This window comes from Chryseobacterium sp. 27AL (genome assembly GCF_057815395.1).
Genome location: NZ_JBYRIW010000002.1, coordinates 288357 through 346027, shown reverse-complemented (window position 1 = coordinate 346027; position 57671 = coordinate 288357). Strand labels below are relative to the sequence as shown.

The window sequence follows — 57671 nt, the reverse complement described above, 5'->3', positions numbered from 1 at the left end:
AGTATATTTACAGAAATTTCAAAGCCGCTTGCCATAAAAAAAGTCACATTACCTTCTATATTAAAACTAAGGAAACCAATATGATTAACATTAACAACCAATGGTTTGCCCAATACTTTTGCACCTTCAATAGAGTTCGGTTTTTTTACATTGATGATGTTAGAGGCCTTCACATATATTAGGCCTTCTGATGTTGTTTTTATGATATAAGACACTCAATAATTTTTATGTAAAGATACATATTTTAAAAGTAGCAGAAAAAATCCCCAGCCACGGCGGAGGATTAAATGAAAAAATTAATATTTAAGTGATGGTGTTTCTTGTAAAAATATTCTCAGATCGCTCCGAGAATATTATAAGGTAAAGTTCCTTTAAGGATTTTTTAATAGTTGTTTTTAGTTATTCAAGTTTTATGCCATGATATTTTCAATAGTGGCGAAAAATATACCCATTTGATAATTGAAGGATAAAAAAATGAGCCTCTTCAACAAAAAAGCCCCTGATTAACAGGGGCTAAAAACTAATAACCATGAAAACTCAATTAAACATGAGAATCGATGCAAATTTATAGATAATTTTCTTTAAAATTGATGATTATAATCTATATTTTTTTCTATGACTTGTATGTTTTATTTACATTTGTAAAAAAACTGATAACATGACATTCAGCAAAGCTTTAAAACACAAGAAAACGATTTTAAAAAATTCAAGTAATTTTACCAAAACTCTTTACGACTTTATCATCATACCTTCTATCGAAGAAGAAGGAAAAAAGTATCTTGATGATTTCAGAAAATCTCCATCTTCGTTTGTCGACGAAAGCTGCAAGCACTACAGCAGTAATTCAAGGTTTAAAGTATATCTATACTGTAAAAATCAAAATAACGCATCATAACGCACAGGATGGTATAGGAACAAAAAAAACTATTCTAAATAAAAAAGCCCCCATATTTCTATGAGGGCTAAAAACTAATAACCATGAAAACTCAAATTAAACATGAGTGACTGCAAATTTAATAAATGTCCGGGTTATTAAAAGTGTTTATTTCGATATATTTTATCAATTAACAAAATTTTATCAAATATTAAGAAATGCTTTAAAACGATTTTAATCATGTATTGAGCTGTATAAAAGGGTTTTGAACAATATGCCATTAAAAATTCTTCTCAATAAAATTAAACAATCATTTAATTTATGTTAAAATTTTTCAGTAAAAAAAATAGCTCTCATTTCTGAGAGCTATTCTAAATTAAATATTAAATATATTACTCTTTAATAAATTTCTTCTGTGCAGTCACCTGATTATCATCGATATCAATTACATATACACCGTTGATAAGATTATGCACATCAATTTTGTTATTCAGAATAATTCCTGATGATACAATTTGTCCGGTAGCATTATAAATTTTATAATTTGCTTTTTTACTGATATTTTTCACATTCAGTACCGTTCTTACCGGATTTGGATAAATAAGAATATCAGTCTGATTAACCGGATTCGGAACTATAGGTTTAGAAATTCTTACTGTATAATCTTCAACTTCACCATCAGGGAAATTGGTACAATTCACAGGAATTGCATCTTTTTGCATAGCTACTCTCATGACCACATATTTGAAGTCTGTCATGCTGACAAATGCATCAACTGGCACAGAGAAAGTTCCGCTTACAGTTTGCTCATTATTTGGCCCTGATACAAAAACTCTTTCATTAATATCAAAATATCCGTTTCTGTTAAAATCAATCCAAACAGCTACTCCTGCATTTGTATTGCCCGATATTTTCTTCTCAATCGTAATCCTGTTATCAGCAGATCCCTGGATCATTTCTATAAACTTATCTGTAACTCCGGTATAATCCGTATAGTTTGAAGCTTGAGATTCATTAATCTTTTCAGGTTTACCCGTTGGTGTTACAGTTACTTTTGAAATATATTCAGAAGTAGAAGCTGTAGAAGCCATCTGGCAATATACAACTGTCGGCGTTGTAAACATGTATGGTAATGTATAAGTACCTGTTGTACCGCTACAAACGTTTGCAACCTGCATTTCATACTGCGTTAATTCTAATAAACCGGATAATGTTATCGTATTGGTATTAGAGGTAATTGTTGTCCAGCTTGGAATACCTACTTTTCTATATCTCAGTATATAGGTAGCCCCTGGGAAAGGATCCCATGTAACCTCAGCAGTTGTTGGCGTAAGATTGGTGATCGTTAATCCCGGAGGAGCAATATCACAGGTTCTCAGGGTTGTAAATACTTTAGGATTAGACCAAGGATTCAACGTACTCTCGTTATCACACATATTGGCAATCTGCACTTCATATGTAGTATATACATTTAACGATCCAAGAGGATATGTATTGGCAGGCGCTGCAGGCAAAGGAATATTAGGACTCCATCCTCCGGCACCGCTTCCTACAATTCTATATCTCATGAAATAGTGTGAGCTGGCTGCCAATGGAGACCAGGTAACTAAAGCAGAATTCGTAGTAATATTAGTGATCGTCACATCCGGAGGTGTAGGATCACATCTCGTAGTGAATGTATTGTTAGAAGGAGTTCCCTGACTTCCGTTACAAACTGCAATAACCTGTACCTCATATAATGTTGCAGGTATAAGGTTATTTAATGTCGTTGTATTTGTCGGCTGTGGATAAGGAGCTGCTGCAATACTTACTGTTTGCCAGTTTGCACCTGTACCTTGCGGTCTGTATCTGATAATATAGCTTGCTCCACCATTATCTTGTGGCCATGTCAATACAACTGAATTGTGCGTTGGTGTACCCATTGTTACAACAGGAGTTGCTTTGCTGCACACTCTTAAATTTATATTATCAATTGCCGCAGGAGGTTGTGTACCAACACCGCCATCGTTTCTCCATTCAAAAACAAGACGCATTGTACTTCCTGCAAAACTTGAGACATCCAATGTTGGATTAAGAACAGTTTGCCATGTAGACTGTTGCTGATAATTACCTCCAATCTGAATTCTTCCTGTTCCTGCGTTAATCTGATTACCTGAAGTAGGCATAAACGTAGCAGGTACCAGCCAAACTCTTAAATAATCCCAGTTATTTTCACCAACTGATTTCCAGTCGAAGGAGAAAGTTGCTGTAGTTGTTCCTGCAGGAATAGCAATATCCCTGTATGCGTGCACTAAACTTGTTGAACCTGTATCATAAGCATTCGTTGTTCCGTTGGTATTGGAAATATAAAGTGAATTGGCAGGATTTCCTGTCGCACTTCCGTAAGTCCATTTATTAACCTGTGTACCGTTGGTATATCCTAAGTCACTTCCTGAAGTAAATTGCTGTATATAAGGAAGTGTAGCAGGAATCTGAGTGGTTGTAAAGCTAGGACCCGCAACCCAGAAGCTTCTGTCTGGTCCTGCACACACCGAACGCACCCAGAAATAATAAGTTGTGTTTGGCGTAAGAGGAGACAATGTTGTAGAAGTTCCGGTAGCACTTGAAGTTGGTATGCTTGAAGATGTAGGAGGAGTGTTAGTCGTTGTCACATAAATCTGATATCCTCCAACCGGGGCCGGCGAAGGGGCCGTCCAGCTAATTGATGCTGTATTTGACCCTACACTCGTTACCTGAATATTTTGAGGAACCTTACATGTAGGGATACTTAAGTTAATATTATCGATAGCGATAGGAGGCTGAGTACCAGCAGTTCCATCATTTCTCCATTCAAAAACAAGACGCATAACGCCCCCGGCAAAAGAGCTTAGATTAAGGCCGGGATTGAAGTAATTCTGCCATGTTGTCTGCTGATTAAAGTTTCCTCCGATCTGAATTCTTCCTCCGCCGGCAGTAATTTGGGTTCCGACAGTCGGCATATAACTGACAGGCACCAGCCATACTCTTAAATAATCAAAAATACTTTCTCCATCCCCTTTCCAGTCAAACATTAAAGTGGCATCAGTACTTCCTGCAGGAACGACAATATCTCTGAATGCGTGAACTACACTGGTTGAACTTGTATTGTAAGCGTTGGTCGCACCATTCGTGTTTGAAATATATAGCGAATTGGCAGGATTTCCTGTTGCAGAACCATAAAACCATTTATTGGTCTGTGTCCCGTTAGAAAGCTGAAGATCATTTCCTGTTGAAAAATTCTGTGTATAAGGTATTGTCGCAGGTATCTGGGTTGTAGAAAAACTAGGTCCCGCCACCCAAATACTGCTATCAGTACCACTACATACAGACCGCACCCACCAGAAATAGGTAGTAGCAGATGCAAGACCGCCAGGATTTGCCGTTGTTCCGGCAATAGCTGTTCCTGGAGTTGAAGAAGTAGGTGGCGTATTTGTCGTGCTAAGATAATACTCATATCCTACACCCGGAACAGGATTTGGGGCAGACCAAGTAAGTGTGGCAGTAGTGACACCTGCTGTAGGAACGGCCATATTTGAAGGCATGATACATGTAGGAATACTAATATTAATATTGTCTACCGCAATAGGGGGCTGAGTTCCGATAATAGTATCATTTCTCCATTCAAACACTAGTCTCATTGTTGTTCCTGCATAGGCACTCACATTGAGATTCGGACTAGTAAATGTTTGCCATGAAGACTGCTGATTAAACTGCCCTACCTGAAATCTTCCGGCTCCGGCTGTAATCTGAGTTCCCGGCGTTGGTGTAAATGTTTCCGGAACAATCCATACTCTTAAATAATCAAAAGTACTTTCCCCTTCCCCTTTCCAGTCAAATGAAAAGTTGGCAATCGTAGATCCTGCAGGAATTGTAAAATCTCTGTAAGCCTGTACAACACTCGATGCATTGACGGTATAAGCATTTGCAGCACCATTGTTTGAGATGTAAAGAGAGTTTCCGGTATTACCCGTAGCAGAACCATAAAACCACTTATTTGTCTGAGTTCCGTTTAGAAGCGTGAAATCATTTGCAGTATTAAAGTTTTGTGAATACGGTAATGGAGCTGGTGTTTGTCCGTAGGCATCCGGTATGGCGCCAAGATTTAACAAACACAGAAGAATTACTAAGAAAGTAGAAATTTTCTTCATAAGTTATCATTTAATATTAATCATTGCAAATCTATTTGTTTTTTGCTAATAAATAGCATATAAGATGATGTTTTTTTATAAAAAAACTGTTAAAAGTTATCAGGAATTTATAAAAAAGAATAAAATCTTATCTTAAAATGAACGGTTAAATCACACTTTTATTATTTATTTTATTCAATTCTCTATAATTATACAAACTACTTGTCCCAAAGACCGCTTTCTCTTCCCGTGGAATATTCATCCCGAAAGGATAATAATCATTCTGATCGGTAATCTCAATGCCGTTGTTTCCTTTTTTATAGCTTACCCGTACGTTTACTAAATGATCTTTATACTGGATGTACTCCTTTTTTTCATAATCATAAAACCCTTCAGCAGTAGGAAAAAACTTAAGGGTAGGATCAGGATTATTTGGTGACGTATGCTTTATAAAAGATTCCTGTTCGTAGGCATATTCTATAGGTCAAGCTCATTGGGTTTGTTTCCTGCTGTGCTCAGATACTGGAATCCGTCCAGGTAATCGGTAATCGTGGTGTATACGGAGCCATCCTGTTTCAGGAAATTAAATGTCTTTCTCAGCTTGGTTCCGTCGGCACGGTACAGATAGATTATTTTCTTTTTATTTTCCTCTATTCTAAGCGCATTGGGAAGGTTAAGATGATTATATCCAATAGTATGAATCTGCTTATCCGGCATCGTTTTCATATTCCCGTTGGCATCATATTCCATCGGATTTCCGCCTCCCTCATAGCCTGTAGGGTTGTCAGTTTTGTCGTCAACACTTATTAGCCGGTTGCCCGAATATTCGTACACCAGATCATCGATAAGCTCTGCATTGCCACTGTAAAAACTCCTGGCATTTCTTCTGAGACGAGTTATATTCCCGTTGATATCGTAATCTACAGTCTCATTATTCCAGTTGTTTTCAGGTTCGGCATTATCAGGATTTAAAAAGATTCCTTTTTTAAGACGGTTCAGCCCATCATATTGATAAGCATATCTTTTCAGGATTCCGTTTTCAGTTGTCCAGTTTATTTCGGATATGTTACCATTGTACCTTTCAGGAGAGAGCTGAGTGTTTGTAGGATTCTGGTAACGGATATCATACCCAAAAAGTTTGTTTTCCATGGATGCTGTTGCCTCCGGATTGATGCCGGTCATCCAGCCACGGATGTTGTAAGTGTAATCGATGCTCTGAATGTTATCCCCAACTTTTTTGTTAATCAGCTGACTTTTTTCATTATAGCTGTTTTCGGCTAAGAGTTCCTCTGCATTATTATCTACCTGATGATAGTGCTTCAAAAGCATATTCTGTGCATTATACACAAATTTTTCCTTCACCTGAACTTCTACCATATCTCCATCCCTTTTGTGATAGGTATTGGTATTTTGTGGAATTCCTGCAAAATCCAGCAGGGTTTCTGTTTTGGTATATCCTCCAAGGTAATTGACCGAATGGGTTCCGATTGTCCTGCCCTTGGTATCATACCAAGTATAGTTCCTGGTCCAGCCGTCATTTTCAATATTTTTCACATAATTAGCTACAGGAAGTCCTTTGGTGGAAATTCCGTTTGCTGCATTATCTGTTAAGAGGGACTGGGCAAAAACATTGGCAGCAGCAGGTGATCCTGACGGATAGGTATCATAGTAATTAATGCTTAAAAGCTTGGTAATGGTATTGGGATAACTACTGGAAGATGAATTATCATAATACACATCCATGTTGCTGTTGTTAAAGCCTATCGCAGCAGACCGCGTTACATTGTTGCTGCCCTTGGAGTCAACATTCGCCTGTTCCGAGGCTCTTCCCTGACTATTATAATTTGCAGAACTTGTATAAATCCCTGTGTAAGCCACCCTGCCATACTGATCATATTTGGTGAAAAGCCACTGCTTGGTGCTTCCCATATTGGCATCCTGGGTCATCACTAGCCTATCTTGCTTATCATATACCATGTATTCCCAGCCTTTACCCGGAAGCTTCTTTTCCACCAGACGGTTTCTCCCGTCATACTTGTATTGGTAGCAAAGATCTGAAAGCACCGTATTAGGATCGGTGGCAACAGCTCCTTTGGGAGGAATGACAAAAGCCAGTTGATTGTATTCATTGTACACATAATACGTATCGGCTTTTTCCGTTGCACTCAGCATTTTTCTGACTAACAGAACCTGTCCCTCTCCGTTTTTGAATTCAATGGTCTGGTTACCATCTTCATCTGCTACCGTGTTTTTATACAATTTCGCATCACCATAAACAGTGCTTTGACTGATGGTGCTTTTTGTGGCTCCGTTTTCCCAGGTGGTCACCGTAACATATTTCTTTACCCCATCTGCTGTAGCGTTGGCATCATAACCAAACTGTACAGGTTTATCATTCCAGGCAGTACCTACCTGTTTTTGCTGTAAGATCCTATCTAATGGAGAGTTTTCCAGGATTTTCTCTGAAAAGATTTTCTCTGAACCGTAAAGGGTGGATTGGGTAGCATTACTCAAGGGTGAAGTGTAAATGGCTCCGTTTTGTGTCCCCTGTTGGGGAACGGGAAGATAATCTTTCACCTGCCTTCCGAAGCCGTCATATTCGATATGGGTGACCACATCTTTGCCTTGCGGAGAGGCTTTGATATTCACTACCTGCTTGGGTCTTCCCAATCCGTCGAAATACTGGACGGTTTCGGAAGTTCTAGTATTTGATTGTGTAGGATCGGATAAATAAGTTTTGCTATAAATGTAGTTTTCTGTAGAACTAGGAGATGTCTAGGCATTCAAAATACCTGCTACAAACAATGTACTGACAGGAATGATTATTTTTCTCATAATTTGGTTTTTATGGCTTATAGTGATAATTAGTAGTTCTAATCGTTTTCTTTACATTTCCTTCTATAATGTAAACCTCCTTAAGTCTTCCAAAGGCATCATAATCATAATATTCAGTCTGACCGTTCGGTTTCATAATACTGGTTTGTCCTTTATGAAAGGGATCATAGGTATAGGTCGTCATTAACGCGCCAACAGGATATACCCTAACCTCATCTATATAGGAATAATTTGATCCTATTAAATAGTTTTGGGCATTTCCTAAAGTAACGGTATTTTCAACATATTGCCAAGGTGTGGAAGCTACTGATTTCCCCCAGTAAGAAACAATTACTTTATCGTAATCAAGACTACCTGATGGTAAGTTGACTACATAATTTCCTGTATGGGAAACTTTTCCGGTAAGAGCATAAGTATTGCTGATGTTGGTAGTTTCTTCTTCAAAACTTGTGTGAAAAGGAATAGAAGCCTCAACGCTACTTTCAATATTAAAATTAAAATTGTTTTCAATCTGTCCCTGATACCCGTTATAACCAATATTCGTGAGTTTAACTTTATATGTACCGGGCTTAAGATTAATTGATGGCGTTGTAAATGTGTAAAAGTTTCCATTAGAAGGTGTTGAATCTGTAAAGGATACCGTACCGCTACTGTTATTGATGTTTTCAAATGTAATCTGGTACATCACGGAGGTATTTTCAGGATATCTTTCGTATGTCCTGTTGATTTTATAATTTTTTTCTTCTGTAATCGTAAAGGTTCCCAGCTCATACACTGTGCTTCCCATCGGTATTACCAAGGCTGAATACGAGACATTGTTGCTATCATCTAGTATTGCTGATAGATATTTCGCATTTTCTACTGCTGCAATAGGCAATGATTTATTGTATCCCCACAGATAAGTTAGCGGATTTCCATCTTCTTTTTTTACCGTCAGCGGATTGGCTTTACTGTCATAAGTTAAATATCGTATCCTGTTTTCCAGAGGAGTTGTCACATCCATCTGTCCTTTTATAATTTCAGGCTCTATGATATTACTACCCCAATCTTTATAAGAAGTCTGGATTTTCTGGATTTGCTTGTTTAAAGTAGTATTGCTGACAGTCTGTTCAATCACCGGCGATAATATATGCTTTGTGAGCATTGTCGAATAGGGCAGGGATGATGAGAAGTCATAAGGATATTTATACTGAGTCAGTACATTTTCTCCTTTGCTATTGACAGTGGTGGCCTCTTTTGGCAACAGATTATACTGATTGTATGTATAATGTATTGAGTCTGTTACAAATTTATTAGGATTTAAACGGTCATATGTCATTCTGACTGATGATTCCAGCAATGTTGCTTCCTGAATAGCCTCCGTATCAACAGCAATAATGGAATTTTTAAATAAAATCGGCCTTTGTATACAAGCACCACCTGCATTACAGGTGTTGGATGGAGCTGTACATTGACAGCAACCGGATATTCCGTTTAGGGTTACTGCCATAAAATAAGAATCTGAGGTAATTTTGACACTTTGTGTTAGTTTTATACCTGTTATAAAGGTATTTGTAAAAAAAGAATTATAGTGATTAAATTCTTTATACAAAATTTTGTTTGTATCATCATATACTTCTTTGCTTTGTAGTTGAGGAACAAAATTTCCTTTATCGTAATGGTACGGATGATAGAACCATGGCCCATCTGCTTCAGCGGGATGATAATGAGCATCATAATCGGCAGGAGAATAGGGATTTCCATAATTGTAAACTGTTTTACCTGAATTATTTGTTGGTGTGCCTTTATATTCCGTAACAGAATTATAAACAATTGGTAATCCTGGTGCTACGTCCATTGATAAAATAGGATTGGAATATACAATTTCTACGGTGTAATTGGCCCAACACTCACTAGGCTGATAGCCCTCATTATAGGGAGGAGGAATAAGAATTTTTTCAAGAAACTGCTGTGGTTTTCTGAAATAAGTATAATTAGGAGATTTATATACCGCTCCGTCATAAACATATGACTTTATTTCCGGATTGGCATCGCTATCATTTTTGTAATTTGAAATTTTTCGTACCCTAAAGCCTCCTAATACTCCTCTTTTTTCTCCATCGCCGTTACTCCTGTAAGAGTATAAATTATCATTATAATAGCGTTCAAACTCAAAAACAGTCTTACCACCGGTGGGATACTTAATTTCCTGTAACATACATGCGGAAGCAAGACCACTGTAAAGGTCTCCATCTCTTACAGCCCCATAAGATGTTCTTTCTGAGATATTTGAAATATAATCTCTAGGAATATTGATATAATTAGTCTGCCCGTTAGCATAACCCCAAAAATCTTCATTAAATTTGACAGTGGAAAGTTTATTTGGATATGGGGGCAACATTGTATTTTCATTATACTTAAAAGAATACTTTTCAACATCTGTGCTACCGGGCGCTGTTATTGTCACATAATCCAAACCAAGTCTCCGATCCTCGTTCGTTGATCCGAAGTATTTCTCATAAAACTGGATTTTTTTTCGGATAACAGTTGGTGTACTTTTTAAAGCAATTGAAATAGATTTCAGTCTTTTTAAATATAAAAAATCATTCCTATTATCATAGTCAAAAGTAATGATCTCTTGATCCGTTACAATAGAATTAAGAATAGGAGTTGTAAAATCAGATACTGGTGTCCCCTGATATGTTACAGATCCATAAACATCTGATGCAGTACAGGGTTGCCCCTGATAATTTTCTACCCTTCCCCTGTAAATATAAGAGGGTATGGCTATCGATGACGAAGGACTCTGCTTAGTATAATTGAAAGCTATATTTTCTGATCCATCAGCAGACTTTATCTGTGTAACGTACCATTCAGATGAATTATCACTAATCGTATATGGAGTAAAAGTATATATATTCCCATTTTCATCTGTAAGTTCAAAAGTCTGATCTTGAGTAGAGGAATTATTTTGAATATAAGTAAAGTTTCTTTTGATTTTAATAGGTCTATATGGGAGCGTGATTACACTGTTTTCGTTTTCATTAAAAACAGAATAATCATAAACAAAAACTCCAGACTCTCCACCAGGAATCTTATAGAAGTATCTGTCACTCATAACGTCCTGTTCGTCAACAAATAGTGTATTATAAAAATTGAACCGTTCAAGTGCACCCGCATAATTTTGACTGCTACATTCATAGTCAAGGTAATGATCATTCAGATCCTGTAATAGATGAGCTGAACTATTGTACCTTCTGACAGTACTTTTAGCTTCATCTCTTCTCCCGTTAGTTGTTTTTGATATTAAGCCCTTACCATTTAAAACCCAGCCTAAACCGACCTCTGATGCAATATCATTCACTTTTATACCCGAAGCATGATAAGAAATTGAAAGAGGTAATGTTAATTTCCTGCCTTTAATAGTATATAAAGGAATATCAATATTAGGAACACCGGTACTATAGTCTACCGGAATTTCTCCATATCGTTCAAAATTTTGGGCGTTTGGTGAAGAATGGATGATTCTTGGCAATTGGTAATTTTGTGAATTTTGCCCATTAACTATTATGGCGGTTAGGATTATCAAAGCTGAAAAAAACTTTGTTCTAGACTTTTGTTCACAATATTTTAACAATAAATCTTTTACTTTTGTCATAGTTATTTTTTAATTAGTTTAGCGCTCGCCGTTTTATTATCATTTGTTTTCACGCTCACCAGATATGCTCCCTGAATTAGCGGCTGAGTATTGATCTTGGTGATCTTATTTTTTGTTTTTACCGTTTCAAGCTTTCTTCCGCCCATATCATACACTGCAATTTCAGCCTCAAACGCGCCTTCTCTTAAGCCCTCAAATCCAAGCTCCACATATACATAATCCGTTACCGGGTTCGGGTAGATCTTAATATCCTGCTTTTCGATCAGCTGGTCAATCTGTTTGTCTCCAAGCTTTACAATCTTCCAGTTTTCTTTTCCTAATTCTTCAGCACTTGTTCCGGCCAACACAATTGAACCGTCTCTGTTTAATTTAATATCTGAAAGTCTCTCTTCTTTTTTCTTTGATTCTCCCTTCACATGCTTTCTCCACTGTTCGTTTCCATTCTGATCTAAATACAGCATCCAGAACGTTTCATCATCATTTTCAATTCTCCCTTCAGCTTGGGTATAACCGCCCAGCAAAATCCCGGATGTCACATCTTGATTCCTGGCTCTTTCTCCTTGGCTCTTTGTAATTACACTCATCCCCATCAGTACATCCCGGTTTTTGAAGTTGTAGGATTTCTGCCAGATTTCTTCCCCTCTTTCATCAAGTGAAATCAGCCATAAATCGGTTCCTTCTTCGATGCCGACTGTTTTATTTCCCGATCTCTCTGATCTTGATTCACCGCCGATTAGGTAGCCTGTAGATGTTAAAGCCAGGGTTCTTAAGTGATCATCTCCTTTACCTCCGAAATTCTTTTCCCATTCCACCTTGCCGTCTTTGGAAAGCTTGATGATCCAGTAGTCACCCTCACCATAGTTGCCGGTAGCTTTAGCATGATTGATGATTGATAATTGATGATTGATTCCTGAACTAGAACTTGTGTTCTGAGAACCATCATTTATCATTGATCGCTTATCATTCATTGTTACCGCACTACTTCTCGAATACACACCCAATAAGGCCCCGCCATCCTTCGTCGGAATCATCTTCTCCACCTCATCCAAACCTTTTCCACCCAAAACCAGTTGTGATAATTCCTTCCCGTTTTTGTCCAGCCTTACCACCAGAACGTCTTTCGATCCGTAACCTCTCGTTCCCTGCGCAACCACCGTTCCCTGAGGCTCTCGAAGGGAAGAGAGCCGAAGGCAACATTCCCCGCCACAAAAAATCCCATATCCGTCGTCTGGATCACCGCTCTGGCCTCTTCATCCGAAACGCCGCCAATGGTTTTCTGCCACAATTCATCGCCGAATTCATTAATTCTAATGAGCCAGATATCAGATCCGCCTTTGGAGTCTTCTTTTTTATCCAAACCTTTTCCGCTGAAACTCGTGCCCGCCAGGAGAAACCCACCTTCCTGGGTGTTCACCGTAGCTGATAAAAAGTCATGGTTCTGTCCCGAGAAATATTTTTCCCAGACTTCATCGCCCTGTTGGTTGAGTTTGATTAAATGGAAATCGTAACCGTTATTCTGCTTCTGGCTGTTGGCTGTTGGCGTCTGGCTTTTGCTTCCAGCTTCCGAAAGGGCTCTCGAAGGGATGGAGCTTCCGGTTATCAGATATTGCTGGTCAATAGTCGTGGTAATCTGCGAAAGAAAATCCTGTGTCGAAGATTGGATATCTTTCTGCCAGACTACTTCCTGGGCGGAAATGCTCAAGAATGTGCATAAAGTTAATGCACTGAAATAAAGTCTTTTCATACGTATTGTTTGAAAGAATTAAAGTATTATTTTTTGTCTGATGAAGTTATTTTAAGAAACTAAGAACCTGTTTGTTCTTAAAAAAGTGGAGCAATCATTAGAAATTGCCTGGATAGAAATGGTTGTTATCATGGTTTGTTTTTATTAATTTTTCAAGTTTTGGATTCAAATAATACCTGTTATACAAAACTATTCCTCATGGGCGACAAAAGGTGTCGCATTATTATGTTAGATGCAGCTTTTGCTTGTAAGGTTGAATCATATTCTTTACATCCAGAGCGAAATTATAAAAAAATAGGATACCAAAATCACAGATTACAAAGAATTTACAGTAACAACAAAATGCAAAAAAACACCTTGTGAATAATATTTACAGCTTAGCACCAGCAGGTTATTTTTATTCTTATTAAAGTGACTTTTAACAGAAATTAATCTCTCATAAAGCCATTTCAATAAAAACAGACCAACGAAAAAAAATTATAAAAATTCTCAAAAAAGATCAGATTTCTTCGACAATCCTTCGGGAGTTCTTCGGAAACTCTTCGGAAAAAGTACCGTTTTTCCGAAGCCGACCCGAAGGTGATCGAAGAAGCCCCGAAGAAAGCACCTTTAAAACACGTCAAATGCCGTCAAAATGCATCAAATCCCGTCATAGTTTTCACAAGTGATTGAAAATGGGAAATTTATTACATCTTTGTTTTATGGGATAAAACGATAAAAATTGTTTTCTATCAAGGTGAATGATTAAAAATGATAGCTGATAACTTCAGCGTATAATAAAATAAGGTCCCCAAAAATGGAGACCCTAAAAAAACACAAATGATGAAAAAAAATTTTTATAGAATCAATTAATTAATTCTGAAGTAAAATTAAGTATGAATTCATTTGGATTTTATGACCAGAATCACAATGTGCTAGTATATAAAATAAATTTATTGAATAAAGAAAAAAATAAACTCCTCAAGGGTTGTGAGGAGTTTACAAGGGTATATGGGGTCTAAAAAAGTGTCTTTATCTTGCGGAATCCGCTCTGCTGCCAGAACCCTGGGCATTACGACTGGATCCGCCTGTCTGATTAGGTGTTGTAGCCTGATTGCCATTTCCGGATCCCTGATTCATCGCACTGTCTCGTACGCTGGCTGTTGTATCCATTGATGTTCCGGTAGTTGTATTGTCAGGAGACATGGTTCCTGTAGTTGCAGAATCACTCATTGAGTTGTTTTCATTCTGCGTTTCCTGCTTTTTGCAGCTTACTGCAAATAGACTTACTCCTAGCATTAATAGCATTACTTTTTTCATATTATAATTTTTGATGTGTGATATATTTTTCAAAAATAGATACTATTATTCAATAATAATATGAGTAAGATCATAATGCCGTGAGATACTTCCAGATCTATTAAATGATTCATATTCATTACTGAATAAGTAAGATTTTCACTTTATCATTATATTAGCTGTGCAACAATATATACTTATTATTATGATTATTTTTAAAATTTTAACATTACTTAACTGAATTTTGGCTTCATAATTGAAAATATCATAGTTACAAAAGCTTAGTCTTTTGGACCCTATTAAAATTTGAATTATGAAAAGTATAGTGTTGACAGGTTTATTATCAGTTTTTTTACTGACAGCCTGTAAAAAAGATGATCAGATCGCCGAAAAATCACTGGAGCAACAGAAAATGGAATTCCAGATGAGACAGCTTGAAATTGAAAAGCAAAAATTAGCTATTGAAAAAGAAAAGATGGCTTATGAAGCGCAGAAAAAGGCAGACAGCATCGCTGAAGTTCAACAGGCAAAAACCGCTGCAGCCAATTCAAAACCTCAGGTAATCAAAGAAACGCATACAGTGTACAGAGACAGACCGAGTTCAAGTTCAAGTAACGGAAATTATGCGAACAACGGAAGCAGTGCCTCCCAGGGTACTACCCAGAAGAAAGGGATGAGTGAAGCTGCTAAAGGTACCATTATCGGTGCCGTAGGTGGAGCTGCGTTAGGAGCAATTGTTAATAAGAAGAGTCCGGGTGCCGGTGCCGCAATCGGTGGGGTAATTGGCGGTGCCACTGGATATACACTTGGTAGAGCACAGGATAGAAAAAGCGGAAGAGTACAGCCACGTAATTAATTATTTTCACAATAATTTAGAAAGATTGCTTATTTTTAAGCAATCTTTTTTTATGTTTTTAATTCTCCTTTCCAGTATTTTTCTGATTCCGGTTCTGATAGGTTGCGGGAAAGTATTTGATTGTGTTTTAACCAATCCTTTCGATGGGGTTTATGGTAAAGCTTTATACGGAATTTTTGGCATTTGCATTATCTGGACTATTCTGGCATTCTTTATCCCTTTAAATTCACCTGTAGAGATTAGCACAATATTGATAGGGTTGTTCTTTTTCTTTAAAGGAAAAACCTACAAAGAATTTAATATTTTTTCTAAAAAAGATTATGCATTAGCAATAGTCATTTCAGTGATCATTTTATTTTGCGGATCCTTTTATCCCTTCATTTTAGATCATTTTGGGTATTATGTTCCTACCATAAAATGGCTGACCGAATTTGGAATGGTAAGAGGAATCTCAAACCTTGACCTCACTTTGGGGCAAATGTCTGTCTGGCATATATTTCAGGCTGGATTTTCAAATATTTCAGATCCTTTTCTGAGGATGAATTCAGTATTACTTATCATCTATGCTTTGTATATTACTGAAAAAAAAAGCTGGATCCAGTTATGCTTCCTGCCTGTTTTGCTGTTATTTTCCCAGTCTCCAAGTCCTGATCTACCAGTCATTGTGTTTTCACTTATTATTTTAATGGAAATTTTAAAAGGAAACCAATCACCGGCTTCATTGTTTGCATTTTCTGTCTTTGTATTTGCCATTAAACCAACAATGATATGGCTGCCGATAGTAAGCTTCCTGTATTCTTTATTTATTATAAAATCATCATCAAAGATATTTGTACCCGGCTTTTTGATTCTTCTGTTGTTTTGCATTAAAAATATCTGGACATTCGGCTACCCTATTTTTCCAATTTCTATAGGTGATGTTGGTGTAAGCTGGAAACCCAATAAAGAAGTTTTACGAATTTCCTCCCAGTTTGCCATACAGAAAACGTATGACATGCAGTACTCTTATCAGGAAATTTCCCGGTTTACTTTTGCAGACTACATTAAAAACTGGCTTTTTTTAGATGGGATAAAATCCGTAATTAATATTTCTTTTATAATAAGTCTTATTGCACTTATCATTTTTAGCTTTATCAAAAAAAATAAGATCATTAGCCTGATTTGTTTTTCTATAATCATCAAGAGTATTTTGGTTATTTTATTCTCAGCTCAATACCGATTTTTTATTGATGTATTTTTTGTCATTTTCCTTCTGTTATTTTTCAATTTCTTTAATAAAAAAAGATCAGTTGTTGTCTTCTCGATATTCAGTATAATAATCATCGGATTTCTTACTGTACCCTCTATTCTTCAGACATATATTCCCAGCTTCAGGCTTGGAAATTTTATGGGAAGGATGAAAAAAGAACAGATTTACATTCCTTCGCAATATTCAAATCAGGAATTCAATAATTATAAAGTAGGAAATCTTTCATTTCACGTTTCTAAAAGATATCCTTATAATTTTGATATTAAATTACCTGCTATCTCCGAAAGCTATATTTTTGATGATGTAAAAGCGGGTATTTTCCCACAGCTGGCAGATAAAAAAAACATGAGAAAAGGTTTTATCTGGAAAACACTAGACGCAAAGGAAAAAGCACAAGCCGAAAAAGTAATTAATTCTATAAAAAGCACCTATCAACAGAACAAATAGACTCCATTCTATTTCTGAAGAAAAAGCTGTAAATTTGTATCATGTTAAATACTTTAGGTAATCTTCTCAGCCTTACAACATTTGGAGAAAGTCATGGCCCGGCTTATGGGGGTATCATCAATAATTTTCCGGCAGGTTTAGCTGTTGATCTTGACAAAGTACAATATGAGCTTGACCGTAGAAAACCGGGACAGTCGGCTATCGTCACGCAAAGAAAAGAAAGTGACACCGTACAATTTCTTTCAGGTATTTTTGATGGAAAAACAACAGGAACTCCCATTGGTTTTATTATTGAAAATGAAAATCAGAAATCAAAGGATTATGATCATATTGCCAACTCATATCGCCCGAGCCATGCAGATTTCACCTATGACCAGAAGTACGGATTGAGAGATTATCGCGGCGGCGGAAAATCATCAGCACGGGAAACAATGAATTGGGTTGTTGCCGGGGCATTAGCAAAACAACTTTTAGCAGGAATTGAAATCAATGCTTATGTTTCTTCCGTAGGCGAAATTTTCTGTGAAAAACCTTATCAGGCTCTTGATTTTTCGAAAACGGAAAGCAATGAAGTGAGATGTCCGGATGCAGAAACTGCGGAGAAAATGATCGAAAGAATCAAAGAGATCAAAAAAGAAGGAAATACCATCGGTGGAACGATTACCTGTGTTATCAAAAATGTTCCGGTAGGAATCGGGGAACCTGTATTTTCAAAACTTCAGGCAGAACTGGCCAAAGCAATGCTGAATATCAATGCTGCAAAAGGTTTTGAATACGGAAGCGGATTCTGCGGCGCTAAAATGACAGGAAAAGAACATAATGATCTTTTTAATGAAGATTTCACCACAAAATCCAATCTTTCAGGAGGAATTCAGGGTGGAATTTCAAATGGAATGGATATTTATTTCCGGGTAGCCTTCAAACCTGTTGCCACAATTTTAAGACCTCAGGAAAGTGTTGACAAAGACGGAAATAAAACTATTGTTGAAGGAAAAGGACGTCACGATCCTTGTGTACTTCCGCGAGCGGTTCCCGTGGTGGAAAGTCTGGCGGCTTTTGTACTGGCGGATCTGTTTCTGATTAATAAAACAAGAAATATCAATCATTTTTAATATATAAATAGTAATGAAAAATTACTGGGACCAAAGTATTTCTTTTGAGGAGTACATAAAGATCGGAAAACAAAGATTAGAAAATCCTGCCAATCAGCAGGAAGCTGATTATAAACAATATTATGAGCTCGGTCTACAGAGAATTGAGAGAACGTTAAAGAAATATATTCCGGACGAAGAACAGCTGAAAGAACTTGAAGCAAAAAACTTTGACGGAAAAATCCTCATTATCTCTGAAGTGTGGTGCGGTGATGCGAGTGCGACCGTTCCGGCTTTGGTAAAATTTTTCGAAGGCAGAAACGAAGTTAGAATTTTCCTCAGAGACCGTGATAAAACTTTGGTTAATCAATTCCTGACCAACGGAACAGAATCCATTCCGAAAGTGATTATTCTTGACAAGGATTTTAATGTGAAAAACTCTTGGGGGCCGCGTCCTAAATTCGGCCATGATTTGCTGATGAAATATAAAGCTGATCCTGTAGCCTATCCGAAAGATCTTTTTTATAATGATCTTCAGATCTATTATGCCAAAAACAGAGGGAAAGATGCCGTGCAGGAAATTTTGGAATTACTTTAAATTAAAAATATAAAATGAAAAAAAATCTCATTTATCTCATATTAATCGTCATTATCGGAGTAATTGCTTTTGTTCCGGGAGTGAAAGAAAAAATTCAGGACACCTTCTTTCCTATTGCCACGATTGAAAATGCCGTTCATGTCAGTGATGAAGATTATGACATCGACCTTCAGGGAATCAATGTGCCGAGCACCAACCTCAAGGCATTCAAAGATAAAGCCGTATTCCTGAACTTCTGGGGGACCTGGTGCCCGCCGTGCAGAAAAGAATGGCCTTCGATTCAGAAACTGTATGACACCCGGAAAGATCATGTAGATTTTGTTCTGATTGCCATGAATGATCAGGAAGACGACGTAAGAAAATTTTTAAAGGAAAATAATTATAACGTTCCGGTTTATATTGCACAAAGTCCGATTTCAGAGAAGATACTTCCGAAAGTGTTCCCAACCACTTACCTGCTTGATAAGGACGGAAGAATCATCATCAAAGAAGATGCATCCAGAGACTGGAATACAGAATCTGTACATCAGTTTATCGATAATATCATCAAATAATTTTTTAACGTTCCATAAGACTTCATTGGTACAGAATTTGTGAAATCAGTATCGTTGTAGAATAATAAAATTAAACACAAAATGAAATATTCAAAATTAAGTCTGGCAAAAGAAGCTATTAATCATAAAGGTTTTGTAAGAAAAATTCCTGACATTTTCAGAATGGTAAGAATGTGGAGAAAAGGAGAATACCCGATGAGATCCATTGATATTATCCTGCCTCTTTTGGGAGTTTTATATATTATCTCACCGATTGACCTTCTTCCCGAAGTAGCAGTCCCTGTAATCGGAGTTTTGGACGATCTGGCAGTATTGTCAATTACAATTCCAAAACTTATCAAAGAAGTGGATAAATTCCTGCTTTGGGAGGCCGAGCGAAAATATAATAACGGCAATACAAAAGTAATCGATGCCGAAATCGTAAAATAATCAAAACATCCTGTTCGGATGTTTTTTTGTGAACAATGAATAAAGTTATTATTTTAAAATTCACAATTCACTTACGAAGTAAAATTCACAATTGACTTTCAACATCAATTCCTTAAATTTGCAACATCTAATAAAAAATAATGGAAAGTAAAAAAGAATTCTTTTTAGAGTGCTATAAACTGGGCATCATCAAATTTGGAAGATTTACATTAAAAAGCGGCATCGAAAGTCCTTTTTATGTAGACTTAAGACCGTTGGCTTCAGATCCGAAAATTTTAAAAAATTTAGCCAATTATTTACTGGAAATGCTTCCTTTAGATAACTTTGATCTGATTTGCGGGGTTCCTTACGCTGCTCTTCCAATGGCTACAGCAATGTCTCTTGAAAGCTACATTCCATTAATTATAAAAAGAAAAGAAGCCAAAAACTACGGCACAAAGAAACTGATTGAAGGAATTTACCAGAAAGGACAAAACTGCCTTTTGGTGGAAGATGTTATCACTTCAGGAAAATCTTTAATTGAAACAATCGCAGAAGTTGAGCAGGAAGATCTAAAAGTTGCGGATATCGTTGTCGTTCTTGACAGGGAACAAGGCGGAAAAGAACTTCTGGAAAGCAAAGGATATAGAGTTCATACCCTTTTCAACATTTCGGAAGTGTGCTCAATTCTTCAGGAAAACGGAGAATTATCTGACGATGAAGTAAAAAGAATCCAGGATTTTTTACAGGGAAATCATATTCATTTTGAAGAAGTTACAAGAGCATCTTACGAACAGAAACTTAATACGGCACAGCATTCCGTATCTAAAAAGCTATTGGAAACAGCTTTATCAAAACAATCTAATTTAATTGCTTCTGCCGATGTTACAACAACGCAGGAATTACTTGATCTGGCTGAAAAGGTTGGGCCTCATGTGATTGCCTTAAAAACACATATTGATATTATTTCCGATTTCGAATACGAAAAAACAATTACTCCATTAAAAGCTTTGGCTGCAAAGCACAATTTCCTGCTTATGGAAGACCGAAAATTCGCTGACATCGGTAATACGCAGGAACTTCAGTTTACAAGCGGAGTTTTCAAAATTACAGACTGGGCAGATTTTGTAACATCCCAGGTTATCGGAGGGTTTGAATCTTTAGACTGCTTCAGAAATGTAGGTGTCGTAGCAATTATCGGAATGTCTTCGAAAGGTGCTTTAACAACAAGTGCTTACAGAGAAGAAGCCCTGAAAATCGCAGCCTCTCATCCAAACGTAATTGGAGGAGTTTCCCAAAACCCGCTTCCTGAAGAAATGCTGCTGTTCACCCCGGGTGTCAATCTTGCAGATTCAGGTGATGGAAAAGGCCAGCAGTACAATACGCCTGAGCATGTTTTCAAAACACTTCATACAGACTTTATTATTGTAGGAAGAGGAATCTATAAATCTGAAAATCCTGCCGAAGCCGCAGCTACCTACAAAAACGAAGGCTGGAATGCTTATCTTAATTCTTTGAAAAAAACTAATTCAGAGTTAATTTAAAATTCAACAGACTTTCTGCAAAATACGTTATATTTGAACCATATCACAATTCATTGAGAAATATTTGTATTGGTCTTGCTTTGTTTTTGGGTGTTGCAGAGATTTCTGCGCAGAAAGACAGCATTTATATTGAAGCCAGACTTTCTCCCGACAAAAAGCTGCTCAGCATCAATCAGGAGATGGTATATTATAATAACTCGAAGCATGACCTTAATACGGTAAAGCTTCTCAACTGGGTATCTGCCTATAATAAAAGAGGCACTTCACTGGTTTACCGAAAACTTGAAGACCGAAATACAGATCTCCATTTTGCAGAAAAAAGCGAACTGGGAAAATTACTGAACTTAAGTATTAAAAATGCTGATCAGGAAATTCCTGTAAACAATATTTCAGATGAAAATTTTTTCCTGCCATTAAAAGAAATTTTAAAGCCGGGAGAACAGGTAAAACTAAAGCTGCGGTATGAAATTCAGCTTCCTGATAAAAAATTTACGGGATACGGAACTTCTGATACCAATGTAGCCTTAAAATATTTCTTTATTGTTCCGGATCACTTTGATCCGGACAATATTTCCAAAAGGGATTATCACGATATCGAAGAATCGGTAAGTTTTAACACGTACTGGACCGTAAATTTTGATCTTCCGGTCAATTCTTTTATTGAAAGTAATCTTCAGCAGTTTCAGATGAATTCCTTTAAAGGATATCTTGATTCTGATCCTGAATTCCTTATTTCACAAAATGAATATCCGTCGATCAATATCAACACAGAAGATATCAGGACGGAAATAAAATTCGGATACAATTTAAAACCTGAAGAGAAACAAAATCTGGAATTTTACCTTCCTTTACATTTAAAATTCATCAAAGACAGGATCGGCAATATTCCTGAAAGAATTTTTATTTCAGAAAAATTCCGGGCAAAAGAAGATTTTTTCGGGAATAACGATATTACATTTTGGAAATTCAGGTTTCAGCTCTTTACTGATGAGCAGAAAACAGATCTGGATTATTTTGGAATTGTGGCCAAAAAGGTTTTGGATGAAAGCATTATTACGGACAAGCAGAATTATCACTGGTTTAAAAATGGTTTAAAATCTTACCTTGAAATTCAGTATTTAAAGAAATTCTACCCAAAGACCAAATTATTAGGCACATTGCCGGAAACAAAAATTTTCGGAGTAAAACCTCTGAAGTTATTTCACGCATCGGACGTAAAGCTGATTGAGCGTTACGGACTTGCCTATCAATACATTATGTCTCAAAATCTTGATCAGAAGATTGCTGAGAAATACGCCGTTCTGAGTAATTTTAATGACATGGCCATCAGCAGTTTTGAAACCGGAACATTATTTAATTATTCTGCCGATAAAATGGGCTATGAAAATTTTGATGCTTTGGTTCAGAATTTCATTGCAAAAAATACAGATAAAGAAGTCAATCCGAATGATTTTATAAAAGAACTGGCTGAAAAAGATAAAAGAACAAGCTATTTATCAGAGTTTTTACAACACAAGAACAGGGTAAATTTTAAGCTTAAAAGGTTTAAAAAGGAAGGAGATTCTCTCACGGTAAAAATTCAGAAAAATATACCTTCCAATATTCCTGTAAAGCTTGAAACAGAGTCGGAAGAAGGAAATAAAAACGAGTATTGGGTAGAGACCGAGGAAAATAAAAAAAATACAACAATATCAATTCCTGATCTTAATACGCATAAAATCACGCTCAACGACGATTATATTTTCCCGGAAGCGAATTACAGAGATAATTTCCTGTATGCAAAAGGTTTTTTTTCCAACATGAGAAAAATTAAGCTTAAGCTGATCAAAGATATTCCGAATCCTGAATTTAATGAAATATACATCAGCCCGAGAGTTCGTTTCAATAACACGTATGATAAATTTTTGATTGGATTCAACTTTAAAAATCAGTCTTTTTTTGATCAGAAGTTTTTATATTCTTTTACACCGACATACAGTACTGGAACAGGACAACTTACCGGTTCGGGGGCTGTCGCCTACTCTTTTCTTCCTGCAGAAAGTATTTTCAGAAGCCTGACCTTCGGAGTTTCAGGATCGTATTTCCATTATGATTATGACCTGGCTTACCGTAAAGGTTCCGTGTATTCTAATTTCAATTTCAGAAAAAATCCGAGAAGTACTGTAGGGAGAAGCATCGGAATATCTTACAATTATTTCGAAAGAGATCTGAGTCCGCTTATGATCGCCAATAATGACTATGACCGGTACAGCCTCTGGAGTGTAGGATATGGATATAACGACAGCCAGAGTATTCATGAGAAAAGCCTCGGTGTAAGTACACAGTGGATGGAAGACTTCCATAAAGTAACTGCAGAAGGTTTTTACCGTTGGGAGTTTGCTCCAAGACAAAAGCTCAGCGTAAGATTGTTTGCCGGATATTTTGTGAAGAATAATACAAGAAACAATACCTTTAATTACGGAATTTCCAGGGTTTCAGATTATTCTTTTTCCTATAATCTCCTGGGGCAAAGTGCAACTGGCGGAATTCTTTCACAACAGTTTATTCTGGCTGACGGTGGCTTTAAATCTTTTATTCCCGGAAGTGTCAATAAATGGATCACTTCAGTGAATATAGACACCAGCGTATGGAAAATTTTTCACGTTTATGCAGACGCCGGAGTGTATGACAATAAAAATCAGTCAACCAAATTTATATGGGACAGCGGTATAAAAGTACGTGTCATTCCTGATTTCCTTGAAATCTATTTTCCCGTCCAATCTTCATTAGGATTTGAGCCTGGTTTTAAAGATTATGCAAGACGCATCAGATATACATTAGTACTTAATTTAAATTCTATTATCAATGCGGCCCGAAGAGGTTGGTATTAAGAATAAAAAATTACCTCAGATTAAATTTATCTGAGGCATTCTTATTTTAAAGTTTAAAGATTAATCTTTCAGTATTTTTTGAGAAACCGGCTGATTGTTTACTGTAGCGGTTACGATATAATTTCCTTTCTGTAATTCAGCAATATTCAATGATTTTTCTCTTAGAGAAGCTGTTTTTACGACCTGTCCGTACATGTTGAATATTTTCACATCGTTAGCCTGAGCTCCAAAAGTTATTTCTTCATTTTTCACGAAAGTATTTTTGACCAGATTTACCTTGGTATTTACAAAATCTGAAACAGCTAAAGTAGCTCCTGCATTTACTGTAATATCATCAATAAAAAATCTGTTATTGGTCGCCACACTTCCTTCGAAAGTAAGAGTAACAGCGCCTGTAGCACCTGTAATGTTAATAGAATAAGTATTAAATGCTCCTTTTGTTAATGTTACGTTAGGAACATTTAATATAGCTCCTGTGGCAGATATATTTAAAGTAGTTACTTCACTAGTACTGTTCCAAGCACCTGCTCTAAAAGTTAAAGTGCCATTCCCTGTCAGGTTGATTGTAGGTGTTGTAACTGATCCTTTTAAAGAACTAGTCCCCACTTTAAGGCTTTGATTTCCTTTGTAAACTTTTGTAAGATTCCATGCACCTCCAGTAGTATAAGATGTATTTCCGTCCGTGAACCCAGAGCCGGCAACGCTTCCGCTCCATCCCCCATCGTTTCCTCCTGTTCCCGATACATCATCAAATGTTGCAGTGAAGATTGTCTGAGCATAAAAACTTGATGCTAACATAACTGTAGCAATTAGAGAATAACTTTTTTTCATGTGTTAAAATTTAATTATTATTAATTTTCAGTGCGAAAATACATCAATTTTTCAATATTATACAATAAATATATTAAATTTTTGTTAATAATATTAAAACCAATTACATAAGCAATTTTTAAGTATTTTTACCGATTATTTCTAAAGGCTTGCGGAATTACATTCTGATATTCGTGTTATTTTTTATGGGTATATTCTCCGGAAATGCTCAGATATTCACGTGGAAAAATCCCAACCTTCCCCAAGACAGCCTGAAACAGGACAGCATCAGACAGGACAGTATACTCGCCGCTAAATTTGAACAGGATATTTTTGCAAAAGACACGATGGATTTTGTAAAAACCAGTAACAGAATTATTGTCGACGAAGCTGTTCTCGCCAGAAATGATAAAAAAAGATTTTTAGGAGAATTAAACTCCAAAGGTTCCATCATCCGCGGAATTACGTTTGGTAACAACCAGGGACAGTCGGTACAAAGCTCTATGGATCTCCAGATTTCCGGAAGGCTTTCCAAAGACGTAACCATTCTTGCCAGTATTTCGGATCATAACCTGCCGATTCAGGCAGATGGATATACACAGACTCTTGAGGAATTTGATAAAATTTACATGCAGCTTAATATTAAGGATAAGTCTATATTAAGAGCAGGACATTTGGATCTTGTTGAAGCCAAAAATTATTTCGCAAAATACCAGAGACGGAGTATGGGACTTCAGTTCCAGACAGAATTCGGGAAAGACAATAAAACATTTGTCGATGTATCAATGGGAGTGGCACGAAGTGAATTTCACCGAATTCGTTTTCAGGGTGTTGAAGGAAACCAGGGACCTTACCGTCTGACCGGTAAAAACGGGGAACAGTTCATCACGCTGATTTCCGGATCTGAACAGGTTTTTATTGACGGAATTTTAATGAAACGTGGTGAAAACCAGGATTATACCATCAATTACAATACAGGTGAAGTTACTTTTACCAGTTTTCGCCCTATTTTCCAGCAGAATTTCATTACCATTTCCTACAATTACACCAACAGGAATTATTCAAGATATTTATTCACCGGAAAAGTTGAGCATAAAAGAGAAAAATTAAAACTCGGACTCAACTGGTTTATGGAAAATGATAATAAAAATGCTCCGCTTGCTTTAAACCTTTCGCCGGAAGATCAGCAGATTCTGGCAGATGCAGGAAACGATCCTAACCTGATGTATGCGCCTTCCGGTGTCGTTACTGAATATGATGTGAATAAAATTCTTTATCGACTGGTTCAGAACTCTGGTGGAAATTATTATCAGTTCTCTACAGATGCTACCCAGACATTGTACACGGTTTCCTTTACCTATTTTGGAGCAAATCTGGGAGATTATAAAATTACACAAACCACCAATAACGGTCGTGTATTTGAATATGTAGGACCAAATATGGGAGATTATCGGGCGGTAAGAAAGCTTCCATCCCCGGAAAAATCGCAGGTCTTTTCTTTCAATTCCGAATATGCATTAAAGGATGGAAAAATCGGAGCAGACATCTCATTAAGCAACTATGACGTCAATCTTTTTTCTTCTAAAGATTCTGATCAGAATATTGGATATGCATGGCGGATTTTCGGAAATAAAACTTTTACCAAAAACAACTGGAAAGGTACTCCGAACTTTGAATATCAGTATATCGACAGGCAGTTCCATATTTTAGACAGGATCAATGATGTAGAATTCTCCAGAGATTTCAACCTTGCCCAGGAATTCAGCGGAAGAACGCAAAACAGATTTATTTTCAGCTTTTTAAACAAATGGAATAATAAATCAACTTTAAATTACAGGATAAATTACCTTGACGAACAGGATTCTTATAAAGGGATCAAAAATGATCTTGATTTCGGCTGGATCAGTGGAAAGTTCTTTACAAAAGGAAACCTGTCTTATCTGAATACAAATGCTATTCTTCAGGATACAAAATTCATCAGAGGAGGAGTTTCAACAGAATTTACAGGAAAAAAAGGCAGCTGGGCCGTCGGCGGAAGTATGGAGCACAACGAGAAAAAATATAATGATACCCAACTGATGGATGTAACGAGCTTTAGTTGGAGAGAAATTTTCGTTCAGAAAAAAATTGGAGACAGTGCCAGAACAAAATTACTGACCAAGGTATATATGCGGGACAATGACTCTGTACGCGACAACAGGCTTCAGAGCATGAATAATATTTTAGGTTTTATGGCAGAAAGCCAGATCATCAAAACGGAAAAAACAACGCTGAACGCGCTCCTTCACTACCGTAAATTCTTTTATCAGAATCAGGATATTGATGCTTCCAAAAATAATGACTTCGTGGTAGGAAACATCCTTTACAATCAGCAGCTTTTCAGAAACGGAATGCGGCTTCAGGCTTTCTATGAATTAGGAAACGGTCAGGAAGCCCAGCGGGAATTTCAATATATAAAAGTAACCGATGGCCAGGGTATTTATAAATGGACCGATTATAATGGCGACGGAATTCAGCAGCTTGACGAGTTTGAAATCGCGGAATACTCGGATCTGGCGCAATATATCAGGATTTATACCAATTCTGTCCGATATATTCCTTCCAATAAAAATAAAATTCAGCTTGCCTTATTTGTCAATCCTTCGATTGTTTTTAATTCGGAAAATAAATTTTTAAAGCGTTGGAATTTTAATATTTCACTCAATTCACAAAACTCATTTTACAAAAAGGATAAAGTTCTGGTGCTAAATCCTTTCGAAAAGAATGATGATCAGATTCTGAAGAATCAGAATATTCTGGCATCCGCACAATTCAGTCCGACGGAAAAATCCGGTTGGAACGGAAACTACAGGTTTATATCTAATGACAACCTCATCAATGCCAATTTCAGTAATGAAGAACGGGAACAGATTTCACACTTTTTAAATATCGGATACTGGTTTAATAAAGAATTCAGGATCGACTGGGAAAATTCCGTACATGATATCCGGAACTCCTCGCAATTATTTGCAACGAGAGATTACCGCCTGAATAATTTTGAAACTAAACCTAAAGCCACCTATAAATTCACTGATGCAATACAGGCCGAGCTTTCTTCTGCTTTCCGGCAAAAAGACAGAATTGACGGTGAAGAACTTCTCAAGGCTTTCGATATTACCGGAACCATCCAGTGGGAACGCCGGAAAACCTCTATTAGAGGAAACTTTTCATTTATCAATAACAATTTTACGGGAAACAATTTCAGTATCGTAGGAAACCAGATGCTGGACGGCCTTAAACCCGGAAAAAATCAGGTTTGGAGTGTATTTATCCAGCAGGCGATCAATTCTTTCCTTCAATTAAACTTAAACTATGAAGGCAGAAATTCCGGAGACCGAACCATTCATATAGGAAGCATGCAGGTGAAAGCGAGCTTTTAAGTTTAAGAGTATCAGGGTTTGAGAATTTGATCGTGGATATTTTACTTATGGCTTTATCATCATTTACGCTCATAGATATTATCATATTTTCAAGTGGCTGGAATTTTGTAAATTTGCACCATGATAAAAATTGGCAACATAGAACTGCCGGAATTTCCGCTTTTACTGGCACCGATGGAGGATGTAAGTGACCCGCCCTTCAGGAGGTTATGCAAAATGCACGGTGCAGATTTGATGTATTCTGAATTTATCTCTTCAGAAGGGTTAATTCGTGATGCCATCAAGAGCAGAAAAAAACTGGATATTTTTGATTATGAAAGACCTGTCGGAATTCAGATTTTTGGCGGAGACGAGGAAGCAATGGCCATGTCAGCGAGAATTGTCGAGACCGTAAATCCTGATCTGGTAGATATTAATTTCGGATGTCCTGTAAAAAAAGTAGTTTGCAAAGGTGCCGGGGCCGGAGTTTTAAAAGATATTGATTTAATGGTTCGCCTTACAAAAGCTGTCGTTAGCTCAACCAGCTTACCTGTAACCGTTAAAACCCGCCTGGGCTGGGACAGCACTTCCATTAATATCGATGAGGTCGCTGAACGTCTGCAGGAAACCGGTATTAAAGCATTGACGATTCATGCCAGAACCCGTGCGCAGATGTATAAAGGTGAGGCAGACTGGGAACATATTTCACGAATTAAACAAAATCCTAATATTGAGATTCCGATCTTTGGAAATGGTGATATTGATTCTCCTGAAAAAGCTTTGGAATACAAACAAAAATATGCCTGCGACGGCATCATGATTGGCCGTGCAGCTATCGGATATCCGTGGATATTTAATGAAATCAAGCATTTCTTTAAAACAGGTGAACATTTACCAGCGCCAACCATTGATGACCGATTATTAGCAGTTCGCCAACATGCAGAGTGGAGTGCGGAATGGAAAGGGGAAAGATTAGGACTAATTGAAATGAGGCAACACTACAGCAACTATTTCCGTGGAGTTCCTCATTTTAAAGATTTCAGAAAGAAGTTTTTGGAAGTATTTACTTTGGAAGAAATGGATGCATTAATTCATGAGACAAAAGAATTTTACTCAGAATATTTAGCTTCACAACAAGCATAAAAAACAAAACCATCAGTCTATTTCTGATGGTTTTTTATTTTAATATCCTTCTTCCGAGGATTTATTTTTTATCAGCGCTAACGCCGAGGAAGTTCCTATTCTTTTAACGCCCATGCTGATCATTTTTTCGGCATCTTCAGGCGTTCTTACCCCGCCTGCTGCCTTTACGGGAAGTTCTCCGGCATTGTCAAGCATAATTTTTACACCTTCAAATGTAGCACCGTTTGGTTTGCCGTTTTCTGTTTCGAAGAATCCTGTAGAAGATTTCACAAATATTTTAGGCCATTCATTTTCGGAAAAATTTTCTTTAGCCCAGTTTGAAATATTTTTAGTGAGATCTGCAATCTGATCATTATTTAATGCTGCAATTTCTATAATCCATTTTGCAATTTTATGATGCTGCATGCACAATTGTGTACATTTTACAAATTCCTCTTTTACAAGGTCCAATTCTCCTTTCAGATAGGCATTATAATTAATCACGAAGTCCAATTCATCAGCTCCGTCGGCAATCGCCTTTTCAGCTTCCGCAATTTTTTCGTCTATGGAATACGTTCCTTCATGGAAACCGATTACCGTCCCTACTACAACATTTGAATTCCTTTCCTGAATATACTTTTTAATTTCAGATACATAATCCGGACGGATCATGACGGCGAAAATTTCATTGTCGATCGCCTCCTGTGCAAGATCTTTATCTTTCTGTAAAGTTTCTTCAGCTGAAAGTCCTGATTGTTCCGGAGTTTTCAGATAGGTTGAATCCAAATATTGAGCAATGTTCATCATAATTTATACTTTCAGTTGTCTGTAAATACCTTGTTCCAAAGATATGAAAGTTTCTGTTCTTGTTACGCCTTTCAGTTTCTGAAGTTTGCTGAGGATCTGCATCAGGTGATCATTATCCTTACAGAGCACTTTCAGGAAAATGGTGTAATTTCCGGTGGTATAATGAGCTTCAACAACCTCATTAATTTCCTTCAATGCTTTCACCATATCAGGATAATGACTTGGCTTATCGAGAAATACGCCGATATACGAAATAACTTTGTACCCGATCTTTTTAGGATTAAGAAAAGAAATAGAATTTTCAATCACGCCCGCCTGCTCAAGTTTTTTTATTCTTTGATGCACTGCAGTTGTTGAAATGCCTACGCCTTTAGAAATATGTGATAAAGATGTTTTGGAATTATCCATCAGCATATAAATAATTTCTTTGTCGATCGAATCTAACTGATAGCTAGTGTTGTCTGAATTTTTCATTCTCTACTTAATTTATATTTTCACATTTGTTTTTTCTTTACCGAGTGTCACAAAAACCGGAAAATGGTCGCTGTAACCACCCAAATACCGTGTTCCGGAATAGGTACGGAACGGTCTGCCCTCAAATCTTTTGTCACGGCTGCTGATTTTTGCAGATTTAAATATCTCAGCGCTTTGAAAAGAAAGCATATGATCTTCTTTAAAAAAAGATTCAGATAATATAATCTGATCAAACAGCAATCCTGATTTGTAATGAAAAGTAGAATAATTTCCTGTAGAAAACAATTGCTGAAAAGGATTTTCCAATATCTTTTCCTGCGAATTGCCATAGAGAATTTTTGCTAAATTTTCATCATCTGGGTTTTCGTTAAAATCACCACACAGGATCACATTTTCATTATCATTTGCAATATCCAAAATCCTTTTACGGATTTCACTGAGTATAAAAAGTCTTTTCGGTTTGTTTATATCTTTTTCGCGCTTGGAGGGAAGATGCGCTACAAAGACATGGATAACCTCTTCTTTATACTTTACTTTTGAATAAAGCACATCCCTTGTCGTATCGTAATTTTCTGTGTTTTTATTTTCTGTTTCAAAGAAGAAAGTAATAGCTTCTGAATCTATCACCTCCACTTTGTTTTTATCATACAGCAGGGCTACATCAACTTTTCTTTCGTCCCTGGAATTGTAATGCACAATGCCATATTCTGAATTGAAAGGCTCCAGCTGTATAAGCTCCTCCAGAACTGTCCTTCCGGAAATCTCTGAAAGACCGATAACAAAGGGTAGAACAGCATTCTGTTCCTTTATCATCTGAAAAACATGTGCGATTTTAAAAAGTTTGTTTTTATATTTTCTCTCATCCCAGTTCCTCAATCCTGAATTGGTAGGATCCAGTTTGTGCTTAGGCTTAGGATCAGGTAAGAATAAATTTTCAACATTATAAAAACTAAACAGTTCCATCAACACGCTTTTCTAATTATTAAAACTTTCATTTTAATTTTCAGGATGTAAATTTATTATTTTATTTAATAAATCATTAATTATTTCGTAAAATTTTCGCATTAATTTTAGATTTAAATAAATGCATTTAGATGAAAAATTTAAACCATAAAGCATAAAAACATTAAATATTTAAACTTTTAAAAAATTCCACTCTAAAAAATCAAAACAATTAAGTACGTAAATTTAACATTATATAGAATAAAATACTATTTTAAACTCAAAAAGATTAATATTTTAAACTATAAAACAATTAAAAACAAATATTATTCCGATTTACATCATTTTATTAAACATAAAATTTATAAACGGTAATATTTTAATCAAATAAGTATTTTTAAAGTAAATCCGGCCGTTTCTCTTTTGTTATTCTTACCGCTTCTTCATGACGCCATTCTTCAATTTTGGCAAAATTTCCGCTTAGAAGAATTTTTGGGACTTCGAGCCCTTTGTAAACTTCCGGTCTTGTGTAAATGGGAGGCGACAAAAGATCATCCTGGAAACTGTCGGTAAGGGCGCTTTGCTCATCATTTAAAACACCTGGAAGCAAACGGATAACAGAATCCGCAAGCACACAGGCAGCAAGCTCGCCACCCGTAAGTACATAATCTCCGATGGATATTTCCTTTGTAATATGAAGATCCCTCACACGCTGATCAATTCCTTTGTAATGACCACATAAGAAAATAAGATTCTGTTTAATAGAAAGTGTATTGGCAATTTTCTGATTTAAAGTGACACCGTCGGGAGTAAGATAAATAATTTCATCATATGTTCTCTGTGCTTTTAGCTCAGAAATACATTTATCCAGAGGTTCTACCATCATTACCATACCTGCGCCACCGCCATAGGGCTCATCATCGATTTGTCTGTGCTTATTAATTGCCCAGTCTCTCAGATGATGAAAATGTACTTCTGCAAGCCCTTTATCCATTGCTCTTTTTAAAATAGAAGTTTTAAAGGGGCTTTCCATCAGTTCAGGAAGCACGCTTATGATATCAATTCTCATTGTAAAGTTTCGTTTTTCTTATTTGGCAAAATTATTAATCTTAAAGAAGAATCTTTGTTAAAATAGCTCCACATCCAGTTGAAGAATACGGCAAGTTTGTTTCTGACGCTCAAAATTAACATTAAATGTAAAAACATCCAGAAATACCATGCGAGAAATCCCTGAAATTTAATGAAAGGCAAATCAACAACCGCTCTGTGTTTTCCGATAGTTGCCAGAGAACCTTTATCAATATATTCAAATTCTTCCCAGTCGGTGCTATTTTTCTTTAAAAGATTTTTACCTAAATTTTTCGCCTGATTAATGGCTACATTGGCTACCTGCGGATGGCCATGCGGATATTTCGGAGTTTCCATATAGGCAATATCGCCAATCGCAAAAATATTTTCGTAACCTTTTATTTTATTATATCGGTCGGTTGTATATCTGTTTTTTACCAATATTTCCTGAGGAAAACCATCTACAACATTTCCTGTTACACCCGCTGCCCAGATCACGTTGTTGGAAGGAATTGTCTTCCCGCTTTTCATATACACTTTATCACCATCATAATCGGTGACATATTCCTGGCTAAGAAAAGTAACTCCAAGATCTTTAAGATACTCTTCGGATTTGTCCTGTGCTTCGGTGCTCATCACGGCAAGTGGCTTTTCCGTAGAGCTCACCAGGATGATCTGAAGATGATTGAAGTTCATGTAAGGGTAATCTCTCGGAAGAATTTCTTTTTTCATTTCTGCAAAAGCGCCGGCCAATTCAACCCCTGTCGGGCCACTTCCTACAATCACGATATTCCAGTTTCCGTCGTCACTTCTGCTTTTTTCAAGAATCAGCTTTTCGAAGGTCATCAGCACATGATTTCTAATTCCGATCGCTTCCTGTGTATTTTTCATTCCGAAAGCTCTGCCTTCGAGATCTTTATTTCCGAAAAAATTGGTTTTGCAGCCGGTAGCGATAACGAGCTTATCATAACTGAATTCCGCTTCGTCTGTGATTACCTTATTATTGACCGTATCAATTTCTTTAACTTCCGTAAGCCTGAACTGTGTATTTCTGGAACGCTGAAAAATTTTTCTGAATGGAAAAGAAATATTGGAAGGCTCGATCCTCCCACACGCTACCTGATAGAAAAGAGGCTGAAACATATGATGGTTTACCCTGTCTAAAACAATTACTTTTTTGTTTTTGTTATTCAACGTTTTCGCAAGTTGCAGCCCCGCAAAACCTCCTCCTATGATGATGATCTTTTCGCGTGTTTCCATAGTACACAAATTTACTGATTTTATTTTAGCATTTGGCAGCGAAAAAAGTTAGTTTTGCAAAACTTTATGCCACCCAAAAAGTACAGCAAAAAAACCGCCAAAAAGATTCATCACAACCGACGGAAGAATTATTTTTTCCGCCGCAAAGTGGTATTGGCAATTTTAATCATTGCCCTTATAGGGACCGGTTTTTACCTGAAACAAACCGTAAGCTATTATTATGCGCTGTATTTTAATAAATTCGTACACAAAAAACTACATAATACAGAAACAGAAACACAAAGAATCCAGAAGATCATTTCTGACAATTTGGATAAAACGTATGGCTTTGACATCTCTCATTATCAGAATAAAGAAGATATCAATTGGGACAGCTTAAGCATCGGCAACAAGACCATTCCTTTAGAATTTGTTGTTATGCGTGCAACGATGGGAAACCGCCACGCAGATAAACATTTTGATGATTTCTGGGAGATTGCCAAAAAGCAGAATCTGATCCGGGGTGCCTATCATTTTTACAGAGCAGACGAAGATCCTGTAATGCAAGCGAATAATTTTCTTGAAAATGTAAAGCTTGAAAGCGGCGACCTTCCACCAATTCTTGATATCGAAAAAATTCCCAGACGTAAAACCAATAAAAAGCTGGTTGAAGACCTTAAAGTCTGGTGCAGGATTGTAGAAGAAACTTATGGTGAAAAGCCTATCATTTACACCTATTATCATTACTATAAAGATTTTCTGAAAGGAGAATTTGATGATTATCCGCTATGGCTGGCCAATTACAATGATGTTCCTGCTCCATCGCCTGATAGTGACTGGAATTTCTGGCAATTTACTGAAAACGGAATCGTTCACGGGATTAATACAAAAGTTGATCTGGATATTTATAACGGAAGTTCCTGGTCACTGAAGAGACTTACTTTGGATTGATTTAGTTATCAATAGATCTCACCGAACTTACCCAGGGTCATTTAGATCATTTAAACGGTTTTCTCTGAATCCACTCTGTTTTTGGGGCAAATGAATTGAAAATTTCACCTATATATTTATTTATTATTAAACTGTGATGTTTCATTAAAACATAAATTTCAGTAGGCTCTGCTCCGATGGTGGATTTTATTTCTAATGCTGTCCTCCCGAAAATAATTGTTTTAAACCGATGATTAATCCCAAACTCTACCATATCCAATAGCATGTTTAGGTAAACCTGTTTTTCTTTCTGACAGTTTTTATCATATCCTAAAAAATAAGTATTAACATCATTATTATTTAAAATTAAGGTATAAAATCCGATAAGCCTCATCTCTGAAAAATATCCGAAAACTTTAAATTTCTCTTCTAAATTTTCCTTCATTTTTTCAAAATGATTTTCAGCAAGAAAAAAAGTATTGAAAGTTGCATTTTCTACAACATGCTGATAAAGAGCATTCATTTCCAGCTGGTATTTCTTTATTAAATCCAGGCTCAATTCAACCTTTTCAATACCGTTAAGCTTCTTTTTTGCGGTTCTAACGCGCGCCCTGTATTTTTTAGAAAAGTCATTCACATAATCATCAAATGTTTTCCAGTGTTCCTTTATTTCTAATTTCATATCGGGCTGAACAGAAAACCTGAAATATTTCCCATTTTGATTTCTTTTAAAATGCTCTGCAAATCCCTGCTGATAATCTTTACAAACCACTAAAGATGTTTTTCTGATCTCATTCTGCATTTTTTGAACCGCTTTGTCCAAAAGCATAATAATATGTTCTGAAGAGATTTTCGAAAGGTCAAAATAGAATCCGTTTTGCCCGGTAAGCATATTGTTACCAAGAATCATCGTATCTTTTAAAAAGATTCTTGCAAATAAATTTTTGATAAATAATGTTATCTTGTTTTCCTCAGCTCTTTTATAGCTTATGAAATCAAGATATTGAAACACAGCACCACCGATAAGCCCGTCTTCATTAAAAAAACCAACAATAAAGCACTTCATATTTGAAGGTAAGGAATTCTGAAGGGCACGAAAATATTCTACGGAAAGCAAAATATTATTTCTCCCAACTACCAATTCCCAACTTTCCGGTAAATCAGAAGCAGATCTGTATATTTTTAAATAATATGACATATAAAAGGCTACAAAAGTAGCCTTATCTTTTAATCCTTACAATTTATTTTGGGGTGGCCCAATGAAAACCATCAGCCACATACCACCCGCAGACGATCCCGCCCATTATGGTAATAGTGACCGTCCAGTATCCCGCAGTGATCATCGTGTACTTCCATGACTTTCTTTCAAACATAGCATTAATAGCAACAATAGGAAAAACAAACATAAACCCTGTCATGAAAGAATGAAATGCCCCATGCCCAAATGACCGGTAAGCCTTGCCATAGTCTTTCATAAAATCATAATACGACTGATTGGCATTCATTTCATCTCCTCCAATCATTCCCAGCGCTCCGAACTGATGGATGGAAACAAATTGAAGAAAGAATGCCATCAATACGGATAAAATCATAGAAAAGATAAAAATACCAATCATTTGTCCTTTCATTTTATCTTTAGATAAACCAGCCTCATGCATCCAGATTGTTCCGAAAAGTTTCGGATGGTACCATAAAAATCCTGTAATAAGGGGAACAAAAGCAGCCAGTAAGACAGCCCAAAAGTTAATTTGCATCATAGTTATAAATTTTTTTAAGATTAAGAAAGTGAAATTAATAAAAAATCTAAAACAAATACATTAATCACAAAAAAAATCTAAAATAAATTACATTATATCAAATATTACACTACTAAATGATTAATAATTCAAAAACAATAATGTTTTATTTATAAAAATTAAATATACATTTCAGTTAATAGGTTATTTGTCAACCAGGAAAATGTATTATTACAATTTCGTACTTTTGCGGCCTGATAAGTTTCAATCTAAGTATTAAATCATCATGAATTACGTTTCTGCAGAAAATCTTACAAAATCCTACGGCATAAAAGTTTTATTTGAAAATATTTCTTTTCATGTAAACGAAGGTGATAAAATTGCCATTGTTGCCAAAAACGGAAGCGGAAAGTCTACCCTGCTCAAAATTTTAATGGGAAAAGAAATTGCAGACAGCGGAACCGTTATTATTAATAAAGATATCCAGGTTGTTTTATTTGATCAGGAGATTGATTTCGATCCCAATCTCAGCATAGACGAATTTATGATGACCCTGGATTCTGCACCCATTAAAGCTTTAAAAGATTATCATAAATCACTGCATTCTACTGATAGTGATTTTATTGAAAAGGCTTTAGCCGGAATGGAGGCTCATAAAGCATGGGATCTGGAAAATGAAATGAAGCAGATTCTTTCTCAGCTTAAAATCACTGATCTTGATGCTAAAATGGGAACGCTTTCCGGAGGACAGATTAAACGTGTTGCTTTGGCCAAACTTTTAACGGAAACAAGAGCCGAACACCGCCATACCTTACTGATTATGGATGAGCCCACCAACCACCTTGATGTAGAAATGGTAGAATGGCTTGAGAATTATTTAAACAAAGCAAAAATTACACTTCTGCTGGTCACCCACGACCGATATTTCCTAGACAGTGTCTGCGATATCATCTGGGAAATGGAAGATAAAAACCTGTATGTTCACAATGGTTCTTACGCGACTTATCTTGAAAATAAAATGATCCGCGAAGACAATTTAAACGCCACGATAGACAAAGCAAACAACCTTTACCGAAAAGAACTCGAATGGATGCGCCGCCAGCCAAAAGCCAGAACGACCAAATCAAAATCGAGAATTGATGCCTTTTACGAGACAGAGAAAGTTGCTAAAACTGACACCAGAAAACAAGGTCTTGAACTTGATTTTGAGATGAAAAGGCTTGGAAATAAAATTCTTGAACTTAAACACATCGATAAAAGTTTCGGAAATAAAGTTCTGCTGAAAGATTTCAGCTATCAATTTCAACGTGGTGAAAAAGTAGGAATTGTAGGAAAAAACGGAGCCGGAAAATCTACTTTACTGAACATTATTCAGGGATTTGAAAAAGCGGATAAAGGAGAAATTGAAACCGGAGAAACCATTCATTTCGGTTATTTTTCACAAAAAGGCCTTACTTATAAAGAAGATGAAAGAGTTATTGATTTCATTAAAGAAGTTGCGGAATATTATCCGTTAGCAAATGGGAAAAGTCTTTCTGCATCACAGTTTTTAAGGTTATTTTTATTTGATGACCAGACCCAGTACTCTCCTATTTCAAAACTTTCGGGTGGTGAAAAAAGAAGATTACACCTGATGTATATCTTATATCAAAATCCGAATTTTCTGATTTTTGATGAACCTACCAATGATCTGGATCTCCCAACTCTTACGGTTCTTGAAAACTTTTTGCAGCAATTTCAGGGATCTCTTATTATTGTTTCGCACGACCGATATTTCATGGACAGAATTATTGATCACACACTCGCTTTTGAAGGCGATGGAAAGATCAGGGATTTTGTTGGCAATTTCTCCGAATATCGTGAAGCAAAAAGTAAAGAAGATGCTTTGGGAAAATCAGCTTCAGTAAAAACTGAGAATCCGAAAGAAGATATTACACCAACTGTAAACACACAAATCCCAGCGAAAAAGAAAAGACTTTCTTTCAAGGAACAAAGAGAGCTTGAAACCATTGAAAAAGAAATGCCCGAACTGGAAGAGCAGCGGGCAAAAATTCTTGATCAACTGAATAACGAAAGTGATTATGAAAAAATCTCAAAGCTATCTGCAGAGCTGGAAAATATCTCAGAAAAACTGGAAAACCAAGAAATGAGATGGCTTGAACTACAGGAGATTTTAGGAGAGAGTTAATTGAGTTGGAAGTTGAGAGTCTTAGAGTTCGTTGGAGTAAACACTTTATGCTAAAACCCTCACACCCTATACACTAAGACTCTCTTACAAATACACCACTCTTCCCTCGTTGGAACTTTCCACAGCGGCGTCGATAATTTCCATATTCCTGATAATTTCTCCGGCTGGCGAAGGCAATGCATATCCGAAAACGATAAATTCATAAATCTGCTGATAATAATTCATATAGTTTCCGGGCTCACTGCAAGTAAGGATTCTTTCGGTTTCCTTATTTTCATTTAAATAATTCAGGATACCGTCGGTTTCTTTTAATGGCCGTGTCCAATCCTTACCATATTCAGGAATTGCTCCTGCTGCCAATTCATTTTCCTGATTATCTGTTCTTTCCTGTAAAAAACTTCCCTTTTCTCCATGAACAGCGTACGCATAATGCGCTTCTTTTGTAAATACAGAAGATTTCAATCGTACTCTTAAATCATTTTGATAAAATAAAATGAGCTCAAAATAATCATTGGAGAATTCTCTTCCCTTCATTGAAAAAACATCTGCAAACAATTTCTCCGGCAGACCAAAATATTGTGTTGCCTGATCGATAAGATGAGATCCTAAATCATGCAATGATCCGGAACCTGTAGCATCAGGATTTTCTTTATGAGCTTTTCCGCTAGGTTCTGTCCTGAATCTGTCAAAACGGATTTCAACCTCTTTGATAGCTCCCAATTTGCCTTCGTTAATGATCTTTTGAACCTGAAGATAATCCCGGTCGAATCTTCTGTTCTGATAAACACTTAAAAACAAACCTTTCTCTTCCGCCAGTCGCACCAGTTCTTCCGCCTCGGAAACATTTACTGTAAATGGCTTTTCTACGATCACATTTTTTCCTGCCTCAAGAGCCATTTTAGTATATTCAAAATGAGTCTGAACAGGAGTATTTACAACAACCAATTCAATATCTGCATGATTCAGCATTTCTTCTACTGAACGATAGATGGTTGCATCGGGGTATTTTTCTTTAGAGTCTTCTTTACTTCTTTCAACAACTGCAGACAAAAAAAATCCCGGATGTTCTTTTAAAAATGGTGCATGAAATATTTTTCCACTCATCCCGAATGCACAAAGTCCTGTTTTTACCAATTGCATAATCTTAATTTTTAACAAATTTATCTATAAACCTGCAATCTTTTCACCAAAAATACAGATCAATATATTTTTTTAAAATTTAAAGATGATAAATATCACATTTTAATTTTTATTAATTCTAAATAATAATATACTTTTGCACTTATTTAAAACCACTCTAAATAACTTAAGCTATCATGAAAAAACAGCTAGTAACCTTAGGATTATTATTCACAGCCATATCCTTAGGTGCACAAATGAAAAATACAGAAGCTGATACCGTTAAGATCCAGACGATCGAAGACGTTAATCTTCATAAAACGGGAAATCCCAATAAAGCAAGGCCATTATCGACCAAATCAAACCTGACGATGATGGAGACCCCTCAACCGATTGCCATTGTCACCCATGAAATTATTGAGCAGCAGCAGGCAAAGCAGTTGAGCGATGTTCTTCAGAATGTAAACGGAATTTATCTGACTTCATCAAGAGGAAATTCTCAGGATAGTTTTGGAGGACGTGGTTTTATCTTAGGAAATGATAATATTTTTAAGAACGGGTCGAGAGTTAACAGTGGAGTTTTTCCTGAAGTAAGTGGTTTGGAAAGGGTTGAAGTTTTAAAAGGTGCCAATGCCATGCTTTATGGAAATACTGCAGCAGGTGGTGTCATCAATATGATTACGAAAAAACCAAAATTCAACTTTGGAGGAACTGTAGGAATGAATGCGGGAAGCTGGAACTCTTACAAACCAATGGTTGACGTTTATGGTCCGCTATCAAAAAATATAGCATTTAGGGTAAACGGAACTTACGAATATGCTGAGAGCTTCCGAGATGTTGTACAATCCGAAAAATATTATTTTAATCCTTCATTTTTATTTAATTTAAGTGATAAATCTCAATTAATTGTAGAGGCTGATTATCTTAAAAATGATTTTACTCCGGATTTTGGAATCGGATCTATTACAGAAAAAGATCAAAGCTATAGATTAAACGATGCTGTTTCCAGAAATGTTTTCTTTGGAACAGACTGGCAATATCAGAATGTACAGCAGGCTTCCACCAATGTTACTTTCAATCATCAGTTCAATGAAAGATGGTCATTAAATGCTACTGCTTCGTATCAGAATTACACAAAAGATTATTTTTCTTCCGAAAGAGTACAGTGGATATATGATACTAAAGATGTAACAGTAGACCCCAACAGATTGTCATGGAAAAGACCATTTGGAAAAACCTATAATGAGCAGAATTACACCTCTGCGCAGATAAACATCAATGGGGAATTCAATACCGGGAAAATCAGCCATAAGGTTTTGATTGGTTCTGATGCAGATTATAACCAGGCAGATTCTTATGCTTATACAGTAAGCGCACCCACAAATCTCCTGTATCTTGATGATCCATCAACCTGGGGAAGCATTGATATGCCAGGTTCTACTCTTAGTACAAAAAATAGAATCAATACAAGAAGAATTGGTATATATGCACAGGATTTCATCAGTTTAACAAAACAAATAAAAGTAATTGCCGGAATAAGATGGTCATATATAGAAAATATGCCGACACTTACGACTCGTTTTGCATCAAATGAAAAATTTGAAGTCGCAAATTCTTCAATTTCAGACAATGCATTTTCTCCAAAGGTAGGTTTGGTTTATGCGCCGAATGAAAATCTCTCTGTATTTGCAACGTATACCAACTCGTTTGCTTCAAATTCAGGATATACCTCCGATCAATTTGGTACAGTGAATACCAATCAATTAGCATCACAAATCCAAATTGAATTAGCCAATTTACCAAAGCAAAGTATGAAACCGTCAACAGTTGATCAGTACGAAATTGGTGTTAAAAAGAATTTCTGGAATAATGCTTTAGCGGTTAATCTAACAGCTTACCAGATCATGTATAACAATTATTATCAAACGTATTGGTTCATTCCTGCATCTACACCGAATGCGGCACCAGTAAATTCAACGGACACGAATCTTAAAGAATTTGCAGGAGATATGAGAAGCCGTGGGGTTGAATTGGATATTACAGGAAACCCAACAGATAATATATCAATTATCGGAGGTTTCTCTTACAATAATTCTGTTTATGTAAATACTCCCGAAAAAGGTTATGTTGAAGATCAAAGATTAGTAAGGACTCCTGCCACTACCGCCAATGCTTCAATTTTCTACAAATTCACAAACTATGTGAAAGGGCTAAAAGTCGGAGCCGGGATTTACTATATTGGCGACAGGATCGCAGGATGGAATGATACAAAATCTACCAATACAAGCAGAGGCAATGTGAGCAGAATGTTTGATCTGAAAGACTATACAACGGTCTCATTATCTGTAGGCTACGAATGGAAAAAATTCATGATCCAGGGCAGAGTGGGAAATTTGTTTGATGTGGTGAACTACAATGTTCATGAGAATTATTCTGTAAACCCGATCACTCCAAGAAACTACTATTTCACATTAACTTACAAGCTTTAAAAAACAAATAATAAATTTTTTCATAGAAAGTGGGAATTGCATTTTTGCAGTTTCCACTTTTAAACTTTAAAACAATACTAAAATATGGATAAGATTAAGAACACAAGAAGTTTTATGAGAATTACCCACCGCTACCTTGGATATTTTCTGGCGGGAATCATGGCGATTTATGCAATAAGCGGCGTTTTGCTGGTATACAGAGATACCGATTTTTTGAAGAAAGAAATGAAATATGACAAAATCATAGACAAAAATCTTGACGAAAAAGCATTAGGCAAAGAATTAAAAATAAAAAACTTTGAAGTTAAAGAAACGGAAGGCACTATCTTGAAATTTAAGCAGGGAACTTATAATTCTGCTACTGGTGAGGCAAAATACTCAAAAAAGGAACTTCCTTTTGTTTTAGATAAAATGACAAAGCTTCACAAAGCACAATCAAAAGATACATTATCACCCTTAAACACTTTTTTCGGTATTTCACTATTCTTTTTTGTTATCTCGAGTTTCTGGATGTTTAACCCTAAAACAAAAGCTTTCAAGCGAGGAATAGCATTTACTGTAGCAGGACTTATCATATCGATATTATTATTGTTGATTTGATAAAAATATCATTTTCATTAAATACTGGAATCCAGACTTTAAAGCATTAGCGACTCTATATATTGCTATCGAATTCACCAAACATTGATTAGTTGGCACATTTATTGTTTTTTGAGATAGCACAAATGATAAACATCAAATATTAAATAATAAATTATGAAAAAGCTAATTTTATCAGGAATACTAGCAGTGGCAGGTTTAGCTACAACTATGAATGCTCAAATCCAAAAAGGAAACTGGCTGGTAGGTAGTAGTTTAATATCCAGTAACTTTGGTTTAAACACTGGCGGAGGTTACAATATAGCGATTCAGCCTAAAGGAGCATATTTTATTGAAGATAATGTTGCATTGGGAGGTTATGTTGATTTAGGATTCAATAAAGTAACCAATGGTAGCCCGACAGAATTTACTTATGGAGTAGGTGCATTAGGACGTTATTATCTTTCACCGGGAGAACAAGGAGTTGACAATTTATTGAATCATGGACGTTGGTTCCTTGAAGGAAATGTAGGAATTGGCGGAAGATCCGTTGAAAACGCAGATTCTACCACAGGGTTGGATTTCGGAGTTGGTCCTGGATATTCTTATTTCATTACACCAAATATTGGTCTTGAAGGTTTGGTAAAATACAGAGGAAGAGCCGGTTTCGGTAACGAAGGATTAAACTCAAATATTACGTTCAACGTAGGTTTCAGTATCTATATTCCAACTTCAAAAGCCAGACAGGTGGCTAATGATGTTAGACAATAAGAAATCATTTCACACACATTATATACACGTAAAAATCGAAATCGCCCCGGAAAATTTCCGGGGCGATTTTCTTACAAATTAAAACTAAACTATAAAAAATCAAATAAATCATGTATTAGGTTGTGGCGTATATCTCAGATATGGCTTTATTTCTGTTACGCCTTTTGGGAATAGCTTTCTGGCTTCTTCTGTAGAAACCGTTGGAGGAACGATAACATCATCACCATCCTGCCAGTTCACCGGAGTTGCTATTTTATAATTTTCAACTAACTGGAGAGAATCGAGCACTCTTAGAATTTCGTTAAAGTTTCTTCCAGTTGAAGCGGGATAAGTAATAATTAATCTTACTTTTTTCTGCGGATCAATAATCAATAAAGAACGTACCGTAGCCGTTGCTGAGGCATTCGGGTGTATAAAATCGTACAATTCAGAAATTTTACGGTCTTTATCCGCAATGATAGGAAACTGCACATCTGTATCCTGGGTTTCGTTAATATCTTTAATCCAGTTTTGATGATCTTCCACTCCGTCTACACTTAAAGCAATTACCTTGGTTCCTCTTTTATCAAATTCAGATTTCAGTTTTGAAGTAAATCCCAATTCGGTTGTACAAACTGGTGTATAATCTGCAGGATGAGAAAAAAGTATCCCCCAGGAATCTCCTAGAAATTCGTAAAAGTTAATATCTCCCAAAGACGTTTCCGCCTGAAAGTCTGGTGCTGTATCTCCTAGTTTAATTGACATAATATTTTGTTCTTATTAGTCTACAAATTTAGTAGAGTTTTTGAAACTGGCAAAATTTTTGTTGAAAAAATGTATAATTATTTAAAAATTTATTATGCTGAAAAATGGTTTAAGCTATGTTGATGTTGTTTATAATGTTCTTGAAAACTGGTATGTGAAATTTGCTGAAATTACCCCTAAACTTATTGTCGGGATCATTGTATTTTCTTTCTTTCTTCTCACCAGTAAATATTTAAGTCAGTTTTCTGTTAAAATATTTCATAAACTTTTTCCAAAAAGTAAAAAAGAAAGTTCTCTGGTAACGCTTATAGGTGTTTTCAGATTCCTGATCATGCTGATGGGAACTTTTATTGCCCTTGAAATCATGGGATTCAGTGGCTTCTTATGGAAATTTATCGGAAGTTTAGGAGTTGCCGGAGTCATTGCCGGGGTTGCCTTGAAAGATCTTGTATCCAGTATTTTTTCCGGATTACTGATCGGCATTGATAAAGCTTTTAAAGTGGGAGATTATGTTACGATCGGGAATAATTCAGGGACTGTATCTGAGATTGGTTTTTTAACCACAAAAGTAATCGGCGATGATGGAAAAAAAGTATACATTCCCAATCAGGTAATTTTCAATTCACCATTTTATAATTTTACAGCATCTCCGCAGAGAAAAATATATTTAAATTTTGAAATTCCTGCAGATCAGGATGTAGCAAAAGCACAACAGGCCGTTCTTGAAGTTGTACAAAAACTGGATAATGTTGACCGTCCGGAGACTGCAACAGCTATGCTTACTGATCTTAAGCAGGGTATTTTTAATCTTCAGGTAAAATTCCCAATGGCTGTAGGCGCAGATATGATGCTACTGAAAAGCATCGCTTATTTTGAAATCAAAAAGCGGCTCGATTCAGAAGGCATACAACTCGTAACGCCAACGAGCATCAATATTACCGGAGGTGAAAATCTCAATACGGATAAAGTATAATCACAAAAAAACCGTTGCCTTCAGAAATCTCAGGCAACGGTTTTTATTATTTTAATTAAAGTATTAAGCTAAAACTTCTTTTACTTTGTTTGCAGCCTCTTCAAGAGTAATTGCAGAATGTACAGGAAGACCTGAATCATCAATTAACTGCTTAGCTTCAACAGCATTTGTACCTTGTAGTCTTACGATCAAAGGAACAGGAAGACTTCCCATTGCTTTGTAAGCATCTACAACTCCCTGAGCAACTCTGTCGCATCTTACGATACCTCCAAAGATATTGATCAGGATTGCTTTTACATTCGGATCTCTTAAGATAATTCCGAAAGCTGTCTGTACTCTCTGAGCATCGGCAGTACCACCCACGTCAAGGAAGTTGGCAGGATTACCACCAGATAACTTGATGATATCCATCGTAGCCATTGCAAGACCCGCTCCGTTTACCATACAAGCTACGTTACCGTCTAATTTTACGAAGTTAAGACCAGCTTCACCAGCTTCAACATCCATTGGATCTTCTTCTCTTGTATCTCTTAATTCTGCTAAATCTTTGTGACGGAACAATGAGTTGTCATCCAATGTTACTTTAGCATCTACTGCGATAATTTTGTTGTCAGAAGTTTTTAGTACAGGGTTGATCTCAAAAAGAGAAGCATCGATTCCTGTATAAGCATTATATAAAGCGGTGATGAATTTTACAAATTCTTTGAATGCATTTCCTTCAAGACCAAGGTTGAAAGCAATTTTTCTCGCCTGGAATCCCTGAAGACCTAAAGCAGGATCAATAATTTCTTTGTGGATCAAATGAGGAGTCACTTCAGCAACGTGCTCGATATCCATTCCTCCTTCAGTAGAATAAACCACTGTATTTTTACCTTCAGCTCTGTCTAAAAGAATAGAAACGTAAAATTCTTTAGTTTCAGATTCTCCCGGATAATATACATCTTCTGCAACCAAAACAGAATTTACTTTTTTACCTTCAGCAGAAGTTTGTGGTGTTACCAACTGCATTCCGATGATATTCTGAGCGTTTTCTTTAAGCTTATCCATGTTTGGAGAGAACTTTACACCACCACCTTTACCACGACCTCCTGCGTGGATCTGTGCTTTTACAACCCATCCCTGAGCTCCGGTTTCAGCAGTCAGCTTTTCAGCAGCAGCTACAGCTTCATCTACGTTGTTTGCAACGAAACCACGTTGGATAGCTACTCCATACTTTGATAAAATCTCTTTTGATTGATACTCGTGAAGATTCATATTATTTTTATTATTTTATTTTAAAATTTAAAGGTTGACAAATTTAATAAAAACAGATGAAATATCAACGTTTATTTTAAACAAAGCATCGCCGGTAAAGATGCTTTTTGTCAGTTTAATAAAATATAAAATCAAGTAAAAATGACAATTAAAATTATACGCCCAGCCAATGTCTAATACCACAAAACAGTTATAATTCGGTAATCATTTTCCGAAAATATTTTTAAAGAGCTTGCCAAAAAAACTTTCTTTTTTTACAGCTGCATTTCCTGTGCTTTCCACTTTGCTTTCCACTTCGGGAGAAAAGTCGATTTTTCTTTCATTAAAAGTCTGCGCTCTGTAGCTTACCCGTGCAACGCTTTGAAATTTTTCTTTAGAAATACTTGAAACCGAATCTTTCTGCCCATTTTCAAAATTATCTATTTCAACATAATATTCCAATCCATACAGAGCTTCGCTCAGAAGCTGTTTTACTTCGTGAATTGTTTCTGCACTGTTATCAAATAATCTTCCTAATACTTTTACTCGCTCCCTCCCCAGATTCATGAGATAAAGTTCAAATTTGTCTTTATAAAGAATCTGCATTTCGTTTTCTGCCGCATTGAATTCATAATCAGGTTTATTTTCCACCTCCATACTGAACGCCATCAACAGAGCCAGAAAAGTGAAATTGAGAATCTCTCCGTTAATTCCGCCTTTATCCGTAAAAAAATTTCTGGTGAAAGGATAAAAATGCCAGGAATCATATTGAGGATCAATCGCATGAAGCAATTTCATATGAGCGGAATGAAAAACATCTTCATCCGAAGTTTTCACGCCATTACTCATCACAAAACCGTTTGACGTACATCTGCCACCAAAGCATTCGACTTCTATATAAGCTATATCTAAATTTCCATATTTGTTTGAAAACTCAATAGCATGATTTTCAGATTCAGAATAATAGTCTTCCACTGCTTCTTGATCTGCGAAAAAATTATCCGGAAATTTTTCAAATGAGTAATGCTTAAAATGATCATTGGCCTGGCATACAATGCCTTTAAAAGGCGTATAAAATTCCCTGATATTATAAAACTTAAAACTTTCATTCAGAAGGTTTTTTAACTTTTCTTTTTCAGATTCCTGATTAATTTTCACAATAACATTGTACGTTTTGTAACTCATGGGATTAATTTTTATTAAGCATCAAAGATGTACTTATTTTTATAATAATCAAAAAATGTTAATATTAAATTTTATAAAGCCTGTTTTCAGACAGCTTTCCAGACTGAGAACCGATGAATGGGATTTTTAGTGGAAATAACCGCTTAAGTCGGTAAGGGATACTAAACAATTTCTATATAATAATTCTATTAAAGATAGTATTACTATCATTTGTAATAATAAAATATTACATGGTATAGGTTTTGCTATTGAAAAACATAGTGATTGTAACACATATGGAATTTCAAGTAAAATTTAAAGTCAACGAACATCTCTACCTTAAAGATCCTGAAAACAGCGAGATCGGAAGAGCAATTGTAAGGAACTCAATTGAATTGATTTATGAAACCGGTTTTGAAAATTTTACATTTAAAAAATTAGCAAACAAAATTAACTCAACGGAAGCAACGGTATATAGATATTTTTCTTCCAAACACAAGCTTCTTACTTATATCCTTAACTGGTATTGGTCGTACATCGAATTTATTTCCCAGCTCAAACTACAGGAAATAAAACATCCTCTTGAAAAAGTGGAAAAAATTCTCAAAATCATCACCCATAATGATGAGGCGGACAATAAAATTGAGGATTATGATCTCATTAAACTTCACAGCATTGTCATTGCTGAAAGCAGTAAGTCCTATCTTGTGAAAGAAGTAGATGAAATCAATAAAGAAATGGTTTTCAGCCCCTTAAAAAGTCTCTGTAATTTTTTTGGAGAAATTATTTCCCAGGCAAAACCTGACTTCCCTTATCCCAAATCCTTTGCAAGCACCTTACTGGAAACATCTCACGATCAGCAGTTCTTCAGCGAGCACCTCCCGAAGCTTACCGACAACCATATTGATAAAACAGAACACAAAAAATACGTTTTGGATTATCTGCGTTTCATTACCTTCAACCTTATAAAACAATAAGACACAAATGAAAACTACTCCCAAACAACATGGCTACAATCTTTTCAAATACATTACTAAAGAAAAGAAGGATGTTACCAATATCTATTTCTATGCTATCTTAAATGGCCTTGTGCAGCTGAGTGTTCCTCTGGGAATACAGTCAATCGTAAGTTTTGTAATGGGCGCAACAATGGCAACTTCCATCTATATCCTTATTGCTTTCGTAGTACTCGGAACGTGGCTGGTAGGATATTTCAGATTGAAAGTAATGCAGATTATCGAAAAAATACAGCAGAAGATTTTTGTTGAGTTTTCCCTTGCCTTTACCGAAAAACTTCCGAAAGTAAATCTTTCAGAAACAAGAAAATATTATCTTCCGGAACTGGTCAACCGTTTTTTTGATACTCAGAATTTACAGAAAGGTATTTCCAAAATATTGCTGGAAATTCCGACTGCTTTGATCCAGATTCTCTTCGGAATTCTGCTTCTTTCGTTTTACCATCCATGGTTTCTGGTGTTTGGAGCTCTGGTCGTGATCTGCGTGGTCATTATTTTCAGATTTACGATGGAAAGCGGGATCAAATCCAGTATCGAAGAAAGCGACAAAAAGTATGAAGTAGCATCCTGGATTGAAGATATTGCAGCATCAATTAAAACATTTAAGTTGAATTCCAAAACAGAAGCTCATCTTTCCGGAACCGATGAAAGAGTGGTAAAATATCTGGATGACAGAACTTCACATTTCCGTGTTTTGGTTTTCCAGTATAAAACGATTATTGCCTTCAAAGTAATCATCACTTTGGTGATGTTGGTGATCGGGACTTACCTTTTAGTGAATCAGCAGCTGAACATCGGAGCTTTTATTGCAACAGAAATCGTTGTCCTGAGTATTATGGCGGCTGTCGAAAAACTTATCATCAGTCTTGAAAGTTATTATGATGTAATCGCATCACTGGCAAAACTTCATAAAGTAACCGATCTGCCGGAAGAAAATATGGGCGCTATCAATTTCGACCGTCATCAGGAAGGTTTTGAAATAGAATTTAAAGAAGTAAGCTTTGCGTTCAATGATCATTACAATATCTTAGAAAATGTCAATATTAAAATTCCTGAAAATACATTAACCGTAATTTCAGGACAGCTCGGTTCAGGGAAATCATTGCTGCTTAATATGATAACAGGGTTTTACGAACCTGCTTCGGGAAGTATTCTTTTTGATAAAATTCCACTCAAAAATATTGATAAAATTTCCCTAAGAAACCAAATCGGAATGTACCTGGAAGATATGACGATCATTAAAGGAACGGTGTACGAAAATATTGTTCTGGGACAAAATGAAACTTCAGCAGAACAAATCCTTGAAACTGCCGAAGAAATAGGAATCGAAGATTTTTCCAGCCAGTTCAGCAACGGTTTCTTTACCAATGTAAGCGAAACCGATACGGAAATTTCGTTCAGCTCCAAAAAGAAAATTCTTCTCCTGAGAGCTTTGATGGGCAAAAGAAGACTATTGATCCTCGAAGATCCGCTGGACGGAATGAATAATGAATTTAAAGCAAAAATGATGGACTATCTTTTAAAACTAAAAGCTAAAACCACCATCATCATTGTTTCGGAAGACAATAATCTTATTCTGAAAGCCGATCAGCATCTTCAGGTAGAAAACGGAAATGTGAAAAAATTATTTAACAAAAACTAAAAAGATGGAACTGAAGTCAGTCAATAAAATATATCACATCCATAGAAAATCAAGGGTTAAAAGATGGTTTCTTTTCATCCTGATTGGCGGAATTATCACTCTATTTTTGCCGTGGACACAGAATATTAAGGTAATGGGAAATGTGAGTACGCTTTATCAGGAACAGCGTCCGCAACAGCTCAATTCTCCGATACCCGGAAGAATCATCAAATGGTATGTGAAAAACGGTGATTATGTAAAAAAAGGCGATACTTTGCTTCAGCTTTCCGAAGTGAAAGAAGATTACCTGGATCCGCTTTTGTTAAAAAGAACTGAAATGCAGGTAGAAGCTAAAAAAGGCGTGAGAGATTATTACGAAGCCAAAGTAGGAACCACCAACAGCCAGATTCAGGCTTTGAATTCCGCAAGAGATTTAAAACTGAATCAGCTTAAAGTAAAAATCAGTCAGCTCAATAATAAACTGGCAGGAGAAGAAGCCGAACTGGAAGCAGCAAAAAACGAGCTGAGAATGACATCAGATCAGTACGAAAGACAGAAGAAAATGTATGATGAAGGTTTGGTTTCGCTTACCCAGTTTCAGCAGAGAAGTGTTTCTTATCAGAATGCTTTAGCCAAAAAAACTGCAACTGAAAATAAACTGGCGCAAACCCGACAGGAAATCGTGAATGTAAGCATCGAACAAAACGCTACAATCCAGGATTATAATGAAAAGCTGAGCAAAACTGAAGGTGATCGTTTCCAAAGTATGGGACAAATCGAAGGAAGCGATGGTGATATTGCCAAACTTGAAAATCAGGTTGCCAATTACAAAGCAAGACAGGGTTTATATTTTGTGATCGCTTCTCAGGACGGACAGGTTGTGCAGATCAACAAAGCCGGAATCGGGGAAATCCTTAAAGACGGCGAAAGCATCGGAATCATTGTTCCTGAAAAAGTAGATTATGCTGTGGAAATTTACATCAAACCCGTTGATTTGCCTTTGGTAAAAGAAGGACAGCGTGTCATGTGTATTTTCGATGGTTTTCCGGCGATTGTCTTCTCGGGATGGCCAAATTCCAGCTACGGAACTTTTGCAGGAAAAGTAATTGCGATAGAAAATAACATCAGCGCAAACGGAATGTTCAAAGCTTTGGTAATTCAGGATAAAAATGAAAAACAATGGCCTCCTAAGATCAAAATGGGAACCGGAGTTCAGGGAATTGCGATTCTGAATGACGTTCCGATCTGGTACGAACTGTGGCGAAACATCAACGGTTTCCCACCTGATTATTATGAAGTAAAAACCGAAAAATCCGCAAAAGATGAAAAGTCTAAAAAATAAATTTTCAGCGCTTCTCATTCTGTTGTGCGTTCAGTTTTCTTTTGCACAGGATTCCCTGAAACTCTCCCATCAGGAATTTCTGAATATTGTAAAAAATTACCATCCGCTGGCTTTTAAATATCATCTTCAGAATAAAATTGCCAATGCAGAAATTGCTAAAGCAAGGGGAAATTTCGATCCCGTAATTGCAGGAAAAATTGGAGAAAAGAATATTGACGGAACTAAATATTACGAACAGAGAAATATAGAGCTCGGAATTCCGACCTGGTATGGAATTGATATTACCGGAAGCTATAATTATCTGGATGGAGAAAAACTGAACAGCAGCGAAACGAGAGGAGGTTTATACCAGTTCGGAATCACGATTCCTCTGGCAAAAAATCTTTTGTATGATAACAGACGAGCAATGCTCGACCAGGCAAAATTCGGATTGAAAATGACAGAAGCCGAACAAACCGTTCTCACCAACGAACTTCTTCTGGACGCCGAAAATACGTATTGGGATTGGGTGAAAAGTTATGAGATTTATAAGCTGCAGAAGTCGGCTGTAGAAATCAACAGAAAAAGGCTTAACCTTACCAAAAAAACATATGAATTTGGTGAAAGACCGGCAATCGATACGGTGGAAGCCGCTTCACAACTGCAAAGTTTTGAGCTTCAGGAAAGAGATGCTTATCTTAATTTTGTAAAAAGTACGCAGGAACTTCAGATGTATCTTTGGAAAGAGAATCAGGAGTTTTATGAAATTTCAAAACTAATTTTTCCGTCTTCCGGTCTCGATGAGCATTCCGGATATGCCGACTATCAATTTCTGGTGCAGAATTTAGAATCGAAACAGCTCCAGAATCACGCTTCACTGGAATACTATTTTCAGAAACAGAATATTCTTGACAGTGAAAAAAGACTGAAATGGCAAAGTTTTCTTCCGAAACTGGACTTCACCTATAATTTTTTCAATAAGGAAAATTACCGTGCCGATTTTCTTCCTTTGTTTGACAACAATTTCCAGTACGGACTGAAACTGGAGATTCCGATTTTCCTGAGACAGGCAAGGGCAAATTATGAGATTGCCAAGCTGAAAATTTCTCAAAACCAGCAGGATTCTCAGCTTAAAATCCGTGAACTAAGCACAAAAATTGAAACGTATAAAAATGAAGTGAATAATTATTTCACTCAAATTGATATTTCTACAAAGAATCTGAATAATTATCAGAAGCTTCTGAATGCGGAAGAAACGAGATTCAGCAATGGGGAAAGTTCATTATTTCTTATCAATTCCAGGGAAAATAAATTGTTGGATGCTAAAGAAAAAAATATTGAACTGAAAGTCAAATTCTTAAAAAGCTACAACAAGCTGAAATGGCTGAATGAAAATTTTTTGAGGTAATATAAAAAGGAATCCTGGCTGCAGAATTCCTTTTTTAATCTAAGCTTAGGATAAAATAATTTCTAAGTTTTTGATTAATTATGTTTATCAATTTGCTGCAAAGGAACACAGAGAAATTTCACTTTTTGGGAATTATTTAAGAAAACAAATGCACTTCGTTTAGTAAAGAAATACAAAGTTTTGCATCTCTTTGATAAGTTTTACGCATTCGTTTAACTTACATATCTGAAAAATGAAGAATTAAATCCCTTGTTTAGCCTTGCGATTAATTAAATTTTATCCCAAACTGAAGGTTCTTTATTTTTAACCCTTCATCTTCACGAAATAGAAAATCAGTAACGTCCAGCTCAGAATCATCAATAATCCTCCAAGCGGAGTGATCGGTCCGAGAAATTTCAGATTTAGACCGAAATAATCCTGCATGCTCAAACCATAAATACTGAAAGAAAACAGCATTGTCCCGAAAATCATCAACCAGGAAATCCAGTTTTCAGTTTTGGTTTCAAATTTTAAAATGCAACCTGCAATTAAAAGAAAAAATGCAGCATACATTTGATATCGAACGCCTGTTTCAAAGCTTTCCAGCCTTTCTACAGACAAAATTTTCTTTAAAGCGTGCGCTCCGAAAGCACCCAGAATCACGGATAACATTCCGTAAACGGCTCCAAAAACTAAGGTAATCGTTTTCATTTATAATTTAAAATCTTGAATATTAATGATACCAGTCCTATTCCTATAAAAATCCATGCAAACTTTTTATTCCGGACAAAACCTGGATTTTTTGTCAGTTTCAGAAAAATTCCGAAAGCCAGCATAAATGCAGATACAATAATTCCAAACATTATTGTGCTCTTAGCCTGTTAAACTCACTGATCACCTCGTGATGACTTACCGTCTTATCTTTAAAGTACGTCACGAAATACTGCTTCTCTTCTTCCGTCGCACCCATTTGATTTAAAATATTCAGCAAATGCATTTTCATGTGACCTTTCTGAATTCCGGTGGTTATTAAAGAACGAAGCGCTCCGAAATTCTGAGCCAGTCCGGAAACAGCTAAAATACTCATTAATTCCTGGGCAGAAGGTTTTCCCAATAAAGCAAGAGAAAATTTAACCAAAGGATGCAGATTGGTAAGACCGCCCACAACTCCTACAGAAATCGGAAGGTCGATCCAGAATCTGAAAATTCCGTTATCCGTAGTACAATGAGTAAGAGAAGAATACTTCCCGTTTCTTGCGGCATACGCATGAGCACAGGCTTCTGTTGCTCTGAAATCGTTTCCGGTAGCAATGACTACAGCATCTACTCCATTCATAATTCCTTTATTATGGGTAGTGGCACGGAACGGTTCAATTTCTGCAATCGTTACAGCCTGCTTGAATTTCCTGGCAAATTCTTCGTTGGAAATTCCGCTGTCATCATTGAGTTCTTCGATTTTACACGAAACCTCAGCTCTCACGATACAATCGGGTGTAAAATTAGAAAGGATGTTCATAACGATCTGCAGAGAATCCTTTTCTTCCTGTGTAAAGTCAGTACTTTCAGCGACTTCCTGTCTTAATGTTTTGCCGAACTGTTCCAGACATGAATTAATAAAATTCGCTCCCATAGAATCTACCGTATCAAAGCTGGCCTTCAGTTGGTAGTAATTCGGCATTTCGGAGGTTTTATCAATTAATTTAATATCTAAAATTCCCCCGCCTCTTTTTCTCATATTAGAGGTGATATCCTCCGTCGCTTCAAGAAGCTTTTTCTTAAGGCTGAAGTTGAAAAAATGCAATAATTTGTGGGATTCAACGTTAAATATAAAGTGGGTGTGCCCGAGTTTTTCGGTATTGATGATCGTGGTTTTAAAACCTCCTTTATCGATCCAGAATTTAGCAGCCTTAGAAGCTGCTGCAACCACGGAGCTTTCTTCAACAGCCATCGGTAAAGCCAATAATTTTCCGTCAATCATGAAGTTGGGAGCAATTCCGTAAGGCATGTAAAAGTTGGAAATGGTATTTTCAGAAAATTCTTCGTGGAGCTTCTGCAGTTCGGCATTATTATTCCAGTATTGGTGTAAAATTTGTTCGTAACTGCGGTCGTTACTAAGGTATTCTGAGATTAGCCAATCGATTTTTCGCTGCTTTGAAAGTTTAGAAAAACCTTCAACCGGTTGATGATTCATAGTATAACTTTAATGAAGCGTAAATATAGTGATTTTGTAACTTTCTGTTGTTGATAACTTCGATCAAAAAAGATTGACATTTATCAATTTTGGAGCTAACTTTGAAGAATCAATCTTATCTAACCTTAAGATTATCAATTAAAAGAATGAATTTTGACCGTCTGAAAGAAAAGCTCGAAATCCTTGCGGATGCAGCCAAATACGATGTTTCCTGCTCATCAAGCGGAGGTACAAGAAAGAACAAGAAAGGTGCTTTGGGAGACAGTTCTGCAAGCGGGATCTGCCATACTTATACAGAAGACGGACGATGCGTTTCGCTTCTCAAAATTCTTTTAACCAACCATTGTATTTACGACTGCGCTTACTGCGTTTCCCGAAGTTCGAATGATATTAAAAGAGCTGCTTTCACAGTGGAAGAAGTGGTTGACTTAACAATCAATTTTTACCGCAGAAATTACATTGAAGGATTGTTTTTAAGCTCCGGAATTTTCAAAAATGCGGATACGACAATGGAACGATTGGTTCGTGTGGCAAAAAAACTCCGGCTTGAGGAAAATTTTAACGGCTATATTCATTTAAAATCGATTCCTGGTGCCAGTGATGAGCTGATGCAGGAAGCAGCATTGTACGCAGACCGACTATCCATAAATCTTGAAATCCCTACGGAAAGCGGATTAAAACTTCTTGCCCCCGAAAAAAACCGTCAGGATATGCTGAACCCGATGAAGTATATTCAAAACGGAATCGCCCAGTATAAAGATGAAAAGAAAATTTTCAGAAAAGTTCCGAAATTTGCTCCTGCGGGGCAATCGACCCAAATGATTGTGGGAGCGACCAATGAAAATGACCTTCAGATCATTAAAGTAGCCGATCATTTCTATAAAAATTTCAATCTTAAAAGGGTATATTATTCGGGATACGTTCCGGTATTGGAAGACAAACGCTTGCCTTCTTTAACAACGGAAGTACCGATGCTGCGGGAAAACCGCCTTTACCAATCGGATTGGCTGATGAGATTTTATGGTTTTAGAGCGGAAGAAATCCTTGATCCGAATATGCCGTTTCTAGATCTTGAAGTCGATCCAAAAATGAGCTGGGCTCTCAGACACCTTGATCAGTTTCCGGTAAATCTGCAGACCGCCGATTATCAGATGATTTTAAGAATTCCCGGAATCGGGGTGAAAACCGCAAAAAAAATTGTCAGCGCCAGACGTTTCCAGGTTTTGACGATGGATCATCTCAGCAAACTGGGAGCAGCTGTTAACCGTGCGCGTTATTTTATAGATTTTAATGCCGGAAATGCTTATCTGAAATATTTAACAGACAAAAATTTCAGGAGATTACTGATCGGTGGAAGTTCTTCTAAGTTTCACAATCAGTTTTCGCAGCAGCTGACTTTGTTTTAAGGCTTCGATGAATTCAATTCTCAATTTATTAATTTTAGTAAAAAGAAATAATAATGAATGTCAGTTTTACAAAAAAACAGGAAGACTATATTGCAGAGCAAATAAAATCAGGAGATTTTCAAAATGCAAGTGAAGTCGTGCGGGATGCATTACGACTCCATGAGGTCTATCGTCATCGAATCATTGAAGAGTTGAAAGCTGAAATTGAAAAAGGCTGGAATAACAACAGTTCCCGATCAGTAAAGGATATTATTGAATCTAAGAAGAAAAAATAATGCCTGAAAATTACATCTTATCCGAAGCAGCGGATAAAGATTTGGAAGATATTTTTGATTATACATTAAATCATTTTGGTTTTGATCAGGCTGAAAAATATCTTTTAGAGATCGAAGAAGTTTTTCAAATTTTAGTTGCACATCCGGAATCAGGCAAAACACGAAATGAAATAAAAGAATGTTTATATAGTTTTTCGAAGGATAATCATATTATTTTCTACAGAATTTTGGATAAATATATTCGTATTGTAAGACTACTGCATAGAAGCAGAGATCTCCCGAATTATTTTTAAACCTTGTTTTCAGATTACATATGCATTTTCAAATTGTTACATTGTTAAATTATTAGATTGTTACATTAAAAATGACAACCCTACTCTACGACGGCAGTTTCGACGGACTTTTGACAGCAATATTCGAGGTTTTTGAATATCGCTATAAAGATGTGGAGATTGTGAGCAGGGAAAAATTTCATCAGGAAAATATTTTCGCTGATATTCATGAAGTTATCACACAAAATGATAAAGCAGAAAGAGTT

General features: G+C 36.3%; 44 protein-coding genes and 1 pseudogene (2 of these 45 cut by a window edge). 25 read left to right on the top strand and 20 right to left on the bottom strand.

Annotation, left to right across the window (positions count from 1 at the left end; all coding sequences use genetic code 11):
- A protein-coding gene (locus AC3WV0_RS07060) for a hypothetical protein (RefSeq protein ID WP_488845206.1) crosses the window boundary here: on the bottom strand, positions 1-215 show its 5' portion. 64 nt of this gene lie to the left of the window's left edge; 215 of the gene's 279 nt are visible here — the first part of the coding sequence; its start codon is at positions 213-215; the stop codon falls past the left edge of the window.
- Positions 216-658: 443 nt separating this feature from the next.
- On the opposite strand from AC3WV0_RS07060, the gene AC3WV0_RS07055 reads away from it, so the two are divergent.
- Positions 659-895 (top strand): hypothetical protein, encoded by a 237-nt coding sequence (locus tag AC3WV0_RS07055; protein ID WP_488845204.1) that lies wholly within the window; start codon positions 659-661, stop codon positions 893-895.
- A 371-nt stretch (positions 896-1266) separates the two neighbouring features.
- On the opposite strand, the gene AC3WV0_RS07050 is transcribed toward AC3WV0_RS07055, so the two are convergent.
- The 5 genes and pseudogenes from AC3WV0_RS07050 to AC3WV0_RS07030 form a co-directional block, all read right to left on the bottom strand.
- Positions 1267-5040, bottom strand: coding sequence for a fibronectin type III domain-containing protein (locus tag AC3WV0_RS07050; RefSeq protein ID WP_488845202.1), 3774 nt, complete (start codon positions 5038-5040; stop codon positions 1267-1269).
- Positions 5041-5496: 456 nt separating this feature from the next.
- Positions 5497-7767: a DUF6443 domain-containing protein gene (locus AC3WV0_RS07045; protein WP_488845363.1), complete on the bottom strand. Its 2271-nt coding sequence runs from the start codon at positions 7765-7767 to the stop codon at positions 5497-5499.
- A gap of 97 nt (positions 7768-7864) precedes the next feature.
- Entirely contained in the window at positions 7865-11368 is a 3504-nt protein-coding gene (locus AC3WV0_RS07040; RefSeq protein WP_488845200.1) for a hypothetical protein, read from the bottom strand.
- A gap of 125 nt (positions 11369-11493) precedes the next feature.
- Positions 11494-13235: pseudogene (locus AC3WV0_RS07035) on the bottom strand (T9SS type A sorting domain-containing protein).
- 1011 nt (positions 13236-14246) lie between these two features.
- Complete coding sequence (locus tag AC3WV0_RS07030; protein WP_488845198.1) at positions 14247-14534, bottom strand: hypothetical protein; 288 nt, start codon at positions 14532-14534, stop codon at positions 14247-14249.
- A gap of 292 nt (positions 14535-14826) precedes the next feature.
- Here AC3WV0_RS07030 and AC3WV0_RS07025 point away from each other — a divergent pair, with 292 nt between their 5' ends.
- The 8 genes from AC3WV0_RS07025 (at position 14827) to AC3WV0_RS06990 (ending at position 24130) form a co-directional block, all read left to right on the top strand.
- Entirely contained in the window at positions 14827-15369 is a 543-nt protein-coding gene (locus AC3WV0_RS07025) for a YMGG-like glycine zipper-containing protein (protein WP_488845196.1), read from the top strand.
- A gap of 52 nt (positions 15370-15421) precedes the next feature.
- Positions 15422-17065 (top strand): LIC_10190 family membrane protein, encoded by a 1644-nt coding sequence (locus AC3WV0_RS07020; RefSeq protein ID WP_488845194.1) that lies wholly within the window; start codon positions 15422-15424, stop codon positions 17063-17065.
- Positions 17066-17106: 41 nt separating this feature from the next.
- Entirely contained in the window at positions 17107-18177 is a 1071-nt protein-coding gene (aroC, locus tag AC3WV0_RS07015) for a chorismate synthase (protein ID WP_488845192.1), read from the top strand.
- 13 nt (positions 18178-18190) lie between these two features.
- Positions 18191-18754: a thioredoxin family protein gene (locus AC3WV0_RS07010; protein WP_488845190.1), complete on the top strand. Its 564-nt coding sequence runs from the start codon at positions 18191-18193 to the stop codon at positions 18752-18754.
- 14 nt (positions 18755-18768) lie between these two features.
- Positions 18769-19308 (top strand): TlpA family protein disulfide reductase, encoded by a 540-nt coding sequence (locus AC3WV0_RS07005; protein WP_488845188.1) that lies wholly within the window; start codon positions 18769-18771, stop codon positions 19306-19308.
- A gap of 81 nt (positions 19309-19389) precedes the next feature.
- Entirely contained in the window at positions 19390-19737 is a 348-nt protein-coding gene (locus AC3WV0_RS07000; protein WP_488845186.1) for a YkvA family protein, read from the top strand.
- A 140-nt stretch (positions 19738-19877) separates the two neighbouring features.
- Positions 19878-21260, top strand: a complete 1383-nt coding sequence (gene pyrF / locus AC3WV0_RS06995; RefSeq protein WP_488845184.1) for an orotidine-5'-phosphate decarboxylase — start codon at positions 19878-19880, stop codon at positions 21258-21260.
- Between the two features lie 53 nt (positions 21261-21313).
- Positions 21314-24130: a gluzincin family metallopeptidase gene (locus AC3WV0_RS06990; RefSeq protein WP_488845182.1), complete on the top strand. Its 2817-nt coding sequence runs from the start codon at positions 21314-21316 to the stop codon at positions 24128-24130.
- A 60-nt stretch (positions 24131-24190) separates the two neighbouring features.
- On the opposite strand, the gene AC3WV0_RS06985 is transcribed toward AC3WV0_RS06990, so the two are convergent.
- Positions 24191-24961, bottom strand: a complete 771-nt coding sequence (locus AC3WV0_RS06985; protein ID WP_488845181.1) for a T9SS-dependent surface endonuclease, AS87_RS02955 family — start codon at positions 24959-24961, stop codon at positions 24191-24193.
- Between the two features lie 185 nt (positions 24962-25146).
- On the opposite strand from AC3WV0_RS06985, the gene AC3WV0_RS06980 reads away from it, so the two are divergent.
- Both AC3WV0_RS06980 and dusB read left to right on the top strand, forming a co-directional pair.
- Entirely contained in the window at positions 25147-28359 is a 3213-nt protein-coding gene (locus tag AC3WV0_RS06980) for a DUF8818 domain-containing protein (protein WP_488845179.1), read from the top strand.
- Between the two features lie 120 nt (positions 28360-28479).
- The gene (gene dusB, locus AC3WV0_RS06975; protein ID WP_488845177.1) at positions 28480-29481 is read left to right on the top strand and encodes a tRNA dihydrouridine synthase DusB; all 1002 of its coding nucleotides are present in this window, start codon (positions 28480-28482) and stop codon (positions 29479-29481) included.
- A 39-nt stretch (positions 29482-29520) separates the two neighbouring features.
- On the opposite strand, the gene deoC is transcribed toward dusB, so the two are convergent.
- The 5 genes from deoC to AC3WV0_RS06950 form a co-directional block, all read right to left on the bottom strand.
- Entirely contained in the window at positions 29521-30267 is a 747-nt protein-coding gene (deoC, locus tag AC3WV0_RS06970) for a deoxyribose-phosphate aldolase (protein WP_488845175.1), read from the bottom strand.
- A 3-nt stretch (positions 30268-30270) separates the two neighbouring features.
- A complete protein-coding gene (locus AC3WV0_RS06965) occupies positions 30271-30741 on the bottom strand; it encodes an Lrp/AsnC family transcriptional regulator (protein ID WP_042720690.1) in 471 nt (156 codons plus the stop codon).
- A gap of 12 nt (positions 30742-30753) precedes the next feature.
- Positions 30754-31704, bottom strand: a complete 951-nt coding sequence (locus AC3WV0_RS06960; RefSeq protein WP_488845172.1) for an endonuclease/exonuclease/phosphatase family protein — start codon at positions 31702-31704, stop codon at positions 30754-30756.
- Between the two features lie 376 nt (positions 31705-32080).
- A complete protein-coding gene (gene trmD, locus AC3WV0_RS06955) occupies positions 32081-32752 on the bottom strand; it encodes a tRNA (guanosine(37)-N1)-methyltransferase TrmD (RefSeq protein ID WP_488845170.1) in 672 nt (223 codons plus the stop codon).
- On the bottom strand, positions 32749-34011 hold the full coding sequence (locus tag AC3WV0_RS06950; RefSeq protein ID WP_488845168.1) for an NAD(P)/FAD-dependent oxidoreductase: 1263 nt from the start codon (positions 34009-34011) through the stop codon (positions 32749-32751). Before AC3WV0_RS06950 ends, trmD begins: the two co-directional genes overlap by 4 nt.
- A 66-nt stretch (positions 34012-34077) precedes the next feature.
- On the opposite strand from AC3WV0_RS06950, the gene AC3WV0_RS06945 reads away from it, so the two are divergent.
- Positions 34078-34941, top strand: coding sequence for a glycoside hydrolase family 25 protein (locus AC3WV0_RS06945; RefSeq protein ID WP_312901688.1), 864 nt, complete (start codon positions 34078-34080; stop codon positions 34939-34941).
- 46 nt (positions 34942-34987) lie between these two features.
- Here the strand turns inward: AC3WV0_RS06945 and AC3WV0_RS06940 are convergent, their stop codons facing one another.
- Both AC3WV0_RS06940 and AC3WV0_RS06935 read right to left on the bottom strand, forming a co-directional pair.
- Positions 34988-36118, bottom strand: a complete 1131-nt coding sequence (locus AC3WV0_RS06940) for an 8-amino-7-oxononanoate synthase (RefSeq protein WP_488845166.1) — start codon at positions 36116-36118, stop codon at positions 34988-34990.
- Between the two features lie 43 nt (positions 36119-36161).
- A complete protein-coding gene (locus tag AC3WV0_RS06935) occupies positions 36162-36677 on the bottom strand; it encodes a DUF1761 domain-containing protein (protein ID WP_488845164.1) in 516 nt (171 codons plus the stop codon).
- Between the two features lie 265 nt (positions 36678-36942).
- Here AC3WV0_RS06935 and AC3WV0_RS06930 point away from each other — a divergent pair, with 265 nt between their 5' ends.
- The gene (locus tag AC3WV0_RS06930; protein ID WP_488845162.1) at positions 36943-38844 is read left to right on the top strand and encodes an ABC-F family ATP-binding cassette domain-containing protein; all 1902 of its coding nucleotides are present in this window, start codon (positions 36943-36945) and stop codon (positions 38842-38844) included.
- An 84-nt stretch (positions 38845-38928) separates the two neighbouring features.
- On the opposite strand, the gene AC3WV0_RS06925 is transcribed toward AC3WV0_RS06930, so the two are convergent.
- Positions 38929-39984, bottom strand: a complete 1056-nt coding sequence (locus AC3WV0_RS06925) for a Gfo/Idh/MocA family oxidoreductase (protein WP_488845160.1) — start codon at positions 39982-39984, stop codon at positions 38929-38931.
- Between the two features lie 176 nt (positions 39985-40160).
- Between AC3WV0_RS06925 and AC3WV0_RS06920 the strand changes: the two genes are divergently transcribed.
- The 3 genes from AC3WV0_RS06920 to AC3WV0_RS06910 all read left to right on the top strand — a co-directional run bounded on the left by AC3WV0_RS06920 (position 40161) and on the right by AC3WV0_RS06910 (position 43802).
- The gene (locus AC3WV0_RS06920; RefSeq protein ID WP_488845158.1) at positions 40161-42452 is read left to right on the top strand and encodes a TonB-dependent siderophore receptor; all 2292 of its coding nucleotides are present in this window, start codon (positions 40161-40163) and stop codon (positions 42450-42452) included.
- Positions 42453-42536: 84 nt separating this feature from the next.
- Positions 42537-43052 (top strand): hypothetical protein, encoded by a 516-nt coding sequence (locus AC3WV0_RS06915; RefSeq protein WP_488845156.1) that lies wholly within the window; start codon positions 42537-42539, stop codon positions 43050-43052.
- Positions 43053-43208: 156 nt separating this feature from the next.
- The gene (locus AC3WV0_RS06910; RefSeq protein WP_488845155.1) at positions 43209-43802 is read left to right on the top strand and encodes a hypothetical protein; all 594 of its coding nucleotides are present in this window, start codon (positions 43209-43211) and stop codon (positions 43800-43802) included.
- Between the two features lie 108 nt (positions 43803-43910).
- On the opposite strand, the gene AC3WV0_RS06905 is transcribed toward AC3WV0_RS06910, so the two are convergent.
- Positions 43911-44546: a peroxiredoxin gene (locus AC3WV0_RS06905; RefSeq protein ID WP_488845153.1), complete on the bottom strand. Its 636-nt coding sequence runs from the start codon at positions 44544-44546 to the stop codon at positions 43911-43913.
- A gap of 94 nt (positions 44547-44640) precedes the next feature.
- Here AC3WV0_RS06905 and AC3WV0_RS06900 point away from each other — a divergent pair, with 94 nt between their 5' ends.
- Positions 44641-45519 carry a mechanosensitive ion channel family protein gene (locus AC3WV0_RS06900; RefSeq protein ID WP_488845151.1) on the top strand — a complete coding sequence of 293 codons (879 nt, stop codon included), beginning with the start codon at positions 44641-44643 and terminating at the stop codon, positions 45517-45519.
- Between the two features lie 63 nt (positions 45520-45582).
- Here AC3WV0_RS06900 and sucC read toward each other — a convergent pair whose 3' ends face one another.
- A complete protein-coding gene (sucC, locus tag AC3WV0_RS06895) occupies positions 45583-46773 on the bottom strand; it encodes an ADP-forming succinate--CoA ligase subunit beta (RefSeq protein WP_089998212.1) in 1191 nt (396 codons plus the stop codon).
- A 204-nt stretch (positions 46774-46977) separates the two neighbouring features.
- Positions 46978-47937, bottom strand: a complete 960-nt coding sequence (locus tag AC3WV0_RS06890) for a hypothetical protein (RefSeq protein ID WP_488845150.1) — start codon at positions 47935-47937, stop codon at positions 46978-46980.
- Positions 47938-48212: 275 nt separating this feature from the next.
- Between AC3WV0_RS06890 and AC3WV0_RS06885 the strand changes: the two genes are divergently transcribed.
- Genes AC3WV0_RS06885 through AC3WV0_RS06870 form a run of 4 tightly spaced genes read left to right on the top strand, consistent with a single transcriptional unit; the run spans position 48213 to position 53282 of the window.
- Positions 48213-48893, top strand: coding sequence for a TetR/AcrR family transcriptional regulator (locus tag AC3WV0_RS06885; protein WP_488845148.1), 681 nt, complete (start codon positions 48213-48215; stop codon positions 48891-48893).
- 7 nt (positions 48894-48900) lie between these two features.
- A complete protein-coding gene (locus tag AC3WV0_RS06880) occupies positions 48901-50574 on the top strand; it encodes a peptidase domain-containing ABC transporter (RefSeq protein ID WP_488845146.1) in 1674 nt (557 codons plus the stop codon).
- A gap of 4 nt (positions 50575-50578) precedes the next feature.
- Positions 50579-51895 (top strand): HlyD family secretion protein, encoded by a 1317-nt coding sequence (locus AC3WV0_RS06875; protein WP_488845144.1) that lies wholly within the window; start codon positions 50579-50581, stop codon positions 51893-51895.
- Positions 51876-53282, top strand: coding sequence for a TolC family protein (locus tag AC3WV0_RS06870; RefSeq protein WP_488845142.1), 1407 nt, complete (start codon positions 51876-51878; stop codon positions 53280-53282). The genes AC3WV0_RS06875 and AC3WV0_RS06870 overlap by 20 nt, the downstream gene beginning before the upstream one ends.
- A 303-nt stretch (positions 53283-53585) precedes the next feature.
- On the opposite strand, the gene AC3WV0_RS06865 is transcribed toward AC3WV0_RS06870, so the two are convergent.
- Positions 53586-53972, bottom strand: a complete 387-nt coding sequence (locus tag AC3WV0_RS06865) for a DUF423 domain-containing protein (RefSeq protein WP_488845140.1) — start codon at positions 53970-53972, stop codon at positions 53586-53588.
- A 151-nt stretch (positions 53973-54123) separates the two neighbouring features.
- Positions 54124-55452, bottom strand: coding sequence for a hydroxymethylglutaryl-CoA reductase, degradative (locus tag AC3WV0_RS06860; RefSeq protein WP_488845138.1), 1329 nt, complete (start codon positions 55450-55452; stop codon positions 54124-54126).
- A 146-nt stretch (positions 55453-55598) separates the two neighbouring features.
- Here AC3WV0_RS06860 and AC3WV0_RS06855 point away from each other — a divergent pair, with 146 nt between their 5' ends.
- From AC3WV0_RS06855 to AC3WV0_RS06840, 4 genes are all read left to right on the top strand, one after another.
- Entirely contained in the window at positions 55599-56858 is a 1260-nt protein-coding gene (locus AC3WV0_RS06855; protein ID WP_488845136.1) for a putative DNA modification/repair radical SAM protein, read from the top strand.
- Between the two features lie 53 nt (positions 56859-56911).
- A complete protein-coding gene (locus tag AC3WV0_RS06850) occupies positions 56912-57133 on the top strand; it encodes a type II toxin-antitoxin system ParD family antitoxin (RefSeq protein WP_488845134.1) in 222 nt (73 codons plus the stop codon).
- Positions 57133-57426: a type II toxin-antitoxin system RelE/ParE family toxin gene (locus AC3WV0_RS06845; RefSeq protein WP_488845132.1), complete on the top strand. Its 294-nt coding sequence runs from the start codon at positions 57133-57135 to the stop codon at positions 57424-57426. Before AC3WV0_RS06850 ends, AC3WV0_RS06845 begins: the two co-directional genes overlap by 1 nt.
- Positions 57427-57497: 71 nt before the next feature.
- On the top strand, positions 57498-57671 hold the start of the coding sequence (locus AC3WV0_RS06840; protein ID WP_488845130.1) for a TIGR03915 family putative DNA repair protein. 585 nt of this gene lie beyond the right edge of the window; only the first 174 of its 759 coding nucleotides appear in the window; its start codon is at positions 57498-57500; its stop codon lies off the right edge, out of view.

Bases quoted from the DNA above. Each gene is read 5' to 3' on its own strand.
- AC3WV0_RS06985 (WP_488845181.1), bottom strand. From the start codon at position 24,961: ATGAAAAAAAGTTATTCTCTAATTGCTACAGTTATGTTAGCATCAAGT.
- AC3WV0_RS06910 (WP_488845155.1), top strand. From the start codon at position 43,209: ATGAAAAAGCTAATTTTATCAGGAATACTAGCAGTGGCAGGTTTAGCT.
- AC3WV0_RS06860 (WP_488845138.1), bottom strand. From the start codon at position 55,452: ATGAATCATCAACCGGTTGAAGGTTTTTCTAAACTTTCAAAGCAGCGA.
- AC3WV0_RS06850 (WP_488845134.1), top strand. From the start codon at position 56,912: ATGAATGTCAGTTTTACAAAAAAACAGGAAGACTATATTGCAGAGCAA.
- AC3WV0_RS07055 (WP_488845204.1), top strand. From the start codon at position 659: ATGACATTCAGCAAAGCTTTAAAACACAAGAAAACGATTTTAAAAAAT.
- AC3WV0_RS06905 (WP_488845153.1), bottom strand. From the start codon at position 44,546: ATGTCAATTAAACTAGGAGATACAGCACCAGACTTTCAGGCGGAAACG.
- AC3WV0_RS07000 (WP_488845186.1), top strand. From the start codon at position 19,390: ATGAAATATTCAAAATTAAGTCTGGCAAAAGAAGCTATTAATCATAAA.
- AC3WV0_RS06935 (WP_488845164.1), bottom strand. From the start codon at position 36,677: ATGATGCAAATTAACTTTTGGGCTGTCTTACTGGCTGCTTTTGTTCCC.
- AC3WV0_RS06875 (WP_488845144.1), top strand. From the start codon at position 50,579: ATGGAACTGAAGTCAGTCAATAAAATATATCACATCCATAGAAAATCA.
- AC3WV0_RS07010 (WP_488845190.1), top strand. From the start codon at position 18,191: ATGAAAAATTACTGGGACCAAAGTATTTCTTTTGAGGAGTACATAAAG.
- AC3WV0_RS06980 (WP_488845179.1), top strand. From the start codon at position 25,147: ATGGGTATATTCTCCGGAAATGCTCAGATATTCACGTGGAAAAATCCC.
- AC3WV0_RS07030 (WP_488845198.1), bottom strand. From the start codon at position 14,534: ATGAAAAAAGTAATGCTATTAATGCTAGGAGTAAGTCTATTTGCAGTA.
- AC3WV0_RS06855 (WP_488845136.1), top strand. From the start codon at position 55,599: ATGAATTTTGACCGTCTGAAAGAAAAGCTCGAAATCCTTGCGGATGCA.
- AC3WV0_RS06865 (WP_488845140.1), bottom strand. From the start codon at position 53,972: ATGAAAACGATTACCTTAGTTTTTGGAGCCGTTTACGGAATGTTATCC.
- dusB (WP_488845177.1), top strand. From the start codon at position 28,480: ATGATAAAAATTGGCAACATAGAACTGCCGGAATTTCCGCTTTTACTG.
- AC3WV0_RS06885 (WP_488845148.1), top strand. From the start codon at position 48,213: ATGGAATTTCAAGTAAAATTTAAAGTCAACGAACATCTCTACCTTAAA.
- AC3WV0_RS06900 (WP_488845151.1), top strand. From the start codon at position 44,641: ATGCTGAAAAATGGTTTAAGCTATGTTGATGTTGTTTATAATGTTCTT.
- sucC (WP_089998212.1), bottom strand. From the start codon at position 46,773: ATGAATCTTCACGAGTATCAATCAAAAGAGATTTTATCAAAGTATGGA.
- AC3WV0_RS06940 (WP_488845166.1), bottom strand. From the start codon at position 36,118: ATGTCATATTATTTAAAAATATACAGATCTGCTTCTGATTTACCGGAA.
- AC3WV0_RS06870 (WP_488845142.1), top strand. From the start codon at position 51,876: ATGAAAAGTCTAAAAAATAAATTTTCAGCGCTTCTCATTCTGTTGTGC.
- AC3WV0_RS06960 (WP_488845172.1), bottom strand. From the start codon at position 31,704: ATGGAACTGTTTAGTTTTTATAATGTTGAAAATTTATTCTTACCTGAT.
- AC3WV0_RS07050 (WP_488845202.1), bottom strand. From the start codon at position 5,040: ATGAAGAAAATTTCTACTTTCTTAGTAATTCTTCTGTGTTTGTTAAAT.
- AC3WV0_RS06930 (WP_488845162.1), top strand. From the start codon at position 36,943: ATGAATTACGTTTCTGCAGAAAATCTTACAAAATCCTACGGCATAAAA.
- AC3WV0_RS06880 (WP_488845146.1), top strand. From the start codon at position 48,901: ATGAAAACTACTCCCAAACAACATGGCTACAATCTTTTCAAATACATT.
- AC3WV0_RS06845 (WP_488845132.1), top strand. From the start codon at position 57,133: ATGCCTGAAAATTACATCTTATCCGAAGCAGCGGATAAAGATTTGGAA.
- AC3WV0_RS06950 (WP_488845168.1), bottom strand. From the start codon at position 34,011: ATGGAAACACGCGAAAAGATCATCATCATAGGAGGAGGTTTTGCGGGG.
- aroC (WP_488845192.1), top strand. From the start codon at position 17,107: ATGTTAAATACTTTAGGTAATCTTCTCAGCCTTACAACATTTGGAGAA.
- AC3WV0_RS06915 (WP_488845156.1), top strand. From the start codon at position 42,537: ATGGATAAGATTAAGAACACAAGAAGTTTTATGAGAATTACCCACCGC.
- AC3WV0_RS07025 (WP_488845196.1), top strand. From the start codon at position 14,827: ATGAAAAGTATAGTGTTGACAGGTTTATTATCAGTTTTTTTACTGACA.
- AC3WV0_RS07005 (WP_488845188.1), top strand. From the start codon at position 18,769: ATGAAAAAAAATCTCATTTATCTCATATTAATCGTCATTATCGGAGTA.
- pyrF (WP_488845184.1), top strand. From the start codon at position 19,878: ATGGAAAGTAAAAAAGAATTCTTTTTAGAGTGCTATAAACTGGGCATC.
- AC3WV0_RS06925 (WP_488845160.1), bottom strand. From the start codon at position 39,984: ATGCAATTGGTAAAAACAGGACTTTGTGCATTCGGGATGAGTGGAAAA.
- deoC (WP_488845175.1), bottom strand. From the start codon at position 30,267: ATGATGAACATTGCTCAATATTTGGATTCAACCTATCTGAAAACTCCG.
- AC3WV0_RS07020 (WP_488845194.1), top strand. From the start codon at position 15,422: ATGTTTTTAATTCTCCTTTCCAGTATTTTTCTGATTCCGGTTCTGATA.
- AC3WV0_RS06945 (WP_312901688.1), top strand. From the start codon at position 34,078: ATGCCACCCAAAAAGTACAGCAAAAAAACCGCCAAAAAGATTCATCAC.
- AC3WV0_RS06890 (WP_488845150.1), bottom strand. From the start codon at position 47,937: ATGAGTTACAAAACGTACAATGTTATTGTGAAAATTAATCAGGAATCT.
- trmD (WP_488845170.1), bottom strand. From the start codon at position 32,752: ATGAGAATTGATATCATAAGCGTGCTTCCTGAACTGATGGAAAGCCCC.
- AC3WV0_RS06920 (WP_488845158.1), top strand. From the start codon at position 40,161: ATGAAAAAACAGCTAGTAACCTTAGGATTATTATTCACAGCCATATCC.
- AC3WV0_RS06965 (WP_042720690.1), bottom strand. From the start codon at position 30,741: ATGAAAAATTCAGACAACACTAGCTATCAGTTAGATTCGATCGACAAA.